Here is a 57,671-nt window from a genome sequence, read left to right on the forward strand (position 1 = left end):
TCGACCGGCTGCAACGCTCATGGGTCACCCGCCACCAGGACGGCACGGCCTCGACGCAGGACTACGTCCGGCTCGCCGCCGAGGTCTCCGGGCGCGACCTGGACGATTTCTTCCAGGCCTGGCTGTACGGCGAGAAGACCCCGCCGATGCCGGGGTACCCGGACTGGAAGCCGTCGGCGTCCGCGACCGCGGCGGCCCGATAACACGGTGACGAGACGTCCCGTGCCGTGCGACTATCGACGGGTCGGCGCGGCACGGAGCGCCGGGAATCTCCCGGAGGGCTCCTGCGTTGTGGACAGTGACGGACGGGCTCCGGCCGGTCCGCGGCAGCACTTTTCGTCGCCGTGAACGGTTTCCCAGCTACGTAAGGATCCAATGACCTCCTCTTCTTCCCCTTCCCAGGACACCAAGCGCTTCGCGCACAGCCACCCCGAGGGTCTTCGAGCCGATGCCCTGATGGAAGAGGACGTCGCCTGGAGCCATGAGATCGACGGAGAGCGGGACGGCGACCAGCTCGACCGCTCCGAGCGCGCGGCCCTGCGCCGTGTGGCGGGCCTCTCCACCGAGCTCGAGGACGTCACCGAGGTCGAGTACCGCCAGCTCCGCCTGGAGCGGGTCGTGCTCGTCGGCGTCTGGACCACGGGAACCGTGCAGGACGCGGACAACTCCCTCGCGGAGCTCGCCGCCCTCGCGGAGACGGCGGGCGCGCTCGTGCTCGACGGTGTGATCCAGCGCCGTGACAAGCCCGACGCGGCGACGTACATCGGCTCCGGCAAGGCCGAGGAGCTGCGGGACATCGTCCTCGAGACGGGCGCGGACACCGTCATCTGCGACGGTGAGCTCAGCCCGGGCCAGCTGATCCACCTCGAGGACGTCGTCAAGGTCAAGGTCATCGACCGTACGGCCCTGATCCTGGACATCTTCGCCCAGCACGCCAAGTCCCGGGAGGGCAAGGCGCAGGTCGCACTCGCGCAGATGCAGTACATGCTGCCGAGGCTCCGAGGCTGGGGTCAGTCGCTGTCCCGGCAGATGGGCGGCGGCAAGGGCGGCGGCCTCGCCACCCGTGGTCCCGGTGAGACCAAGATCGAGACGGACCGGCGGCGGATCCGCGAGAAGATGGCGAAGATGCGCCGGGAGATCGCGGAGATGAAGACCGGCCGCGAGATCAAGCGCCAGGAGCGCAAGCGCCACAAGGTGCCCTCGGTCGCCATCGCGGGCTACACCAATGCCGGCAAGTCCTCGCTGCTCAACCGCCTCACCGGCGCGGGCGTGCTGGTCGAGAACGCCCTGTTCGCGACCCTCGACCCGACCGTGCGCCGGGCCGAGACCCCGAGCGGACGGCTGTACACGCTGGCCGACACCGTCGGCTTCGTCCGCCACCTGCCCCACCACCTGGTCGAGGCGTTCCGCTCCACGATGGAGGAGGTCGGCGAGTCCGACCTGATCCTGCACGTGGTGGACGGATCGCACCCGAACCCGGAGGAGCAGCTGGCCGCCGTGCGCGAGGTCGTCAGGGACGTCGGCGCCACCGACGTACCCGAGATCGTCGTGATCAACAAGGCCGACCTGGCCGACCCGCTGACACTGCAGCGCCTGCTGCGCGTCGAGAAGCGGTCCATCGCCGTCTCGGCCCGCACCGGCCGGAACATCGACCAGCTGCTCGCGCTCATCGACAACGAGCTGCCGCGTCCCTCGGTCGAGGTCGAGGCTCTCGTGCCGTACACGCACGGCAAGCTGGTCGCCCGTGCCCACGACGAGGGCGAGGTGCTCTCCGAGGAGCACACCCCGGAGGGCACCCTGCTCAAGGTGCGGGTGCACGAGGAACTGGCGGCGGAGCTCGCGCCGTACGTTCCGGCACCACTCGCCTGACCTGTTGCAGAAGGCCCGCCCCCGAGCAGCTCGGGGGCGGGCCTTCGTGGTGCGTGCGGCCTACGTGGTGTGCGCGGCCTACGCGCTGTGTGCGGTCAGCGACCGCCGTAGGTCTTGCTCATGTTCTGGTACAGCGCCTCGGCCTCCGGGCCCAGCTGCGGGCCGGCCAGCCAGGTGTTGTCGGCCGGGCCGATCGAGGTGTTGGAGACCAGCACGGACTTGCCGTTGCGCACCCGGAACCAGCCGCCGCCGGACGAACCGCCGGTCATGTCGCAGCCGATGCGGTACATCGTCGGCAGGCTCGGGCTGAGCGAGAAGCGGCCGGGGACGTCGACGCACTTGAACATCTTCAGGCCGTTGTAGGGCGGTGCCGCCGGGTAGCCCCAGGCGCCCATCTTGGCGGCCTCGGCCGCGGACGGCGCGGAGAAGTCCACGTCCAGTGCGGCGCCGACCGTCTCCTCCAGCGACTTGGCGCCCTGCTCGGGCTTCACATGCAGCACCGAGTAGTCGTACGCGGCCCCGTCGCCGCCGGTCTCCGAGCCGCCCTGGATCCACTGGTTGGAGGTCGAGGCCCAGTCCGCCCACCAGTTGCCGTACGGGGCGATCTCCGCCGGGTTCGCGTTCCCGAGCTCCGCCTCGGACTTGCCCAGGTCGTTGTAGGCCGGGGCGAACATGATGTTGCGGTACCAGCCGCCGTTGCCGCCGGCGTGCACGCAGTGGCCCGCCGTCCACACCAGGTTGGACTTGCCCGGGTGGTTGACGTCCTTGATCACCGTGCCGGAACAGACGGCCGGACCGTCGGGGGAGTCGAAGAAGACCTTGCCGACCGGCGCCGCGTTCTCGTGGTACGGCGTCTTCTCGGCCTGGGCCTCGACGGGCGCGGGGTCCGGGTCGGTGACGCCCTGGCCGGCCGACGCGTCCTTCGTCGTCACCGTCTTGTCGGCCTCCTTCGCGGACTTCATCCGCTCCGGCTTCCAGAGGCCCGCGATCACCGGGTTGACGAAGTCCTTGGCGTCACTGAGCCACTTGTCCCGGTCCCAGTCCTTCCAGCCGCCGTCCTTCCACTTGTCGACGTCGATCCCGTGCTCCTTGAGCTTGCCGGCGAGGTCGGCCGGAATCTCGACCTTGCCGCCGCCGTCCGCCGTCTGCGAGGTGGAGGCGTCGGGCTTGTCGCTCGCCGAGTCCGTGGAACCGTCACATGCGGTCGCGGTGAGCGCCAGGGCGGCGACGAGCCCGGTGGCGGCGAGAACGCCGCGCCGCCCGCGCTTTGCCGCGGGCATACGTGTGGAACGCATGGTGCGTTGACCCCCGTTGATACGTACGAGTGTGGTGCCACGTGCGCACGTCACACACAGGCGCCGGGAGGCTCCCGGCGCGACTCCCCACTATGCCCGGGGAGTTGAGGGCGAACCGGGGCGAGGCGGTGAAGGTTTCCGTGAGTCCACGAGTGGTTCCCCGCCCCGCCGCCGGCGGTGCTCAGCCGGTCGTCACCGGCCCGCGAACTTCTTGCTGACCGAGTCGTAGACGCCCTCGGCCACGTCACCCAGGCGCGGTCCGGCCAGCCAGCCCGACGTCACCGGACCGATCGAGGTGTTGGACACCAGTGCCGGCTTGCCGTCCGAGCCGGTCGCGACCCAGCCGCCGCCCGACGCACCGCCGGTCATGGTGCAGCCGATGCGGTACATCGTCGGATCCGACGCGGTCAGCGACAGCCGACCCGGCTGGTCCTGGCACCGGAACAGCTTCTGCCCGTCGTACGGCGGCGCGGCCGGATAGCCGATCGCGGTGAGGCTCTTCGCCTTCGGTACGGCGGGCGCGTCGAAGTCGACCGGCAGCGCCGAACCGACGGTCTCCTCCAGCGACTTGCCGCCGCTGCCCTTCTCCGGCGTCACATGGATGACCGCGAAGTCGTACGACGCGCCGTCCCCGCCCGTCGAGCCACCCTGCTCGATCCACTGGTCCGAGGTCTGCGCCCAGTCGCCCCACCAGACACCGAACGGAGCGACGTCCTCCCGGGTGGCGTTCTCCAACTCGGCGACCGGCTTGCCGTCGTCGTTGTACGACGGCACGAACGCGATGTTGCGGTACCAGCCGCCCTTCTTGCCCGCGTGCACGCAGTGGCCCGCCGTCCACACCAGGTTGGACTTGCCCGGGTGAGCCGGGTCCTTCACCACGGTCGCCGAGCAGACGGCCGAGCCGTCGGGGGAGTCGAAGAAGACCTTCCCGGCCGTGGGGACGTTGGCGTGGTACGACGGCGGCACGGCCTGGGCGTCGACCGGCTCGGGCGTGGGGTCGGTCACGCCCTGGTCACCGGAGAGGTCGCTGTCGTCGACACCCTGGTCGGGCTCCTCGGCGTCCCGCATGCGGTCCGGGTTCCAGAGCCCCTCGATGATGGGGTTGATGTACTCGTTGGCCTCGCGCAGCCAGTCGTCCCGGTCCCAGTTCTTCCAGGCGCCGTTCTTCCACTTGTCGACGTCGATGCCGTGCTCGCGGAGCCGTTCCCTGATGTCGGCCGGGATCTTCAGCTTGCCGTCGTCGGAGGCGCTCGCGGACGCCGAGGCCTCACCGCCCGCCGCGGCGTCGCCCGACTCGCAGGCGGTGGTGGTCAGCGCGAGCACCGAGGCGAGAGCCACGGCGGCCGGCACGGGGGAGATCCTGCGGCGCGTCCTCCCCCCTCGGCCGGCGGTGGACGACGTCCGTATGGATCGCATGATCTGACTCCCCCTGAGGTGGAACGAGTGCGGACGAACGGGCGCCTCGGCCCTGTCTTCCGCTGACTGACGGGACGTTCGGGCCGACCGCGCGGGCGTCCGGGAACGGCACCACACACTATGCGGTGGCTGTGGGGGAGGGCCCACGGATCCGCAACAGTTCCGTCACGGCAAGGATCTTGAAGCAACCCGTAACCCGGTGAGCGGACCGGGGTTGGTAGGGGTGAGGGGCCTGCTGTCCGTGTGCGGTCCCCTGTGCCCGTGCCCAGTGGGAGGTCAGGGAAGTCGTGGCGGAATCGACTCAGGGAGGACAGGGGGGCAAGGCCTCCGAGGAAGCCGCTGTGGGGCTTGTGCCGACGAAATCCCTCCCCGGTGGCGCCTCCGATGCCCTGGCGACCGGCGCGCCCTCCACGCACGAGGGGATTCTGCGCCGCCAGTCCGGACGCGAGTCCGGGGCCCGCACCTACGCCCGCGCCCTGCCGATCGTGCCGGTGCGGGCCCGTGGGCTGACCATCGAGGGCGCCGACGGCCGCCGCTACCTGGACTGCCTCTCGGGCGCCGGCACCCTCGCGCTCGGGCACAACCACCCGGTCGTCCTGGAAGCCATCCGCAGGGTCCTCGACTCCGGCGCGCCCTTGAACGTCCTCGACCTGGCCACCCCCGTCAAAGACGCCTTCGTCACCGAACTGTTCCGCACCCTGCCGCCAGGACTCGCCGACCGCGCCCGCGTGCGGTTCTGCGGACCGGCCGGCAGTGCCGCGGTGGAGAGCGCCTGCGATCTCGTCCGGGCGGCGACCGGGCGGACCGGCCTCATCGCGTTCACCGGGGACGGCCACGGGAGGACCACCGGTCCGCTCGAGGCGTCCGCGGGCGAACGTGACGGACGCGTCGCGCATCCGCCCTCCCCGCAGGACCCCCGCTGCCCGTTCGACGTGGCCGGTGAGGGCGGCGCCGACCTCGCCGTCGGCTGGACCGAGTCCCTCCTCCACGGCCCCAGGCCCGGCGGGCCACTCCCTGCCGGGGTGATCGTCGAGCCCGTCCAGGGCGAGGGCGGGGTGATCCCCGTCTCCGACGCCTGGCTGCGGCGCATGCGGCAGCTCACGGCCGACCGGTCCGTCCCGCTGATCGCCGACGAGATCGAGACGGGCGTCGGCCGGACCGGCGCCTTCTGGGCGGTGGAGCACAGCGGAGTGACCCCCGACGTCATGGTCCTCTCGAAGGCCATCGGAGGCAGCCTGCCGCTGGCCGTCGTGGTCTACCGCGACGACCTCGACGCAGGGACACCGGGCGCCGACGCCGACACCTTCCCCGGCAACCAACTCGCCATGGCCGCCGGAACCGCGACCCTCGCCCACGTCCGCGAGAACCACCTCGCCCAGCGTGCGGCTGATCTCGGGACGCGAATGCTGAGCCGACTTCAGGGGCTGGTGGACGACTACGCGTGCGTGGGCGACGTACAGGGCCGGGGGCTGATGATCGGGGTGCAGTTGGTGGATGACGACCCAGGGCCGTCGGTGACGCCGGACAGCGCGGGACGGCTCCGTCCCGCCGCCCCCGAACTGGCGGCCGCGGTCCAACGGGAGTGCCTTCGACGGGGCCTCATCGTCGGACTCGGCGGCCGCCACGCGAACGTCGTACGGCTGCTGCCACCCCTGACGATCACCGACGAACAGGCAGCCGCCGTGCTGGACCGCCTGGCCGACGCCGTCGGGGCCGTGGCCCGGCACCATGGCGTTCCGGCGGACGCTCCGTTCGCGCCGTGAGCGTGCGTGCCGAGGGAGTCCACGCACGACATGTGCCGCCACCCCACGACCCCTCGCTCTCCTGCGAGCGAGCCGATGAGAACTCCCCTGCTCGCAGGCCGCGCCCCACGACCCGGAACCACCCGACAAGGAACCCGACTTGAACGCCACGCCCGAGCCCGACGACCACGCCACGACTCTTGGACGAGGCCGTACCGACTCCCTGGCCGCGGGGACATCGGCGAACCCGGTGGTTCCTCGGCAGAGGCCCGGGGCGCGGCACACCGAGGTGCGGGGCGGCCGGCCGCGGGTCGGCGGCCCGGCCGCGGACCCCTTGACCCACTCCGACCCACACACGGCCGCCCAGGCAGCAGCCGTGGAGACCCTGCTGCGCTGCTGGGTGCGCGAGACCGGCCACACCGCCCCCTGCGACGGCATCCTCCGCATCCCTCTTCCCGCCACCGGCACGTCACTCCTCGTACCGGTCCACTACTGGTCCCCTACGGGCTGGCACCGCTTCGGCCCCCCACGCCTCGCCGACGCCCCTGATCACGCACCACCGGCGGACGCCGTCACGGTCGCCGCACTGTTCACCCGGGAAGCCTCCGCAGGGGCCTCCGGCAGCAGCGGCGCCTCCGACACCGGCGTGGGGCTGGTCGCGGGTGTGGCCGACTCCCTCCGCCGCGTCACCGACTTCGTCCGCGCCCGCCGGGAACACCCCGTCGACGGCCCCGACCTCTTCCTGGCCGCGGAACAGGCACTCGTCCTCGGACACCCCCTGCACCCGACCCCGAAGAGCCGCGAGGGCCTCTCCGAGTCCGAAGCACCCCTGTACTCGCCCGAGTCGCGCGGGTCCTTCCCCCTGCACTGGATGGCTGTCGCCCCCTCCGTCCTCGCCACCGACTCCGCCTGGACCGAACGCGGCCGCCCCGTCGCCGCGGCCCGGCTCACCGCTCGCCTGGCCGGAACCGGACTTCCCCTGCCGGACGGATACGCCCTCCTGCCCCTGCACCCCTGGCAAGCGCGCGAGATCCGGCACCGGCCGGAGGTCACGGCCCTGCTGGACAGCGGACTGCTCCGCGACCTCGGCACCCACGGCGCCCCCTGGCACCCCACCTCCTCCGTACGAACCGTCTACCGGACCGGCGCCCCCGCGATGCTCAAACTGTCGCTGGCCCTGCGCATCACCAACTCCCGTCGTCAAAACCTCCGTAAGGAACTGCACCGGGGCGTCGAGGTCCACCGCCTGCTCCGCAGCGGGCTCGCGCAGCAGTGGAGGGCCGTGCACCCGGGCTTCGACATCGTCCGCGACCCCGCCTGGCTCGCAGTCGACGCCTCCGACGGCACCCCGTCGGCCGGGTTGGACGTGGTGATCCGCCACAACCCCTTCAGCCCCTCGGACGATGTGTCCTGCCTGGCCGGACTCGTCGCGCTCCGTCCATGCCTCCCGGTCCGGCCCGGAAGCGCTCCCGATCACGACGAGAGCCACGAGACCCGCGACCCGGTCATGCGGTCCCGGCTCGCCGAGGTCGTCGCCCGTCTCGCTCGCCGCACCGGCCGACCCCTCGGAGCCGTCGCCGCCGAGTGGTTCCTGCGCTACCTCGAGCGTGTCGTGCGTCCCGTCCTGTGGCTGGACAGTGAGGCCGGCATCGCCCTGGAGGCGCACCAGCAGAACACCCTGGTCCTGCTGGACGCCGACGGCTGGCCCACGGGCGGGCGCTACCGCGACAACCAGGGCTACTACTTCCGCGAGTCCCGACGCGCGGACCTCGACACGCGCCTGCCCGGCATCGGGAAGCAGAGCGACACCTTCGTCCGCGACGAGGTCACCGACGAGCGGTTCGCCTACTACCTGGCGATCAACAACGTGCTCGGCCTCATCGGCGCGTTCGGCTCCCAGCGACTGGCCGACGAGCGGCTGCTGCTCGCCGCCTTCCGCCGCTTCCTCACGAGCGCCGCCTCCGGCCCGGCCCGGCTGCGCACCCCGCTGCCCACCCTCCTGCTCGACTCACCCGTCCTGCGCTGCAAGGCCAATCTGCTGACCCGCCTGCACGGCCTCGACGAACTCGTCGGCCCGGTCGACACCCAGTCCGTCTACGTCACCATCGCCAACCCCCTGCACTCCTGATCACCCTGTCCGTCCCCGGCCACAACCGACCTCCTTCATCCCTGAGGATCCGCCCTCACCCGCTTTCCCGAGAGGAGCGATAGGTGCCTCCTGCCGACCCGACCACCGGTACCGGTGCCGCTGTCCCCGTCCCTGACGACGTCAGCTCAGATGTCGCTTCCGGTTCCGATGCCGAGTCCGGTCCCCTGGCCGATCCCGGGGCGGACGGGCAGGGCGAGGACACCATGGACCTGCATCTTCCGGACGAGCTCATCGCCCTCATCGGGGAAGAGGAGGCGGGCAGCTACGGAGCGCGCGGGCCTGGTCACGACACGGCTGAGCCTTCCCCCTCCCTCAACACGACCGGTGACAGCTTCGTCCCCTCGGCTCTCCCCTTCCTTCCCACCAAGGACGATCTCCTCGACCGCGTCGCCGGCTGGGGCCCCGTCGACACGTCCGCGGGCGTCTTTCACCTCGTCCCCGTACGGATCGAACGCGACCTTCCGCTCGTCAGCCGCTGGATGAACGACCCCGCCGCCGCGGCGTTCTGGGAGCTGTCCGGACCCCCGAACGTGACCGAGGACCATCTGCGGGCCCAGCTCGGCGGCGACGGACGCAGCATTCCGTGCATCGGCGCGCTCGACGGAACACCGATGAGCTACTGGGAGGTCTACCGGGCGGACCTGGATCCGCTGGCCCGCCACTATCCGGCCCGGCCTCACGACACCGGACTCCACCTCCTCGTCGGCGCGGTCGCCGACCGAGGGCGTGGTCTCGGCGGTCTGCTGCTACGAGCCGTGGCCGATCTCGTTCTCGCCCGCCGCCCCTCCTGCGCACGCGTCATCGCGGAACCCGACATTCGCAACACCCCCTCCATCGCCGCCCTCCTGACCGCCGGCTTCCGGTTCTCCTCCGAGGTCGAGCTGCCCGCCAAGCGCGCCGCCCTCATGGTCCGGGACCGGTCCCTTCGACATGTGATGTAGCCCTGTGTAATTGAGCCATCACTCGTTGAACGCGGGCCGCGCCGCCGGAGTTCCCGCTGTCCCAGCCTCGTCGAGGAGCCGCACATCTTGATCCCGCCCCCCGTCGCCTCCGTGATCACCCGTTTGTCAGTGCTGGGTCGTAGGGTGGTCGCGCTATGACGAAGCCCTCACTCCCCGAACTCCTGCATGCTGCCGTCACTGCCGTCGGCGGTACGGAGCGCCCCGGTCAGGTGACCATGGCCGAAGCCGTCGCGGAGGCGATCGACGACGGCTCTCACCTGCTGGTCCAGGCCGGCACCGGCACCGGCAAGTCGCTGGGCTACCTGGTGCCCGCCCTGGCGCACGGGGAGCGCGTGGTCGTCGCGACCGCCACCCTGGCCCTGCAGCGCCAGCTGGTGGAACGCGACCTGCCGAGAACGGTCGAGTCGCTGCACCCCCTGCTGCGCCGCCGCCCGGAGTTCGCGATGCTCAAGGGCCGGTCGAACTACCTGTGTCTGCACCGCCTGCACGAGGGCGTACCGCAGGACGAGGAAGAGGGCCTCTTCGACCAGTTCGAGGCGGCCGCGCCCACCAGCAAGCTGGGCCAGGACCTGCTGCGGGTGCGCGACTGGGCCGACGAGACCGAGACCGGCGACCGTGACAACCTCACGCCCGGCGTCTCGGACCGGGCCTGGGCGCAGGTGTCGGTGTCGTCGAGGGAGTGCCTGGGCGCCTCGAAGTGCGCGTACGGGGCGGAGTGCTTCGCGGAGATGGCCCGTGAGCGGGCCAAGCTCGCCGACGTCGTCGTCACCAACCACGCGCTGCTCGCGATCGACGCCATCGAGGGTGCCCCGGTCCTCCCGCAGCACGAGGTGCTGATCGTCGACGAGGCACACGAACTGGTCTCGCGGGTCACCGGAGTCGCGACCGGAGAGCTCACTCCCGGCCAGGTCAATCGCGCGGTGCGCCGGGCCGCGAAACTCGTCAACGAAAAGGCCGCTGACCAGCTGCAGACCGCCGCCGAGGGCTTCGAGCGGCTGATGGAGCTGGCGCTGCCGGGGCGCCTGGAGGAGATCCCCGAGGACCTGGGTTACGCGCTCATGGCGCTGCGCGACGCGTGCCGCACCGTCATCTCCGCGATCGGCGCGACCCGCGACAAGTCGGTCCAGGACGAGGACGCCGTCCGCAAGCAGGCCCTGGCCTCCGTGGAGAACGTGCACGACGTGGCGGAGCGGATCACGAACGGCTCCGAGTGGGACGTGGTCTGGTACGAGCGCCATGACCGCTTCGGTGCCTCCCTGCGGGTCGCACCGATGTCCGTCTCGGGGTTGCTGCGGGAGAAGCTCTTCGCGGACCGTTCCGTGGTGTTGACGTCCGCGACGCTGAAGCTGGGCGGCGACTTCAACGGCGTCGGCGCCTCCCTCGGCCTCGCCCCCGAGGGCTCCGAGGGCGACGACCTCCCGCAGTGGAAGGGGATCGACGTCGGTTCGCCGTTCGACTATCGCAAGCAGGGCATCCTCTACGTCGCCAAGCACTTGGCGCGCCCCGCGCGGGACGGTGACCGCGCGGACATGCTCGACGAACTGACGGAGCTGATCCAGGCGGCGGGCGGGCGCACCCTGGGCCTGTTCTCCTCGATGCGGGGCGCCCAGCTGGCCGCCGAGGAGCTGCGGTCCCGGATCCCGGAGTTCCCGATCCTCTTGCAGGGCGAGGAAACGCTCGGCGAGCTCATCAAGAACTTCGCGGCCGACCCCAAGACCTGCCTCTTCGGCACCTTGTCGCTGTGGCAGGGCGTGGACGTCCCCGGACCCAGCTGTCAGCTGGTCGTCATGGACAAGATCCCGTTCCCACGCCCCGACGACCCTCTGATGAGTGCGCGGCAGAAGGCCGTGGAGGAGGCGGGGGGCAACGGATTCATGGCGGTCGCCGCCACTCATGCCGCGCTTCTCATGGCCCAGGGCGCCGGCCGTCTCGTGCGGGCGTCGGGTGACCGCGGTGTCGTCGCCGTTCTGGACCAGCGTCTGGCGACCGCCCGGTACGGCAGCTATCTGCAGGCGTCACTGCCCGACTTCTGGTACACGACGGACCGTAATCAGGTGCGGAAGTCCCTGGCGGCGATCGACGCGGTGGCGAAGCGGGCGGAAGCCGAATGAGCCCTGGGAGGCGGTCTGCCGCGGCTCGACCGCAGGCCGCCTCCCACGTCACAGGCAGCGCCCGTGCGCGTCTCCGATGGAGCTCTTGCACATGTCTGAAGAAGCCCGGGCCGACAACATGCACGTCACCGATGAAGAGCATGTCGGGCCTGGACAGCGCAGGGCCCCGGAACCGGCGCAGGGGTCCCGGGGCCCGGTCAGGGGGCGGGCTGGTGGGCCCACCCGACGCGGTGCGCGGCGTCAGACGCGGCGCAGTACGGCCACCACCTTGCCGAGGATGGTCGCGTCGTCGCCCGGGATCGGCTCGTAGGCCGCGTTGTGCGGCAGGAGCCAGACATGGCCGTCCTCGCGCTTGAAGCGCTTGACGGTGGCTTCGCCGTCGAGCATGGCGGCCACGATGTCGCCGTTCTCGGCGACCGGCTGGCGGCGTACCGTGACCCAGTCACCGTCACAGATCGCGGCCTCGATCATCGAGTCACCGACGACCTTCAGGACGAACAGCTCACCGTCGCCGACGAGCTGGCGGGGGAGAGGGAAGACGTCCTCGACGGACTCCTCGGCCAGGATGGGGCCACCGGCGGCGATACGGCCGACCAGCGGGACGTACGAAGCGGCCGGCTTGCCCGCGGTGTCCGTGGGCTGCACCGAGGCGGCCTGGTCGGAACCGCGCACCTCGTACGCGCGCGGACGGTGCGGGTCGCGGCGCAGGAAGCCCTTGCGCTCCAGCGCCATCAGCTGGTGTGCGACGGAGGAGGTGCTGGAGAGGCCGACGGCCTGGCCGATCTCACGCATCGACGGCGGGTAGCCACGCCGCTGCACGGAGTCCCTGATCACCTCGATCACGCGGCGCTGGCGGTCGGTGAGTCCGGAGCTGTCCGCCCGGATACCGGGAGGTCGGCCCGGCAGGGAGCGCTTTTGCCCCTCCGGGTTCGTGGCTTCGCTCATCGCATGCACCGGCTCCAGTCGGCCCTGGGAGCGGTCCTGGGCAGTGATGGCGGCACTGTCTGCGGTGGTGGTCACGTCGGCCCCTCTCGATGGTCTCCCTGCTGGACAACGGTAGTTGCTTTCGAAAGGTTGCGCCAAACACACGTTCGAGTGAAAAATCGCGATTCGACTGACGCGATCATGTGTCCGGGTGTATGGCTACCGCGCCGCCTGACGGGCAAAAGGGCCCATTGCTGTACTCTTCACCGCCGGGGTGATCGCCTCGTGGACTGTTGTCCCAGTCTGCCATCCGGCATTCCCTTGCCTCGGGAGCAGCCCGCATCTGTGCGGGAGTCCCACGCCCCCTCCTCGCGGCGCCCACGGTATCTCCGCATGTGCCGTAGCGATACAGCTGTGCCCCGAACGGACGCGACGGGCGGGTCGTGGGGGTGCGAACGGCGGTGCGGCCCGGGTCGTCCGAGGTTGGCGCGGTCCGGCCGGTCGCGTGTCACCTGCGCTGACGCGAGCGACGCGCGCGTACAGCGTGGATGTATGAGCCAATCCCCACATCTAGTGGTTGGATTGCAGCAGCAGCCCACAAGTTGTGGTCCCCCGGGTCTCCGCACTCATGGTCATCGCCTATGCTTGGGGCTGCTTCGTGGGGCGCAAGAGGTCTCGCGAGGCTATTGAGTCTGCTGTGAGGAGGGTTGGGAGTTCATGCACTGCCCCTTCTGCAGGCACCCCGACAGCCGTGTCGTCGACAGCCGTACGACCGACGACGGCACGTCGATCCGCAGGCGCCGCCAGTGTCCGGACTGCTCCCGTCGTTTCACGACCGTGGAGACGTGTTCGCTCATGGTGGTCAAGCGGTCCGGAGTCACCGAACCCTTCAGCCGCACCAAGATCATCAACGGTGTGCGCAAGGCGTGCCAGGGGCGGCCCGTCACCGAGGACGCGCTCGCCCAGCTCGGCCAGCGGGTCGAGGAGGCGGTGCGGGCCACCGGAAGCGCCGAGCTGACCACCCACGACGTGGGGCTGGCCATACTCGGCCCGTTGCAGGAGCTCGACCTCGTCGCCTACCTGCGTTTCGCCTCCGTCTACCGGGCGTTCGACTCGCTCGAGGACTTCGAGGCGGCCATCGCGGAACTCAGGGAAGAGACGGGGCGTCCCGAGGTGGACGACGGCGACCGCGCGGACGCGGGGACGGGGAGCCAGGAAGACGACCGCGGGCCCGGAGGGACGGCACCGGTCCCCGAGCCCGCAGGCGCCGCCGACTGACCGGCGGGCCGGACCCGGAAGCCAGCTCCGGGCCCGGCCGGGCGGCGGCGATGTGAAGACCTGTTGCGGGCTGTGTGAGTGGATGCCCGCAACACCAGACAGAACACCGTGCCACGGGAACAACGGGGCACTTCAGGGCGTTTTCGCCCGTACAGGGAGGCGGCATGACAGAGACGGCGAGCGGTCCGGCACGGAGTTCCCGCGCCAAGGGCACCAAGGCGAGCAAGGGCCTGCGTATCGAGCGCATCCACACCACCCCGGGGGTCCACCCCTACGACGAGGTGGCGTGGGAGAGCCGTGACGTCGTCATGACCAACTGGCGCGACGGCTCGGTCAACTTCGAGCAGCGCGGCGTGGAGTTCCCCGACTTCTGGTCGGTGAACGCGGTCAACATCGTCACCAGCAAGTACTTCCGCGGTGCCGTCGGCACACCGCAGCGCGAGACCAGCCTCAAGCAGCTGATCGACCGCATCGTGAAGACGTACCGGAAGGCCGGCGAGGACCACAAGTACTTCGCCTCGCCCGCCGACGCCGAGATCTTCGAGCACGAGCTGGCGTACGCCCTCCTGCACCAGGTCTTCAGCTTCAACAGCCCTGTCTGGTTCAACGTCGGCACGGCCCAGCCCCAGCAGGTCTCCGCCTGCTTCATCCTTTCCGTCGACGACTCCATGGAGTCGATCCTCGACTGGTACAAGGAAGAGGGCATGATCTTCAAGGGCGGCTCCGGTGCCGGCCTGAACCTCTCCCGGATCCGCTCCTCCAAGGAGCTGCTGTCCTCCGGTGGCAACGCCTCCGGCCCGGTCTCCTTCATGCGCGGTGCCGACGCCTCCGCAGGAACGATCAAGTCCGGTGGCGCCACCCGCCGTGCCGCCAAGATGGTCGTCCTCGACGTGGACCACCCGGACATCGAGGACTTCATCGAGACCAAGGTCAAGGAAGAGGAGAAGATCCGCGTCCTGCGCGACGCGGGCTACGACATGGACCTGGGCGGCGACGACATCACGTCCGTCCAGTACCAGAACGCCAACAACTCGGTCCGCGTGAACGACGAGTTCATGAAGGCGGTCGAACAGGGCGGCCAGTTCGGGCTGCGCGGCCGGATGACCGGCGAGGTCATCGAGGAGGTCGACGCCAAGGCGCTCTTCCGCAAGATCGCCGAGGCCGCCTGGGCCTGCGCCGACCCGGGCATCCAGTACGACGACACCATCAACGGCTGGCACACCTGCCCCGAGTCCGGCCGGATCACCGCGTCGAACCCGTGCAGCGAGTACATGCACCTGGACAACACGTCCTGCAACCTCGCCTCGCTCAACCTGATGAAGTTCCTCAAGGACGACGGCAAGGGCAACCAGTCCTTCGAGGCCGAGCGCTTCCAGAAGGTCGTCGAGCTGGTCATCACCGCGATGGACATCTCGATCTGCTTCGCCGACTTCCCGACGCAGAAGATCGGTGAGAACACCCGCGCGTTCCGCCAGCTGGGCATCGGCTACGCCAACCTGGGCGCCCTGCTGATGGCCACCGGCCACGCCTACGACTCCGACGGCGGCCGCGCCCTCGCCGGCGCCATCACCTCCCTGATGACGGGTACGGCCTACCGCCGCTCCTCCGAACTCGCCGCGGTCGTCGGCCCGTACGACGGCTACGCCCGCAACGCCGACGCCCACAAGCGCGTCATGAAGCAGCACTTCGACGCCAACGACAAGGCCGTCCGCATGGACGACCTGGACACCCCGGTCTGGGCCGCCGCCAGCGAGGCCTGGCAGGACGTGGTGCGTCTCGGGGAGAAGAACGGTTTCCGTAACTCCCAGGCTTCCGTGCTCGCGCCGACCGGCACCATCGGCCTCGCGATGTCCTGCGACACCACCGGTGTCGAGCCCGACCTCGCGCTGGTCAAGTTCAAGAAGCTGGTCGGCGGCGGCTCGATGCAGATCGTCAACGGCACCGTCCCGCAGGCCCTGCGCCGCCTCGGCTACCTGGAAGAGCAGATCGAGGCGATCGTCGCCCACATCGCCGAGTACGGCAACGTGATCGACGCCCCGGGTCTCAAGCCCGAGCACTACGAGGTGTTCGACTGCGCCATGGGCGAGCGGGCCATCTCCCCGATGGGCCACGTCCGCATGATGGCCGCGATCCAGCCGTGGATCTCCGGCGCCATCTCCAAGACGGTCAACATGCCGGAGTCGGCGACCGTCGAGGAGGTCGAGGAGATCTACTTCGAGGCCTGGAAGCTGGGCGTCAAGGCGCTCGCGATCTACCGCGACAACTGCAAGGTCGGCCAGCCCCTCTCCGCCAAGAAGAAGGAGCAGGAGAAGGCCGAGGAGCCCGCCGTCGTCGAGACCAAGGTCGAGAAGGTCGTCGAGTACCGCCCGGTCCGCAAGCGCCTCCCGAAGGGACGTCCCGGCATCACCACGTCCTTCACCGTCGGCGGCGCCGAGGGCTACATGACGGCCAACTCCTACCCGGACGACGGTCTCGGTGAGGTCTTCCTGAAGATGTCCAAGCAGGGCTCGACCCTCGCGGGCATGATGGACGCCTTCTCCATCGCGGTCTCCGTCGGCCTCCAGTACGGCGTCCCCCTGGAGACGTACGTCTCGAAGTTCACGAACATGCGCTTCGAGCCGGCCGGCATGACGGACGACCCGGACGTGCGGATGGCGCAGTCGATCGTCGACTACATCTTCCGCCGCCTGGCGCTGGACTTCCTGCCCTTCGAGACCCGCTCGGCACTCGGCATCCACTCCGCCGAGGAGCGCCAGCGCCACCTGGAGACCGGTTCCTACGAGCCGTCCGAGGACGAGGTCGACGTCGAGGGCCTGGCCCAGTCGGCGCCCCGGGCGCAGGAGCTGAAGGCCCTCACCAGGCCTCAGGACGACGAGGCTGCCAAGCCCGCCCCGCAGCAGGCCCACACCAGTGCCGAACTGGTCGAGATGCAGCTGGGCATCCAGGCCGACGCCCCGCTCTGCTTCTCCTGCGGTACGAAGATGCAGCGCGCCGGTTCCTGCTACATCTGCGAGGGCTGCGGATCGACGAGCGGCTGCAGCTGACGCCGGTCACCTGAGCCGATGACAGAGGGGCACCGCCTTCGGGCGGTGCCCCTCTCGTCGTTCAGGCTCAGGGCTCAGGGACGGCGTGCCGCGCCCATCGTCCGCGCGAAGTCCACCGGGTCGCCCTCGAAGCCACGGAGGCCGGGGCGGAACTCCCACGGGCCCGAGCCGTCCCGGACGAACTCCGCCACCGTCGCGGCGGTGGCCCCGAGGACACCGCCGAAGTCGTCCTCCGCCAGGACCGTGTACCCCTCGCGGATACGCAGGCCGGGGTTGGCCACGCTGACGAACGTGCGTTCCGCCGGGCGCTGCTGGATGACGACACCGACCACCACGCGCGCGTACCGGCTGTCGAGCCGGTCGAGTTCCAGCGTCATGACCTCGTCGTAGCCGAAGCCCTGGCCGTCCTTGCTGTCCCGGTTGAGATAGATGGTGCCGTCGGGGGAGCGGCTGTCGAAGTGCACCACATAGGTGGGATCGCCGTACGGGTCGTCCGCCTGATAGGTCGCCGCCACGAGGTCCAGATCGGTGGACGGCTGCCCCGCCGGACTGGGATCCCACCGCATCGCGATCTCGACCTTGCGAAGCCCCTTGTTGAGCCCGTCCACTGCAGTCCCCTTCCCCGTACCGACCGTCCGTTCGCCCCAACTGCCCGGCGCTCCCGACTCTTTGTCCATCCTGCCACGCGTGCGCGTGCGCATGCCGAAGAGTGGTCCAGCCGAGAGTGACCGACGCCACGCTCCCTGGCCTTACCATGGCGCGGTGCTGGTCAAGTGGATTCGCTGCACCGTGGTGGACCGCCGCGGGTTCGAGCGGGGGCAGCGGAAGTGGGCGGGGCTTCTGGGGGAGCCGGGGTTTCGGGGACAGGGGGGCGGCTGGAGCCGGGGGCGGCAGGACGTGGCGCACATCTTCGCGTTCTGGGAGAGCCGCGCCTTCTACGACTCCTTCATGGCGCGGTCCCACGACCGGCTCGCGTCGGCGCAGTCGGGCACGTTCAAGGACGCGCAGGTCAGGCTCTTCGACTACCGCTTCGACGTGAAGACCGGCTTCGAACCGCGCTTCACGGACGCCGACCTGCTGCGAGTGGCGCTCTGCCGTGTCCACGAGGAGCGGGCCGAGCACTTCGTGCTGATGCAGGAGAAGGTGTGGAACCCGGCGATGGCCGGCTCGCCCGGCATGGTGCGCGGGCTCTTCGGCGAGGCGCCCGGGTGTGAGTACCTGGTGCTGTCGATGTGGCGGTCGGCCGCCGAGCACGGCAAGTACCGCACCGAACGCGTGGAGCGGCTTGCCCTGAGAGCCCAGACGGAGGCGGACGTGGCGGCGCTCACCGGGGACGTCGTGGACATGGAACCGAGCTGGACGGTGTGACGCCGAGGGGCTTGGAAGAGCGGATTCCGGTGGGTGAGCGTGCGACCGGTGTGATCTGTGGTGCGGAATCTGTGTGACCTACGCTGTATAGGTGCGGTACGAGTCCTCGACGGGCCCTCACCCGATCTAGGGTTTCGGCATGGCACGACCACGGCGCATCGTCCTTGTCCGGCACGGCGAGTCAACGGGCAATGTTGATGACTCCGTGTACGAGCGTGAACCCGACCACGCCCTCGGGTTGACCGAGCGCGGCCGACGGCAGGCGGAGGCGACGGGCGAGCGGTTGCGCGCGCTGTTCGGCGGTGAACGCGTCAGCGTGTACGTCTCCCCGTACCGCCGCACGCACGAGACGCTGCGGGCCTTCCACCTCGACACGGGCCTCATACGCGTGCGCGAGGAGCCCCGGCTGCGCGAGCAGGACTGGGGCAACTGGCAGGACCGCGACGACGTCCGCCTCCAGAAGTCCTACCGTGACGCGTACGGTCACTTCTTCTACCGTTTCGCCCAGGGGGAGTCCGGCGCCGACGTCTACGACCGGGTCGGCGGTTTCCTGGAGAGCCTGTTCCGCAGTTTCGAGGACCCCGACCACCCGCCGAACGTCCTCATCGTGACGCACGGACTGGCCATGCGGCTGTTCTGCATGCGGTGGTTCCACTGGACGGTCGCGGAGTTCGAGTCGCTGTCCAACCCCGGGAACGGCGAGGTGCGGATGCTCGTTCTGGGAGACGACGGCAAGTACACCCTCGACCGGCCGTTCGACCGCTGGCGAGATCCCGAACCGTACGGGATCTCCGGATAGAGTGGCAGGGCGATGACCGCTGACTCCTCCTCCGCGGGGCGCCTGGACCGCGCCCTGGCCTGCCTGCGCGGACTGTCCGTCGGGGACGCCTTGGGCTCCCAGTACTTCGTGCCGGTGAACTACCCGCTGCTGAAGCGCCGCGAGGTGCCGTCCGGGCCCTGGCAGTGGACCGACGACACCGAGATGGCGGGGTCCGTCGTCGCCGTCCTGGCGACTCACCACCGCATCGACCAGGACGCCCTGGCCCACTCCTTCGCGGAACACCACGACTTCGACCGGGGCTACGGTCCCGCGGTCAACCGTCTGCTGCGCCTCGTCCGGGAGGGCGGCGACTGGCGCGAACTCGCCGCCGCGCTGTTCAACGGACAGGGGTCCTGGGGAAACGGCGCGGCGATGCGGATCGCCCCGCTGGGTGCCTGGTACGCGGACGACCCGGAGCAGGCGACCCACCAGGCGGAGATCTCCGCCTACACCACCCACCAGCACCGCGAGGCCGTGGTCGGTGCCATGGCCGTAGCGGCGGCTGCCGCGTTCGCCGCCGCGCCCGGCGGGCCGCCCGGCGCCGAGGCACTCCTCGACGGGGTCATCGATCTGGTGCCGAAGAGCGCGGTCGGTGCGGGGCTGCGACGGGCCAGGGACATGCTCGACTACGGTGACGCGGCCACCGTCGCTGCGGTGCTGGGGTGCGGGCGGCGGACGACCGCCCACGACACCGTGCCCTTCGCCCTCTGGTCGGCCGCGAGGAACCTCGGTGACTACGAGCGGGGGTTCTGGACGACCGCCCAGGTGGGCGGGGACGTCGACACCACCTGCGCCATTGTGGGCGGCGTGATCGCCTCGGGGAAGGCGGGGGCGCCCCCTGCCGAGTGGGTGCGGCGGACGGAGCCGCTGCCGGACTGGGTGCCTGTGTCGATCTAGCGGTCGGGACTCGCCGTGTGGTGGGAGTTCTCGCATGCGGCGGAGGTCCTCGTGGGCTGCGATAGCTTTCCAGCGCCGGCGGACACTCCCCGGCGCCGGCGATCCTTCCTGTACCCCGGAAACTCTCCGTGTGCCTCAGGAACTCTCCGTGACCGGCCGTTCGTTGTCATGACATCCGCCGTGCGCGCCGTGAGGCCGCACACGCTGGACTACCTGCTGGTGAGCGCGCGAGAAGGGGGTGGTCATGGAGGTCCTGCTCACTGTACTGATCCGCTGGTGGGGCGCGTTCGTGCGTCACGCGGGACGCAGGAGGGTGGCCGGACCGCTGTCCTCGCCGTCCGTCCCCCAGGTCCGGTCCGGCCACCCGCTGCCCGTCGAGGACCGGCCTGTCAGCCGTCGGCAGGCCTGCGTGGCGCTCGCCGACGAGCCGCCGGGGCCGGCTCGCGATGTCCGTTCGTCAACCGAGACCCGGCCCGGCCGAGCCGGCGAGCGCCTCCAGGTCGCTCTTGCGGACCCGGATCACCAGCCAGGCGGTGACCAGGGCGAGGGCGGCAATCGCCGCGGCCGGGACGAACGCCGCCGAGATGCCCTGGGCCAGCACCTCGTGTCCCCATGGCGCCGGCAACTGGTGCGTCGCGGTGAACTCCGCCTTCTGCTCGGCGGAGCCCTCGGCCATGAACTGCGGAAGCTGCTTCTCCGCCTCGTCCTTGGTCGCCGTACCGAAGACCGTCGTCAGGATGGACAGGCCCAGGGATCCGCCCACCTGCTGGGTCGTGTTGAGCAGCCCGGAGGCGGCGCCCGCCTCGTGCTGCGCGACACCGGAGACGGCGGTGAGGGTCAACGTCACGAAGTTCAGTCCCATACCGAAGCCGAACACCAGCATCGGACCGAGGACCCCTCCGACGTACGAGCTGTCGGAGCTGATGAGCGCCTGCCAGGCCAGTCCGATCGTCGCGAGTGCCGAGCCCGCGAGCATGAACGGCTTGGGCCCCAGTACCGGCAGGAACCGCTGCGACAGACCCGCGCCGAGCGCGATCACGACCGTCACGGGCAGGAAGGCGAGGCCCGCCTGAATCGGGCTGTACCCGAGCACGTTCTGCACGAACAGCACGATGTAGAAGAACATGCCGAACATCGCCGCTGCCAGACTCAGCATGATCACGTACGTGCCCGAGCGGTTCCGGTCGGCGAACATTCGCAGCGGGGTGATCGGCTCCTTGGCCCGGGACTCGATGATCCCGAAGGCCAGCAGCAGGACCACCGCGGCAATGAAGGAACCGATGGTGAGGTCGTCCCGCCAGCCCTCGTCCGCGGCCCGGATGAAGCCGTACACGAGAGACGCCATGCCCGCGGTCGAGGTGACCGCGCCCGCTATGTCGAAGCGGCCGGTGTGCCGTTCGGACTCGCCGATGTAGAGCGGCGTGAGCACGGTGATCAGCAGGCCGATCGGCACGTTGACGAAGAGCACCCAGCGCCAGTCGAGCCATTCGGTGAGCATGCCGCCCGCGAGCAGACCGATGGCGCCACCACCCGCGGAGACCGCGGCGAAGACGCCGAAGGCCCGGTTGCGTTCCGGGCCCTCGGGGAACGTGGTGGTGATGAGTGCCAGCGCGGTGGGCGACGCGATCGCGCCACCGACGCCCTGCAGGACCCGTGCGGCCAGCAACTGCCAGGGTTCCTGGGCGAGCCCGCCGAGCAGCGAGGCAAAGGTGAAGAGCAGGATGCCGGTCATGAAGACACGGCGACGGCCGAGGATGTCACCGGCGCGGCCGCCGAGGAGCAGCAGGCCGCCGAAGGTGAGTGTGTAGGAGCTGACGACCCAGGTGAGGTCGGTGGTGCTGAACTCGAGTGCGTCTTGAATGTGCGGGAGCGCGATGTTCACAATCGTCGCGTCGAGTACCACCATGAGTTGGCAGGCCGCGATGACGGCGAGTGCGATGCCGGGATGCCCGTCTCGGCGTGCCGCGCCCGGCTTCTTGTCCTGGAGCAATGGAGAGGTTGTCACTATGGGTCCCCCACAAAAGCGTTAGTGAACGCTGGCGTTCACTGTCGCGTCAACGGTACTGAGTCCCCGACAGTGAACGCAAGCGTTCACTCGCGGCGTCGTCGTGCGGCACGTCCCCCTTTGCTGCCGCCCGAGGCGTCCGCCATCCCCTAAATGTCCGCTTCAGCCGCTCGTTGGAGAGAGTCAGATGGTTACCCCGAGCTGGGCGGATGCCCCCGCTCAGACAGCGGCCCGCCGCCGCGGCGCCGTGCTCGAACGCGCAATCCTCGAGGCCGCGTTGGACCAACTCAGCACCGTCGGCTGGAACGGTCTGACGATGGAAGGTGTCGCCGCGGGCGCGCAGACCGGAAAGGCCGCGGTGTATCGGCGATGGCCCTCCAAGGAGGACCTCGTCGCCGACGCCCTGCGGGCCGGACTGCCGCACTTCGACTCGGCGCCGGACGAGGGTGGGGTCCGTGCGGATCTTGTGGCGCTGTGTCGGCGAGCCCGCGACGCGATGTTCTCCCGCCCGGGTTTCGCGCTTCGCTCGGTGATTCACGAGTGCGACACGACGCAAGCGGAACGCTTCCATGCCGTGATCTTCGACGGGGTCGTGGAGCCCACCATCAAGATGCTGCGAGAGGTCATCGAGCGTGGGATCGCGCGAGGCGAGGTCCGTTCGGATGCGGCGAACGGATATGTCTTCGACGCCATCCCGGCGATGATGATGTACCGCAACAAGATGTGCGGCTGCGAATGGCAAGACCATGAAATCGACGAGATGATCGACGAGTTGATGGTTCCGCTGCTGCGGCCGAGCGGCGCCTGACCGGGGTCGGCGAGGGCTCTGGCGCCGTTCGGGCGGGCCAGGGTGTCGCGGGCGGTTCCGGGCGGCGTAACCTAGGGGCGCCATGCCGTACGAACCGCCTACTCACACCGTCGAGCGCTCCCTTCGAGCCACGACCGGAGCGAAGATCGTTGCAGGTGTCGACGAGGTGGGGCGAGGTGCGTGGGCGGGGCCCGTCACCGTCTGCGCGGCGATCACCGGACTGCGTCGGCCGCCCGAGGGCCTCACGGATTCGAAGCTGCTCACCATCAAGCGGCGTACCGAACTCGCCGAGGTGCTGCGGACGTGGGTGACGTCGTTCGCTCTGGGGCACGCTTCCCCCGAGGAGATAGACGAGCTGGGCATGACGGCCGCGTTGCGACTGGCGGCGTGCCGTGCTCTGGAGGCACTGCCGGTCCGCCCGGACGCGGTCATCCTCGACGGCAAGCACGACTATCTCGGTGCGCCCTGGCGGGTCCGTACAGTGATCAAGGGCGACCAGTCGTGCGTGGCTGTCGCGGCGGCTTCGGTGATCGCCAAGGTCCAGCGCGACAAAATGATGGCCGAACTGGGTATCGACCATGCAGACTTCGGTTTTGCGGACAACGCCGGGTATCCCTCACCCGTGCACAAGGCCGCACTGGCGGAGCGGGGCCCCACCCCCTACCACCGGTTGTCGTGGGCGTATCTTGATGCGCTGCCCCAGTGGCGGCATCTCAAGAAGGTCCGCAACTGGACGGACGGAAGCGTTCCGGAAATCGAGGGTCAGCTCGGCTTCGATTTCTGACGGTTTTGTTCGCACGCATGCGCCACCCGCCGACGCGGGCCGTACCAACGTTTGATAAATATCAACTCATGCCTCTCATTCCCGAGGAGCCTCAGATTCACGAGAGTGCCCAGGGTCCCCGCGCCACTCCGGCCAGTGGCCGCACCGCGCCGACCCCTCGTCCCGTACCCGGCCCCCGTCCCGCGGCTCCGTCGCGTCCCGGTCGTCCCGGCCCTCTGCGGCCCGCGCCGCCGGTGCAGCGCACGGCGCGGGACGCGGCCGCCAAGCCCGGTCCGTCGGGCCCCGCTGCTCCGGCCACCCCGCAGATCCAGCTGATCCCTGCTTCCGCCGAAGGCGCGCTCGACGCCGCCGAGGAAGCAGTGGACCTGCTCCTGGACTCCGGTCGTGCCCCCAGCGACGTCCTGGTGATCACGACCGGCGAACAGCACCCGTGGGCCACCCACGAGCTGTCCTTCGGTGAGACCTCGTACTGGGCCCAGCACGACGCCCGGGACGACGTCTTCTACACGGACGCCACCGTCGCGGCCCGCGCCGCGTCGCGCCCGGTGGTCGTGGTCGCCGTCAACGGCGAATCCGAGGCCGCAGCCGCGAGCGCCCTGTCCCTGGCCCATGCCCGGGCCACCGCCCTGCTGATCGTCTGTGGCGATCCGCAGCGGATCAACTCGGTGCTGGGCGCCGGCGTCTGAGCCGGTTCGGCAGCGTCCGGTCGGGCGCTGGTGGCCGACTTCAGGCGCCGCTCCGGCGGCGCCGCACGGTGGGCGGTTCGGCGTGCCCCGAAAAGTGGACACCGTGGCTGCGCGACCCCGCACCGTCGGGGGAGCGCGCTCCGCGGCTGTACGCGGTCGGCTCCCGTCCGGGCTCAGCCCGGTGCGGGACCTGCGGTCCTACGCAGTGACTGCCGGTCACACGGATCGTGGTGTGCCGCCGTGCGGCGGGGCCTGGCCCCCGATCCGTGCGGACAGGCCTGGCCGGGACCTCAGCGCGCCGCCGCTGCGCGGCGCAGTATCTCGGAGGCCGCGCCGCCGGTGCGTGGCAGTGGTGGCGGCGCCTCGGACATGCCGAACGGCTCCGGCTCCGAGGCCGAGTGGGGGCGGCGTCCGCCGCGGCCCTCGCCCAGGACCTGCCAGCCGTCCCGAGTCAGCGTGATGTAGGCCCCGCAGCGCAGCCCGTGCAGGGTGCATGCATCGCGCAGCCCCCACATCCACGCGCCGTCCTCCTCCGTCCAACGCGCGTCGCCCTCACGGCAGTAGAGCAGCACCGCGGTGCGCACCGGTGTGCGCCGCCGCAGATCGTGCGGGATGACCCGGCGCAGCTGCGCCAGCAGCACGTTGCGGAACATCCAGCCGTCGGCCGGGGCCGGACGCCGGACGAACGAGGCGCTCGCCCGCAGCCGCTCGTCAGGGTCGAGCACGGCGACGACAGCGGTCGCCGGCTTCGGGTGGTGCCGGGCGTGCAGTCCGCTGACGACATCGCGAGGGTTGCGCAGCAGCGGGATCCCCGCGGCGGCCCATTCCGCGGGTTCGAGCAAGCGGTTGGCGGACACGGCGGATGTCGACGCCGCTGCCGAGGCCGGAGCGAATCCGAAGGTCACGGTCCTCCCTTCGGCTACGCGCCCACACTGCGGGCGGGGTCGGATTCCTGGGAGCGCACACCACGGCGAAGCCCTGCCGGAGCGGCGGACATGCCTGCGGGGAGCGGACCTCAATTCTTCCTGTCGAACGTGGATGCGGCAACGAGCAATTGGAGCAGCCGACCGTTATCAGATGATGCGCCGTTAATATCCCTACCCCGTGTGCCGACAGGCCACCCTCGGGGCGCTCGAGCCAGACACGTTCGTACGTCAAGCAGGTGCGCGGCGTCCAGAGGCGTGCGCAAGTGGTGAGGTGGCCGGAGCACGGGGCGGCCGGAGCACGGTCGCGTGGCGGTGCCCCGTCGCGTGGCCGGCGCCGAGCCGGCCACGCGACGGGGTGGTCGAGGCTCTCGACGCGCCGTCAGCCCTGCACGGCCAGCACCAGCGGCAACACCCCCTGCGCACCGGAGCGTCGAAGCATGCGGGCCGCGACCGCGAGGGTCCAGCCGGTCTCCGTGTAGTCGTCCACGAGAAGGACCGGGCCCTGGGCCTCGGCGAGGGCGGACGCGAGGGCGGGCGGCACGGTCAGCGCCCCGTCGAGCGCCTTCAGTCGCTGTGCGCTGTTGCTCCGCGGGCCCGGATGCGCGTCGCCCGAGTACTCGACGGCGCCCAGCAGCGGCAGCCGGCCGATCTCCGCGATGCGCGCTCCCAGGGAGTGGATCAACCGGGGACGTGTGCGCGAGGCGACGGTGACGACCCCGGCCGGGCGCGGCTGGGCGTCCGGAGCGCCCGGGGCCCAGCCGCCGGGTCCCTTGGCCCAGTCGGCCAGCACGCCCACGACCGCCTTCGCCACATCGTCCGGAACGGCTCCGTCGGCCGCGTGCGGTGCGAGCATCGGACGCAGCCGGTTGCCCCAGCCGATGTCCGACAGACGCCCCAACGCGCGTCCCACCGAGGCCTGTTCACCCGCCGGGATCCGTCCCTTCAGATCCACTCCGATCGCCGGCAGTCCCGTCGGCCACATCCGGCGGGGCTCCACCTCGACACCCGCCCGCCCCAGGTCCACGCGCGCCGCGTCGAGTGCCTCGTCGGAGGTGTCCACGGCGAAGCGCGGGCCGGCGCAGTTGTCGCAGCGACCGCACGGCTTCGCGGCCTCGTCGTCCAGCTGGCGCTGCAGGAACTCCATACGGCAGTCCGTCGTCGCCGCGTACTCGCGCATCGCCTGCTGCTCGGCCTTGCGTTGACGCGCCACCCACGCGTACCGGTCCGCGTCGTAGGCCCACGGCTGCCCGGTCGCGATCCAGCCCCCCTTGACCCGCTTGACCGCCCCGTCGACGTCGAGGACCTTGAGCATGGTCTCCAGGCGGGAGCGGCGCAGCTCCACCAGGGGCTCCAGCGCGGGGAGAGACAGGGGCTTCTCCGCGTGCGCGAGGACGTCGAGCGTGCGGCGCACCAAATCTTCCGAGGGGAAGGCGAGCGACGCGAAGTACTCCCAGATCGCCTCGTCCTCCTTCCCGGGGAGCAAGAGCACTTCGGCGTGTTCCACGCCGCGTCCCGCGCGACCCACCTGCTGGTAGTAGGCGATGGGGGAGGAGGGCGAGCCGAGGTGCACCACGAAGCCCAGATCGGGCTTGTCGAAGCCCATCCCGAGCGCCGACGTGGCGACCAGCGCCTTCACCTTGTTGCCGAGCAGGTCCTCCTCCGCCTGCTGGCGATCGGCGTTCTCCGTCTTGCCCGTGTACGAGGCGACAGAGTGCCCGCGCTGCCGCAGGAAGGCGGTGACCTCCTCGGCGGTGGCCACGGTGAGCGTGTAGATGATCCCCGAACCCGGCAGTTCGTCGAGGTGCTGGGCGAGCCAGGCCATCCGGTGCGCGGCGTCCGGTAGCCGCAGCACGCTCAGGCTCAGACTGTCCCGGTCCAGCGGGCCACGCAGCACGAGGGCGTCCGAGCCGCCCCCGGTGCCGAGCTGCTCCGCGACGTCGGCCGTCACCCGCGCGTTGGCGGTGGCGGTGGTGGCGAGCACCGGCACGCCGGCGGGAAGGTCGGCGAGCATGGTGCGCAGCCGTCGGTAGTCCGGCCGGAAGTCGTGGCCCCAGTCGGAGATGCAGTGGGCCTCGTCCACCACCAGCAGCCCGGTGGCGGCGGCGAGCCGGGGCAGTACCTGGTCCCGGAAGTCCGGGTTGTTGAGCCGCTCGGGGCTCACGAGCAGGACGTCGACCTCACCCGCAGCGATCTCGTCCTGGACGGCGTCCCACTCCTCGGTGTTCGAGGAGTTGATGGTCCGGGCGTGGATGCCGGCCCGGGCCGCTGCCTCGACCTGGTTCCGCATGAGCGCGAGCAGAGGGGAGACGATCACGGTCGGACCGCTGCCCCGCGCCCGCAGCAGCGAGGTCGCCACGAAGTAGACCGCGGACTTGCCCCAGCCCGTGCGCTGGACGACCAGGGCGCGACGTCTGTCGGCCACCAGGGCCTCGATCGCCCGCCACTGGTCCTCGCGCAGCCGGGCCGTGCCCGAGACGTCCCCGACGAGACGGGCGAGGACCGCGTCGGCCGATGCCCGGAGATCCGCGTTGCTCGTGTGCTCCATGCGGTCCATACAACAGGACGGCACTGACAGCGCGAGCGGAGCACCGCTCACTACTCCACCATGACGTGTCCCTGATCGGACTTATCCACAGGGTCAAGCGGAGCTTTGCATTCCGCGAGATCGTCTTCGCATGACGAACCACAGCGAAACGACTGGATCCTCTGAAAACGGCGACATCCCCGAGCCCGAGGCGCTCGGCGAGCGCGAGGGCGGTGCGCGGAAGATGCGGCAGCACGAAGCCGGTGACCCGGCCGGGCTGCATGTCCCCGGCCCCGCCTACGACGGCCACGGCGGCGACCACCAGGTCACGTTGCGCACCCCGGCCGAACTGGCCGACGCCCTGCCCTATCTGCTCGGGTACCGGCCCGAGGACAGCATCGTCCTGGTCGCGCTGCACGACAAGGACGGACGCGGGCGGTTCGGCGGCCGGGCCCGGCTCGGCATCCCCGCGAACGCGGACGACTGGCCGTCCGCCGCCCGGCAACTGGCCAACGGACTGGTGAAGGGCAGCGAGCGCCGAGGGGCCCGGCCGGAGTCGATGGTCGCCTTCGTGTGCCAGGAACCGGAGAAGGGCCAGACAGGACAGCAGGTCATGGAGCGGCTGAAACCGCTGGCCCACAAGCTGCGCGTGGAGTGCGGTTCCCTGGACGTGACGGTGGTCGAGGCACTGTGCATCTCCGACGGCCGCTACTGGTCCTACTGCTGTGACAACGCCGCGTGCTGCCCGTCCGAGGGAGCCCCCATGGGACTGCCGGGCACATCCGTGCTGGCAGCCGCGGCCACCTACGCGGGGATCCAGGTGCGCGGCAGCCTGAGGGAGCTCCGGGCCCGGCTGCTCCCCTGGGAGAGCGCCGCCGCCCTCGCGCAGGAGGCCGCCCTCGACACCGCCAGCATGGCGCTGGTCCCGAGGATCCTGGACGACGAGGGCCGCGCCGGAGTGGCCGACGAGACGCTGGAGTTGGCGGAGCGCGTCCTGGACCGTTTCGCCGAGGCACATCCGGTCTCCGGCATGCTCCTGGCGGATCTCCGTGACGACGAGCTTCTCGGGCATTCCGAGGCCGCCCGGTTGATCCTCGGCCTCCAGGACCGTGGGACCCGTGACCGTGCGGCCGAGTGGATGGAGGGGGATGAAGCCGGACGCGCCCTGCGCCTCTGGCGATCGCTGGCCCGCCGCTGCGTCGGACCCTACGCCGAGCATGCCGCCGCGCCCCTCACGCTCGCCGGCTGGGTCGCATGGTCCACGGGTGACGAACTGGAGGCCAGGGAAGCGTTCGCCATGGCCCTGGGTGCGGACCCCGACTACCTCTTCGCCCGTCTCCTGCACCAGGCGTGCAACGAAGGTCTCGACCCGGAGTCGATCCGCAGCTGCCTGCGGGCGGAGCGCAAAGACAGGGGGCGCGCCGAGACCGACAGCTCAGAAGCTCGGGCCGACCGCTCGGAGTCCCGGTCCGACCGCTCGGAGTCCCGGCCCGATGGCTCGGAGATTCAGGCCGATGGCTGGGTGACTCAGGCCGACGGGTTGGAAGCTCGGGCGGACGAAGCGGCCGTGAAGGCCGGTGGCTCCGCCGGGCCGGCGGACGGCTCCCAGGCGGCCGCACCCACGTCCACAGCGGTGCCCTCACGTCGTCGACGCCGTCCCCGTTCCATCGGGGCCGTCGGGGCGACCGGCGCGGCCGCTGGCCGCACGCGCGCGGGAGACCGCGCCCCGGGCGTGCGAGCTCCCCGGCGGCGTACACAGCCGGGGACTGCGCGACCCGCGGACACCGCACGACCTGCCGGTGCCTCGGAAGCCGGTCCCCGTGCGCGTACGGGACGGAAGGCGGCGATGCCGTACGTCGACGCAGGCCAGGAGGTCGCGCAGCCCGGCCACAGCCCGGAGGGGGAGGAGTGAGTGCCGCCCCGGTGGCTTCGACGTGCGAGGGGCGGCCGGGCCACGGGCGTGACCCGGAGGAGGTTGACGCCGTTCACCTGAGTGGCGGAACGGCTGAACGGGCCGCGGCGCCGCACCGCCCCTGCTCCGTCGCAGCCCTCCGGCACCGGCGCCGAACCCGATCGAGGCGCACAGAGCCCAGAGGAGGCCTCCTCATGCACCAGCCGACTCCGCCCTGCGTCGCCGCTGCCGACGACCGGCGCGTTTCGGGCGGGCCCTTGCCGTCCCAGGGGCCGGGCTCCGAACTGCCCGAGGCAGGCACAGCCGAGTCAAGCGATCAGAACGTCGTTCCACGGCCGACGGGGCGTGTCGACGGTTTTGGGCCCAGGTTCCCCTTGGGGGCCCCGCGCCCCGTGTCACCTTCCGGCGGGGAATCGTGCCCGCCGTCGCCGCTGGGCTCGGGCCGTTCGTCTACCGGCCAGGAAGGCCAGTCCGGCAGCCCCGGTCCCACGCCGAAGTACGGCTCGCCCGCGCAGCCCGCACCGACTTCTACCCAGGGCCGGCCGGCTGATCAACGCCGGACTCCGTCCTGTACCGGACGAACACCTGCCTCCCCCGCCCCTCCCAGGGGTGGTGCCACGGTCCCCGGACTGCGCTGGTCCGCCGACCTGCCGCCCGCTCACTCAGTGATGATCTGCGTCGCCCTGCCCGGACTGGCCATCTCGACCGAGGCCGGACAGATGACCGGCCGCGGACTGGAGGGGTTCTACCGCGCCGGACGACGCGTGCTCTCCCGGTGCGAGATCCGCGTGGCCGGACGGGAACCCCTCGCGGTTCAGGCCCGGATGGCCGAGGCCGACCGCGCCAGGTTCGTGGGCACGCTGCGCACGTCCCCGCAGGCAGGACCGGACCCGGATGTGGTCGTGGAACGCAACCGGTACGCGGACGGCACGGAGCGGATCACCCTGCACAGCGCGGCGCCCCGCCCGCTGCGCCTGCCGGTCGAAGTGTCCCTGGGCACGGACCTGGCCGACCTCGGATCGATCGCCTCGGGCAGCACGGGGCCCGAACTGCCCGCCAGCGTCCACGCCTCCGGCTTGCGCTGGTCCTGTGCCACCGGCACCGCGTCCGTGACGGCGGAACCCCCGCCCTCGGACGCCGTGGCCTCGGCCGGTCTGCTGCGATGGGAGCTCGACCTGCCGCCCGGCGGCAGCAGAAGCATCGAGCTGCGGGTGCGCCCGGACGGCGCCGGTCCCCTCCGGGCCGCCGGCCGTGCGGCCACCAGCCCCCTCGCCGCCGCGCGTGCGGAAGGCGACGACCTCAGAGTCTCCGCACTCCTGCGGACGAGCATCGAGGACCTCCAGGCACTCCTGCTGCGGGACTCCGCGAACCCCACCGACACCCACCTCGCGGCGGGCGCGCCCTGGCGCTGCGGTCTGGCACCCGCCGACGCTCTCGTGGCCGCCCGGATGGCCCTGCCGCTCGGTACCGGCCTGGCGGCGGGGACGCTGCGGACCCTCGCCCGAACACAACTCACCGGCCCGGGACCGCAGTGCGGGATGATTCCCGGCCCGAGACGGGACGCCGGGCCGCACCTTCCGCCGCAGTGCACCGGCACGGAGGCCACGCTGCTCTTCCCGGCACTGCTCGCCGAGGCCCGCCGCTGGGGCCTGAGCGAGCAGGAGACGGAGGAACTGCTGCCTGCCGCCGAGCGCTGCCTGACCTGGCTGCGCACCACCGTGGGTGAGCACACCTACCTGCGTGACCCGCATCCCGGCGGCCCCGCCCGGTGCGAGATACAGGCGCATGCCCACCGAGCGGCACTGCTCGGCGCAGACCTGCTCGACGCATGCGGCCGCGCGGGAGCGACGGCACTCCGGCAGTGGGCACAGACCTTACGGACCGCGTTCCGGACGGACTTCTGGATCGACGACCGAGGGGGTGGCCGGCCCGCCGCGGCCCGGGCCCTGGACGGCAGGCCCGCGCCTCACCTGGGCGTGGCCGCCGTCCACCTCCTCGACACCGGCCTGCTGGGCGGGGGAGCGCTGGCACCCGGGCTGCTCGACGAGGTGCAGACCCAGAAACTCGCCCGGCTGCTCGGCAGCCCCCTCATGGACTCGGGCTGGGGCCTGCGCGGGCTGGGCGCGAAGGAAGCGGGATACAACCCGTTCGGCCACCGAGCCGGGGCCGTACGGGTCCAGGAGACGGCCCTGGCCGTCGCGGGTCTGGCCGCCGTCGGCTACGAGAAGGAAGCGAGTTCGCTCCTGCGCGGCGTACTGGGGGCGGCCGAGACCTTCGCCTACCGGTTGCCGGAGATGTACGCCGGTGAACAGCGCACGGAGGGGAGCGCTCCCCTCCCGCACCCGGCCGCCTGCCGCCCGGCGGCGACATCGGCGGCTGCCGGCGTCCTGCTGCTGACCACACTCGCGGGCATTCGCCCCGACGCTCCGGCAGGGACGGTCACCCTCTGTCCCGTGCGCAGCGCGCCCCTGGGCGAGATCGGTCTGACAGGGCTGCGGGTGGCGGGAGCCCCGTTCTCCGTGCGGGTCAGCCGGCTCGGCCTCGCCATGGTCGAGGAGGCGGCCGACGGCTTGCAACTGGGGGTGTGAACTGGAAGGACGCGCGGCTGCCGGCCATCGGGAACAGTCGGGGGAGCCCATGCCGGACCGAAGTGGACCAGTGGCTGATGCGCGGGGCGAAGAGAGTGTTTATCGTCAGGCAGACGACTATGATCGCGGCATGCCCTACGACCCGTCAGCCTTTCCGCCCTTTGCCGTCACCGTGGACCTGGTCGTGCTGACCGTGCGCCGCCATGCCCTGTGTGCGCTGGCGGTGCGCAGGGGTGAACCGCCCTTCCAGGGGCGTTGGGCGCTCCCCGGCGGCTTCGTACGGGCCGACGAGGACCTGGCGCAGGCCGCGGCGCGCGAGCTGGCCGAGGAGACCGGACTGCGTGTCCATGACCCGTCCGTGCCCGCCCAGGACAACGGCGCGCACCTGGAGCAGCTCGCCACCTACGGCGACCCCAAGCGCGACCCCAGGATGCGAGTCGTCAGTGTCGCCCACCTCGCCCTCGCCCCCGACCTGCCCGCGCCCAGAGCGGGCGGCGACGCCAGCAACGCGCGCTGGGCTCCGGTCGAGGAACTGCTGAGGCAGGGCGGCTACGGACGGGACGCCGAGCCGGTCGCACCGCTCGCCTTCGACCACGCGCAGATCTTGTCGGACGGTGTGGAGCGCGCTCGGTCCAAGATCGAGTACTCGTCCCTGGCCACGGCCTTCTGCCCACCCGAGTTCACCGTCGGAGAACTGCGCCGTGTCTACGAGGCGGTGTGGGGCGTCGCGCTCGACCCCCGCAACTTCCACCGCAAGGTCACGGGCACACCGGGCTTCCTCGTGCCCACCGGGGGGACGACCACCCGCCAGGGCGGCCGCCCCGCCCAGCTCTTCCGGGCCGGCGGCGCGACTCTGCTCAACCCGCCGATGCTGCGCCCCGAGGTGTGACGCCAGGCCCGGACGCGACCCTCTGTGGCCGGACCCGGACCGTCGCCCTGGTCGCGGCAAGCCTTGCGCTGACCGAAAAAACGGACATAGCACGCTATCTTGCTGCAAGTGATCCAGGCGTTCGGATTGACCAGCAACCCCCGCAAGGAGCTGCCGCCCGCAGCTGACGACGTCTCCTTCGAGGCGCGGGCGGGCCGCGTCACCGCGCTGCTCGGAGCACCGGGCGCCGGTAAGACGACGGTTCTCAGGCTCATGCTCGAACTGCAACAGGGCCGTGGCGTCACCTACTTCCGGGGCCGCCCCCTGCACCGCATGGCCCATCCCTCGCGCGAGGTCGGTGTGCTGCTGGGCGAGGTGCCGGGGCACCCCGCCCGCACGGTCCGAGGTCACCTGCGCATGCTGTGTGCCGCCGCGGGAGTCTCGGTCCGGCGTGCCGACGAAGCCCTTGAGGCGGTCGGGCTCGGGAGTCTGCGCGACGAACGCCTCGGCACCTTGTCGCGCGGCATGGACCGCCGCCTCGGACTGGCCTGCGCGCTCCTGGCCGACCCGCACACCCTCGTCCTCGACGACCCCGCCGACCGGCTCTCCAGCCGTGAGAGCAACTGGCTGCACGGCATGCTGCGCGCACACGCCGCCGAGGGCGGCACGGTCCTCTTCACCACGTCCGACCCCAAGGAGGCCGCACGTGCGGCCGACCGCGTCGTCACCCTGGAGCAGGGCAAGCTCGTGGCCGACCAGGAGGCCGCGGAGTTCTCGCGGACCCGCTTGCGTCCCCGGGTCGCCGTCCGCAGCCCGCACGCGGCCCGCCTGGGGGCACTCCTGGCCAAGCAGGCCCGCACCGCGCAACGCTCCGTGGAGGTCGTACACGAGGACGGCAACCGCCTCTCCGTGTACGGCAGCAGTTGTGCGGACATCGGTGAGACCGCGTTCCGCCACGGCATTGTCGTCCACCAACTCGCCGACGAGATCGGCGACATGGGGCCCGGCGCGGGCGCCGCTCCGGAGGTCGGGCCGCACGGCGGTCGTGACCGGGGCCGTGTCGGTGCGGGCCGGGGCGTGGACAAGCGGCACCGGACCACGGCCGTGCGGACGTCCGCCGACAGTGAGCCCCGTGCCGACGCCGAGCCGACGCCACTCACCGACGCACATCGGACAACCCCCACGCGCCCTGACTCCCACGACGTGCCGGTCTCACCCCGCGACGCGACGGGCGAGGCGGCCGTGGCCGCCGCGGCAACCACGGTCGAGCCGTGGCCGACCCTCACACTGCGGCGCAAGGCTGTAGCGCCTGATCCGACCGATGACGAGCTACGGCCCCTCGCCGGCCCGTCTGAGCCGGCTGTGGTCGAGCTGCGAGCGGCTGCTGACGCTTCTGGACCGCCCGCCCGTGAGGCGCGGCCTCCTGTCGAGGCGCCTGATTCGGCCGTGGGCGAGTGGCTCGGCGAGTGGTCAGCGGTTGCTGACACACCCGAACCGACCGCCTGTGAGCTGCGGCTCCCCGACGACGAGCCCGGGCAGGCCGCGGTGGGGCCGCGTACCACCACTGTCGCGCGTGAGCCGGCCGGCGGTGAGCTGCGGCCAGATGCTGACGTACTTGAGCGGGCCCCTGTCGAGGAGCGCCCCACCTCCGACACCTCTGAGCCGGCCGATGACGGGCCGAGCCCCGCCGCTGTCGCACCCGAGCCCCCCGCCGAGGAGCAGTGCCCCGCTGCTGACACGTCCGAGGCGTTCGTCGACGACCAGCACCCTGCCCCTGCCGAGCGCCCTGCCCCTGAGCAGCACCCGGTCGCGGAGCAGCACCCCTCCGCTGACTCGCCCGAGCCCCCCAACGACGAGCCGCTGCCCTCCGCCGGTCACGCGCAGCCCGCCGCGGTGTCGCACGGGCGTCCGGATGCCTCCGCAGACGGCCCAGCGGGCAATGCCGCCATGACTGCTCAGACGACTTCGGCCGCACCTCCGCACCTGGCCGACGGCCACGCGGTGAACCCGGCCTGCCGGCTCGACGCGCTGCCCCCTCTGCCGCCCCCCATCTCCGTCCGCCCCGCCCCCAGCCCCCTCCGCCCCCTCCGCTACGAGATCCGACGTGCTGCCGGAATCGGCACCAGTTTCCTCACCGGGGCCGTCGTCCTGATCGTGTCCGCCGTGACGGCCGTCGTGTTGGCGCGCATCGGGCACACCCCGCAACCGCGCCTGCTCGCCGCGTGGCCCCGGGAGCTGCCCCTGCCGCCCGCGGCGCTCGGCGCCGGGCTGCTCGGCGCGCTGGCCTTCGGCGACGAGTTCCGCCACCCCGCTCTGGCGGCGGATCGCGGCACCGTGCCCCGCCGACTGGGCCTGCTGGCCGCCAAACTGCTGGTCGCCTCGGTCACCGCGCTGGCGCTTGCCGTCCTGGCCGTCGGCTGTGACGCCGAAGTGCTCTATCTCGTCTACGGACGGGAGCTCGTCCAGGTTCCCGCAGACTGGCTGCCGCTCAGTACGAGTTGGGTCGGCCTCGTGGTCGGCTGCGCCTGGGCGGGCGTCCTGGCCGCGGGCGTCTTCCGCTCCACCACCGCGGGACTCGCGGCGGTGGCCGCCGTTCCGCTCCTCGTCGTACCCGTGGTGCACAAGATTCTGGCGGGGCCGTCCGTGCGGACCGCGGCGGGACTTCCCCTGCGTCTGCGGGAAGTCCTGCTGCCGCGGTGGCCCTTCGGGGGAGAGCGCTACCTGGAGGCCGCTCTCGGAGCGATCTCCCAACCTGTCGGTGGCGCACTGACGTTGTCGCTGACCGCTCTGCTCTGCGCCTATCTGCTCACCACCCTGCGCAGCAGGTGTCGCTGACAACTGTCCGTAACGCTTCGTCCGGCCATGCCCACAACTCCCCGCAGAACGCCCATTTCTTTCCGATAAGGCGTCAATTGCGACGCGGTGAGCGATCACCCTTTCGTGTGCTTTTCACCAAAGACCTCAAGGGAGTTGAAGACGGCGCCGACAAAGGATGCGTGAGTACCCTTGCGCACACCATGATGACCGCCGCCCGCTCCGCTGACTCCGGCCTCGCGAGCCCGGGCGAACTCGACCGCTACCCCTACGCCGAGGCGCCCGCCGTCGACCGCGTCGGGGCCCCTGCCTGGGACGGCGCGGACCCCGAGCTGGGCCGTGTGGGCCGGCGCGCCGCGGGCAGCCGCGGACGCGGGCTGCACGGCCAACTCGTACAGCAGCTGGGTCAGATGATCGTCTCCGGCGACCTGGGCGCGGACCGTCCTCTGGTGCCCGAGGAGATCGGCCAGCGCTTCGAGGTCTCGCGCACCGTCGTCCGCGAGTCGCTCCGCGTCCTGGAGGCCAAGGGCCTGGTGAGCGCCCGCCCGAACGTCGGCACACGCGTGCGCCCCGTCAGTGACTGGAACCTCCTCGACCCGGACATCATCGAGTGGCGCGCTTTCGGGCCACAGCGTGACGATCAGCGCCGCGAGCTGAGCGAGCTGCGGTGGACGATCGAGCCGCTCGCCGCCCGTCTCGCCGCCGGGCACGGGCGCGAGGACCTTCAGCAGCGCCTGACGGACATGGTCGAGATCATGGGGCACGCGATGGCCCAGGGTGATGCGCTCACCTTCGCCCGTGCCGACTCCGAGTTCCACTCGCTGCTCATCCAGGTCGCGAGCAACCGCATGCTGGAGCACCTGTCCGGGATCGTGTCGGCGGCCCTCCAGGTCTCGGGTGGTCCCGTCACGGGCTGTGAGCGGCCGAACGAGACAGCGCTGGCGCACCACGGCCGCATCTGCGAGGCTCTGGCCACTGGTGACGGCGCTGCCGCCGAGGCGGCGATGCGGCAACTCCTCACACTCCACCCCGAGGTGGAGCGCGTAGTGCCCGCCCCGCGCGAGCACTGACCGCGCTCCACGGGCGGCGCGGCCGGGTGTGCCACCCCCCTCCTGTGGCATTGCCCGATCGGTGAACCGCCTCCCGTCGGACCCCGTGGGATCCTCGCGATCCCACGGGGTCCGACGGCGCGATGGGCCCCGGTTCCGCTGGAGCGATCAGGTCACAACACAGTGTGACCGCCTATGCCCACATCTGACCGTCTTTATCCGCTTACGGGGTGTGACTCGGGCCACGCGAAATGGGCGTAACGCTCGTGGTGAGAAAGCGATGACCTAAGAGGTGACAGCCGCGGAGGGAATACGGACGCCGTTCACGGCGCTGTGCATCTTCCCCGGCCCCCGCCCGCGCCGTCGGCCCATCCCCAAGCCGGCGGTCGGCTCCTGTCCACTGTGGACGGGGCCGGAAGCCGTTTTCCAACGTTCCGAGAGGTTGTTCGTGTCGGCCAGCACATCCCGTACGCTCCCGCCGGAGATCGCCGAGTCCGTCTCTGTCATGGCGCTCATTGAGCGGGGAAAGGCTGAGGGGCAGATCGCCGGCGATGACGTGCGTCGGGCCTTCGAAGCTGACCAGATTCCGGCCACTCAGTGGAAGAACGTACTGCGCAGCCTCAACCAGATCCTCGAGGAAGAGGGTGTGACGCTGATGGTCAGTGCCGCAGAGCCCAAGCGCACCCGAAAGAGCGTCGCAGCGAAGAGTCCCGCCAAGCGCACCGCCACGAAGTCGGTCGCAGCCAAGGCGGTGACCACCAGGAAGCCCACCGCAACGGCCACGCCGGCGGCGCCCGCCGCCGAGCCCGCGGCCGAAGAGGAGTCGCCGGCCAAGAAGGCAGCCGCCAAGAAGACGACCGCCAAGAAGGCGGCCGCGAAGAAGGCGCCTGCCAAGAAGGTCGCGGCCAAGAAGACCAGCGCCAAGAAGGACGACGTCGAGCTTCTCGAAGAGGAGGTGCTCGAGGAGGCCGCTCCCGGCAAGGCCGGTGAGGAGCCCGAGGGCACCGCCGAGAACGCGGGCTTCGTGCTCTCCGACGAGGACGAGGACGACGCGCCCGCCCAGCAGGTCGCCGCCGCCGGTGCCACCGCCGACCCGGTCAAGGACTACCTCAAGCAGATCGGCAAGGTCCCCCTGCTCAACGCCGAGCAGGAGGTCGAGCTCGCCAAGCGCATCGAGGCGGGTCTGTTCGCCGAGGACAAGCTGGCCAACGCCGACAAGCTGGCGCCGAAGCTCAAGCGTGAGCTGGAGATCATCGCCGAGGACGGCCGCCGCGCCAAGAACCACCTCCTGGAGGCCAACCTCCGTCTGGTGGTCTCCCTGGCCAAGCGCTACACCGGCCGCGGCATGCTCTTCCTGGACCTCATCCAGGAGGGCAACCTCGGTCTGATCCGCGCGGTCGAGAAGTTCGACTACACCAAGGGCTACAAGTTCTCCACGTACGCCACCTGGTGGATCCGTCAGGCCATCACCCGCGCCATGGCCGACCAGGCCCGCACCATCCGTATCCCGGTGCACATGGTCGAGGTCATCAACAAGCTCGCGCGCGTGCAGCGCCAGATGCTCCAGGACCTGGGCCGCGAGCCCACCCCGGAGGAGCTGGCCAAGGAGCTCGACATGACCCCGGAGAAGGTCATCGAGGTTCAGAAGTACGGCCGTGAGCCCATCTCGCTGCACACCCCGCTGGGCGAGGACGGCGACAGCGAGTTCGGTGACCTCATCGAGGACTCCGAGGCGGTCGTCCCGGCCGACGCGGTCAGCTTCACGCTCCTCCAGGAGCAGCTGCACTCCGTCCTGGACACCCTGTCCGAGCGTGAGGCGGGCGTCGTCTCGATGCGCTTCGGTCTCACCGACGGTCAGCCGAAGACCCTCGACGAGATCGGCAAGGTCTACGGCGTCACGCGTGAGCGGATCCGCCAGATCGAGTCCAAGACCATGTCGAAGCTGCGCCACCCGTCCCGTTCGCAGGTGCTGCGCGACTACCTCGACTAGTCGAGCCGTACGGCGCGGAAGGCCCGGTCCCTCGGGGGGCCGGGCCTTCGTCGTGCCCGCCTCGCCGCGGGTGCGAGGTGTCGCGGGGTGAATCACTCTGGGTGTCTCACCGACACCACGGAGTGAGGAGTGAGTATGTGTCGTCGCCTTGTCCGGATCCTGGCCCGGCCACTGGTCCTGGCAGCCGCGGTATCCGCCCTGTCAGCGGGCTCCACCGCCTCTGTGGCCGCCGACAGCGTGGTCATAGGTGGCTTTCCCGTGGAGGCGTCGGACAGCCCGTGGACGGTGGCCCTGTCCAGTCGTGACCGGTTCGGGGGTACGCGCGCGGGGCAGTTCTGCGGGGGTGTGGCGGTCGGTCACAGCACTGTGCTCACCGCGGCCCACTGCCTGGGCGAGGAGGTCCTGGGCGGGCCGCCGCAGCGCGTACGCGACCTCAGGGTCATAGCCGGACGCACCAACCTGCTCTCCGGCAGGGACGGCCTGGAGGTCGCCGTGCGGGAGGCCTGGGTGAACCCGGCCTACGACGGTGTCAGCAATGCCGGCGACTTCGCCGTCATCACCCTGGCCCAACCGCTCCCCGTGGGGTCGGTCATCGCCATGGCGGCCGACGGTGACCCCGCGTACGCGGTGGGCGGGGGCGCGACGGTGTACGGATGGGGTGACACCTCAGGCGCCGGCGAGTACTCGAACAGTCTGCGTGCGGCACGCGTGCGCGTGCTGCCCGATGCTCTCTGCGAGGACGCGTATCCGGGAGGTGCCGACGGCACCTACGACGCCAGGAGCATGCTGTGCGCCGGGGAGGTGGCGGGAGGCAGGGACGCCTGCCAGGGCGACAGCGGAGGGCCGCTGGTAGCCCAGGGGCGCTTGATCGGGCTCGTGTCCTGGGGCACCGGCTGCGGGCGAGCCGGCAATCCGGGTGTCTATGTGAGGGTGTCCGACATCATCCGCACGCTCGGCTGGCCACGGGGGTGAGGACGGAGGCGTCCGGGAGAGCCTGAGCGGGCTTCTGATGACGAGGACGGGCGGCTGCCTCTCGGAGGAGAGGCAGCCGCCCGTTCACCGGCCTGTGCCGGGCTGGCTCGTCGTCGGACGCGAGTGTCAGCGCTCTTCTTCGGAGGCAGTCGCGGGAGCGGACGTCAGCCGCTCCGTCTCGTCCTGTATCTCAGCGGCGATCTTCTTGAGTTCCGGCTCGAACTTGCGGCCGTGGTGGGCGCAGAAGAGCAGTTCTCCGCCGCTGAGCAGGACGACGCGCAGGTATGCCTGGGCGCCGCAGCGGTCGCAGCGATCGGCGGCCGTCAACGGGCTCGCGGGGGTCAGAACAGTAGTCACGTCGCCTCTTCTCTAGCTCGACGAGCTGTCGTACCAGGGTCAACATCCAACCAGCCCCAAAACGTTCCCGCTCGTGGCTTTTCCTCGAAAAATCTTTCCGAGGTGGCTGTCTGCTGCCGGTTGGCGGCGAATGTGCCGTATTGCGTGTCTATGTGTCTTACGGGGCTTCGCGGTGTTTCGGTGGTCGGTCCTCCCGGCTGGGTTGCCGGTTGTTCATGAGGACGTGCCCGGAGCCTAAATGGTTCATGCCTGGAAGGGAACGTGATGTGTACTTCACTCCATCGAGGGATCGAACAAGTATGCGAGCGTGGACTAGTCTGAGTTCTCGACGAGGGTGGCGTTACAACGGCTCTACCAGGCCTCGGTACCCTCTCACCGGTGACTGATGCCGCGCCCTTACCCGTGAGGGCCCCATTCGAAATTCAGCGAGGAGCGAACCGCGTGACCGCCGAGACGTCCGTGCCATCCACAGCTCTGCTGGCAGGAGCAGACCGGGACGGTTCCAACTACACCGCGCGGCACCTGCTCGTCCTCGAGGGGCTCGAAGCCGTGCGCAAGCGTCCGGGCATGTACATCGGCTCGACCGACAGTCGTGGCCTGATGCACTGCCTCTGGGAGATCATCGACAACTCCGTCGACGAGGCGCTCGGGGGCTACTGCGATCACATCGAGGTCATCCTCCAGGACGACGGGTCCGTCGAGGTCCGGGACAACGGCCGCGGCATCCCGGTCGACGTCGAGCCCAAGACCGGCCTCTCCGGTGTCGAGGTCGTCATGACCAAGCTGCACGCCGGCGGCAAGTTCGGCGGCGGCTCCTACGCCGCCTCCGGCGGTCTGCACGGTGTCGGCGCCTCCGTGGTGAACGCCCTGTCCGCCCGCCTGGACGTCGAGGTGGACCGCGGTGGCCACACGCACGCGATCAGCTTCCGGCGCGGTGTCCCCGGAGCCTTCTCCGCGAGCGGCCCGGACGCCAAGTTCGAGGCCGGTGGCCTGCGCAAGGTCAATAAGATCCCCAAGTCCCGCACGGGCACCCGTGTGCGGTACTGGGCCGATCGCCAGATCTTCCTCAAGGACGCCAAGCTCTCCCTCGACACGCTGCACCAGCGAGCCCGCCAGACCGCGTTCCTGGTGCCCGGCCTGACCATCGTCGTCCGTGACGAGTTGGGGCTCGGCGAGGGCGGCAGCAAGGGTGAGGAGTCCTTCCGCTTCGACGGCGGAATCAGCGAGTTCTGCGAGTACCTGGCGAGCGACAAGCCGGTGTGCGACGTCCTCCGGTTCTCCGGTCAGGGCACCTTCAGGGAGACCGTCCCGGTCCTCGACGAGCACGGTCAGATGACCCCCACCCAGGTCACGCGTGAGCTCGACGTCGACGTCGCCATGCGCTGGGGCACGGGGTACGACACGACGCTGAGGTCGTTCGTGAACATCATCGCCACCCCCAAGGGCGGCACCCACGTCGCAGGGTTCGAGCAGGCCGTCGCCACCACGATGAACGAGGTGCTGCGCGCCAAGAAGCTCCTGCGCGTCGCCGAGGACGACATCGTCAAGGACGACGCCCTGGAGGGCCTGACCGCGGTCGTCACCGTGCGTCTCGCCGAGCCCCAGTTCGAGGGCCAGACCAAGGAGGTCCTCGGGACCTCCGCGGCCCGCCGCATCGTGAACAACGTGATCAGCAAGGAACTCAAGGCGTTCCTGACGTCCACGAAGCGGGACGCCGCCCAGCAGGCCCGTGTCGTGCTGGAGAAGGCGGTCGCCGCGGCCCGTACGCGCATCGCCGCCCGGCAGCACAAGGACGCGCAGCGCCGCAAGACGGCCCTGGAGTCCTCCTCGCTGCCGGCCAAGCTCGCCGACTGCCGCAGCGACGACGTCGATCGCAGCGAGCTGTTCATCGTCGAGGGTGACTCCGCGCTCGGTACGGCGAAGCTCGCCCGGAACTCCGAGTTCCAGGCGCTCCTGCCGATCCGGGGAAAGATCCTCAACGTCCAGAAGTCGTCCGTGACGGACATGCTCAAGAACGCCGAGTGCGGCGCGATCATCCAGGTCATAGGAGCCGGATCGGGCCGGACGTTCGACATCGACACGGCCCGCTACGGCAAGATCATCATGATGACCGACGCCGACGTCGACGGCTCGCACATCCGTACGCTGCTCCTGACCCTGTTCCACCGCTACATGCGGCCCATGGTCGAGGCCGGCCGGGTCTTCGCGGCGGTGCCGCCGCTGCACCGCATCGAGATCGTCCAGCCCAAGAAGGGCCAGGACAAGTACGTCTACACGTACTCGGACCGCGAACTGCGCGACAAGCTGATGGAGTTCCAGAGCAAGGGCATCCGCTACAAGGACTCGATCCAGCGGTACAAGGGCCTCGGCGAGATGGACGCCGACCAGCTGGCCGAGACGACCATGGACCCGCGCCACCGCACGCTGCGCCGGATCAACCTCTCCGACCTGGAAGCCGCCGAGCAGGTCTTCGACCTGCTGATGGGCAATGACGTGGCGCCGCGCAAGGAGTTCATCTCCAACTCGGCGGCCACGCTGGACCGGTCGCGGATCGATGCCTAGCTGATCCTCCTGGCTTCGGCCGACGGATCAGGGCCGCAGGAGCCTTACCGCCCGGCCGTGACCCGACCCGGCTCTCCACCCCTGGGTGGAGAGCCGCCCGACGGCGATCCACCCATGATCCACCCGGGCTCCGATCCCGTGACCTGGAGATTTCCGTAGCGTCGAAGACGTCGGCGGCACCCGCGGCCGACGTCTCCCTTCCCGCTCACGGAGGCTGTGATGTCCGGGCTCGTCGACGCGTTGGTGATCGTGGTCGTTGCGGTCGTGGTGATCACCCAGCAGTTCCGGGCGAGCCGGATCGACGGCGAGCGCCGCTGGTGGCTCCTGCCCGTGATCCTGGCCGTCGTCGCGCTGCGCGAGCCGGAGATACTCGATCCCCGTCACCACACGGCCGCGGTGCTGCTGCTCGCCGCCGAACTGCTCGTCGGTCTGGCCACCGGGGCCGGCTGGGCCTGGACCACCCGGATATGGGCGGAGCCCGACGGCACCGTGTGGAGCAAGAGCACCAGGGCGAGCCTCCTCGTCTGGATCGCCGGTATCGGTCTGCGCGCCGGCCTCTTCGCACTCGGTGCCGCGACGGGAGTCCGTCCAGACAGCTCCGCCCTGCTCCTGTCACTCGCCGGCACCCTGCTCGTCCGGGCAGGAATCCTGGCCTGGCGAGGTCAGCTGCTGCGCCCGGCCGGGAACGCGAACACGGCATACGGCGCGATCACCATGCGGCCTGCGGGGAGGGAGCGCGTGTGAAGGAGAACGCGTGGACCCGCTGGCCCTCCCGGGAGGCCCTCAGCCGCGAGGGACTCTCCCGCTCCCGGCGTCTGCTGGCCTGGACGGTGAGAGCCCTGGTCCTGAGCCTGCTGCTGTGGGGTGCTGTCACCGACAGCCAGGACGACGGCTGGAAGGCGGCTGCCGCAGCCGGGGGAGTGCTGGTCGCCGCGCTGCTCAGCCGGCTGTTCTTCCGCACGACGCTCCGACACCGGCTGTGGCCGTCGCTGGCGTCCCTCGCGCTGCTGCAAGGTGTCGCCGTCATGGCCCAGTTGTCAGGATTCAAGGTGGCGGCCCTGGTCATGTGGTGCGGCTGCGCCGTCTCGGCGCTGGAGCGGCTGCCGCCGGCCGTGGCTCTCGCCGCCGCGGGCGTGGCACTCGGTTCGTTCGGGGCGGTCAGCAACGACGACGTGCTGACGTCCTTGGCCACCTGCCTCGGCCTGGCCCTGGCCGGTTACACGCTGCGCCTCGACGCGGAGGCCCGTGGCAGCGCCCAGCGACTGCTCGCACAGGAGCGGGCGGCGCGCGCGGCGGAGGCGGAGACGGCGGCGCTCGCGGAGCGGGCCCGCATAGCACGGGAGATTCATGACGTGCTGGCGCACAGCCTCTCGGCTCAGCTGGTGCACCTGGAGGCGGCCCGGCTGCTGATCGAGCGTGGAGGGGAGCCGGAGCAGGTGCTGGAACGAGTGGTCGCGGCACGGGAGATGGCGCGTGACGGCCTTGCCGAGACCCGGCAGGCACTCTCCGCGCTGCGCGGCGAGCTGACCCCGCTGGAGGACTTCCTGAGCCACCTGGTGAGTACGGCCGACGGTGCCGAGATCACCATCACGGGTGAACGCAGGGCCTTGCCGGCCGAGGCTTCGCAGACCGTGCGCAGAGCCGCCCAGGAGGCGCTGACCAACGCCCGCAAGCACGCCCCGGGCGCCACAGTGCGCCTGTGTCTCGACTACCGCCCGCATGAAGTGACCCTGGACGTGCGCGACTCGGGGGGCTCGCCGGGCGAACTGACGGGTGCGGGATCCGGGTACGGTCTGCTGGGCATGCGGGAGCGGGCCGAGTTGCTGGGCGGTTCCCTCGAGGCAGGGCCGGGCGTGGAGGGGTTCGTGGTGACGTTGAAGGTGCCGGTATGACGGAGGAGGCCGAGCGGAAGCCCGCTCGGGTGGTGGTCGCGGACGATCAGACCGTGGTGCGGGAGGGCATCGTGATGCTGCTCGGCCTGCTGCCCGGGATCGAGGTCGTCGGTGCCGCGGGGGACGGGGAGGAGGCGGTGCGCGTGGTCGCCGAAGTCGCCCCGGACGTGGTGCTGATGGACCTGCGCATGCCTCGCTGCGACGGAGTGGAGGCGACCCGGAGGATCCGTGCGGAGTACCCCGGGACGCAGGTCGTGGTGCTCACGACGTATGCCGACGACGAGTCGCTGTTCCCGGCGCTCGCGGCCGGAGCGCGCGGTTACCTCACGAAGGACGCGGGCGGGGACGAGATCGTGCGGGCCGTGCACAGCGTGCTGTCGGGGGAAGCGGGACTCTCGCCGAGCGTCCAGAGGCGGCTGCTCGAGCGCCTGGTGGAGAGCGGGACGAGACCGCCGGCGCCCCCGGAGGTGCCGGACGGGCTCACCGTGCGGGAGACGGAGGTGCTGGTGCTCATCGCCGACGGGCTCAGCAACCAGGAGATCGCCCGCAGACTGCATGTCTCCACCGCGACCGTGAAGACCCACATCAACAACCTCTTCACCAAGACGGGGCTCAAGGACCGTGCGCAGGCGGTGCGTTACGCATATGGGAAGGGGCTGGTGCGGCCACCAGCGGGGTGAGTCACCTGATGGGGTGAAGAGCGAGGGGAAGAAGAGTCAGGGAACTTCCCGTTCTGTCCATCCTTGGGCATGCAGCGAAGCAAGGGCCGTCCCCGCACAGCCAGGGCCGGTCAGGAGAGTTCGGCCGAGCGACTCGACGGTCATACCCAGGAGCCGACCGAGGACGCCGGGCACGTGAGGTACGCCGATCCCTGGTACGACGCACTCGCCTCCGGCTGGGGTGAGCCGGCCGAGGCAGGGGAGCCCGTTCCGGCGGTGGTCCCGTCGGCGCGCAGGGAGGGCGAGAGCCGTGGCGCGGCGGCCGATGCGTATCTGGAGGTGCAGCGCAGCGCTGCCTTCCAGGAGGTGCGGCGGCGGTACCGCAGGTTCGTGGTGCCGGCCTTCGTGGCCTTCTTCGCCTGGTACGTGGCCTACGTGGTGGCCGCCACGACCGCGCCGGAGCTGATGGCGCGTCCCGTGGCGGGAGCGGTGAACGTGGCGATGGCGGCGGGGCTCGGGCAGTTCGCGACCACGTTCCTGCTCACCTGGGCGTACGCGCGGCACGCGCGGTTGCGCAGGGACCGGGCGGCGCTCGAACTGCGCTGGGACACCCAGGAGCTGACGCGCGCCGTGGAAGGCGGTGCCTCGTGACGGGTGAACACCAGACACTGGCGCTGTCGCTGTTCTGCGCGTTCGTCGCGGTCACGCTGGGGATCACGGCCTGGGTGAGCCGCAACCGGCGCGGTTCGGCGGAGGAGTTCTACGCGGGCGGACGGCTCTTCTCGCCCATGCAAAATGGTTTTGCCATCGCGGGCGACTACATGTCGGCGGCGTCCTTCCTCGGGGTCACCGGGCTCATGGCGCTGTTCGGTTACGACGGGCTGCTGTATGTCGTCGGGTTTCTCGTGGCCTGGCTGGTGGTGTTGTTCCTGGTGGCCGAACTCGTCCGCAACTGCGGCAGATTCACGATGGCGGACGTCGTGGCGGCGCGGATGCGGGAGCGGCCGGTACGGATCGCGGCGGGTACTTCCTCGGTCACCGTGTCCGTGCTGTATCTGGTCGCGCAGATGGTCGGCGCGGGCAGCCTGGTGGCCCTGCTGCTCGGAGGCACGAGCGAGGCCGCGCGAGACTGGACCGTGATCGGTGTCGGCGCGCTCATGGTGATCTACGTGTCGCTGGGCGGGATGCGGGCGACGACGTGGATCCAGATCGTCAAGGCGGTCCTGCTGCTGGGCGGCACCGTCGTGCTGACGGCGCTCGTGCTGGTGCGCTTCCACGGCGATCTGGACCGGCTGTTGCTCACGGCGGCCGAGCGCAGTGGTCACGGGGAGGCTTTTCTGGCGCCCGGGCTGAAGTACGGCGGGGACTGGACGGCCCGCTTCGACTTCATCAGTCTGGGCCTGGCCCTGGTGCTGGGTACGGCGGGGCTGCCGCACATCCTGTCCCGCTTCTACACCGTGCCCACCGCTCGCGCCGCACGTCGCTCGGTCGTCTGGGCCGTCGGGCTGATCGGCGGTTTCTACCTGATGACGATCGTGCTCGGCTTCGGCGCCGCCGCCATCCTGGGCCCGGACGCGGTACGCGGGTCGAACGCGGCCGGCAACACGGCGGTTCCGCTGCTGGCGCTCGACCTGGGCGGCGGTGCCGGTTCCACAGGAGGCACGGTTCTCTTCGCGATCGTCGCCGCGGTCGCCTTCGCCACGATCCTCGCCGTGGTCGCCGGGATCACGCTGGCCTCCTCGGCGTCCGTGGCCCACGACCTCCACGTGTCCCTGCGGCGCCCGGGCGGAAAGCCGCGCAGCGAGGTGGCCGTGGCCCGGGTCGCGGCCGTCGGGGTGGGTGTGGTGGCGATCGCCCTCGGCCTGCTGGCGCGGGATCTCAACGTGGCGTTCCTGGTGGGCCTCGCCTTCGCCGTCGCCGCGTCGGCGAATCTGCCGGTACTGCTGTACTCCCTGTTCTGGCGGGGCTTCACCACACGTGGCGCGGTGTGGGCCGTCTACGGCGGTCTGGTGCCGGCCGTGGTGCTCGTGGTGCTCTCCCCGGTGGTCTCGGGAAGCCCGGACTCGCTGTTCCCGGCCGTGGACCTCCAGTACTTCCCGCTGCAGAACCCGGGCATCGTCTCGATCCCGCTGGGCTTCCTCGCGGGCTGGCTGGGCACGGTCACCTCGGCGGAGGTCCCGGACGAGGCCAGGCACGCGGAGACCGAGGTGCGGTCGCTCACCGGCGCGGGGGCGGCGTAGGGCTCCCGGGACCTCAAGAGCGGGTCGCCCACACGTAGCGGTGTTCCGGGCGGCCCGCGTCGCCGTACTTGAGGGTCAGCCTGGCCCGTCCCGTGCGCTCCAGCAGCTTCAGGTACCGCTGGGCGGTCTGGCGGCTCACCCCGGTCCGCTCGGCGATCTCCTGGGCGGACAGAGGCCCGTCGGCCTGCATCAGGGCCTGGCGGACCAGCTCCGCCGTGGTGGGGGAGTGGCCCTTGGGCAGGTCGGGTTCCGACGGCGTCGACAGCGCCCCGAAGATGCGGTCCACCTCCGCCTGCTCCGCCTCCCCGCCGCCGTCGAGGGTGCGGCGCAGCTCCGCGTACGCCTCCAGCTTGGCGCGCAGACCGGCGAAGGCGAACGGCTTGACCAGGTACTGCAGCGCGCCGTGCCGCATCGCCGCCTGCACGGTCGACACGTCCCGGGCCGCCGTCACCATGATCACGTCGGCCTGGTGGCCGCGCCGCCGCATCTCCTGGACGACCGCGAGCCCCGTCTCGTCGGGGAGGTAGTGGTCCATGAGCACCAGGTCCAGCCGGGGCAGCGCCTCCAGCCGGAGCAGTGCCTCCGCGGCGCTGTGGGCCTCGCCGGCGACATGGAAGCCCGGCACCTTCTCGACGTAGGCGGCGTTGACCCGCGCGACCCTGGTGTCGTCGTCCACGACCAGGACCTCGATCATCACGACTCCTTCTTGGCGGTCTGCGGAGCTGACGGCGCGGCCAGGGCCGGTTCCGGGCCATCGCCGGCCAGCGCCTCGGGCAGGACGACAGTGAACTCCGCGCCGCCGCCGTGCGCCTCGCCGACGGTCGCGCTGCCACCCTGCCGCTCGGCGAACCTGCGCACCAGGGAGAGCCCGATGCCCCGCTCGCGGTGCGCCGGCGGCTTCTTCGTGGACCACCCCTCGGTGAAGATCAGCTCCCGGTGTTCCGGCGGGATGCCCGGCCCTGTGTCGCGCACCCGGAGGATCGCCGTACGCCCCTCGGCGCGCAGTTCGACCTCCACGCGCGCGTGCGGCTTGCCGGCGACCGCGTCGAGGGCATTGTCCACCAGGTTGCCGACGACGGTGACGAGCCCCCTGGAGTCGATCAGCCGGTCGGGCAGCCGGGTCCGGTCCGACACCCACAGGGCGACGCCGCGCTCGGCCGCGACGGTCGCCTTGCCGACCAGCAGGGCGGCCAGCAGCGGGTCCTCGATGCGTTCGGTGACCTGTTCGGCGGTGGCCCGGTGGTCACCGACGACCTCGCCGACGAACTCGACGGCGTCGTCGTACATCTCCAGCTCGAGCAGCCCCAGCAGCGTGTGCATACGGTTGGCGTGTTCGTGGTCCTGGGCGCGGAGCGCGTCGATCAGGCCGCGGGTGGAGTCGAGCTCGCGGCCCAGCTGCTCCAGCTCGGTACGGTCGCGCAGGGTGGCCACGGCGCCGCCGTCATCGGTGGGCATGCGGTTGGCGACCAGCACCCGCTGGCCCCGGACGGTGAGCAGGTCCGTACCGGTCACCCGCCCGGCCAGCACATCGGCCGTACGGCCCGTGCCGAGCGCCTCGTCGGGGGAACGGCCCACCGCCGTGTCCCCGATGCTCAGCAGGCGCTGCGCCTCGTCGTTGAGCAGGCGGATGCGGCCGGCGCGGTCCAGGGCGACGACGCCCTCGCGGATGCCGTGCAGCATCGCCTCGCGTTCCGACAGCAGCGCCGCGATGTCGGAGAAGGCCAGGTCCCTGGTCTGCCGGTGGACCCGCCGGGAGATGAGCCACGCGGCCAGCGCGCCGACGGCCAGCGCGCCTCCGGCGTACGCGAACAGTCCCGGGATCGCGTGGATCAGCCGGGCCCGGACGTTGTCGTAGGCGATACCCACCGAGACGGCGCCGACGACTGTGCCGTCGCCGTCACGCAGCGGCACCTTGCCGCGGGCGGAGCGGCCCAGCGTGCCGCTGTCGATCTCCATGACCTCCTTGCCGGCCAGGGCCTGGCCGGGATCGGTGGAGACGATGCCGCCGATCTGCTTCCGGTCGGGGTGCGACCAGCGCACGCCCCGCCAGTCCATCACCACGATGTACTCGGCCTTGGTGGCCTTCCGGATCCGCTCCGCCTCCCGCTGCACCGGACCGTTCGGCGACGGCGGGGTGTCCCTCACCTCCCGCACGAGTTCGGGCTGCTGCGCGGTCGTCTGCGCGATCGCGAGCGCCCGGCGCATCGCCTGGTCGTCCAGCTGATCACCGAGAGGTGCGAGGAACAGCCCGGTCGCGAGGACCGCGACCCCCGCGGCGATGGCCACCTGCATCAGCAGCACCTGCGAGAACACCCGCCGGGGCAGGCCGAGGCGCAGGCGGCGTGCGGGGGGAGTGGGGCTCATACCCAAGAAGGTACGTGGGCCCGTCTACCTGCCGTAACGGGTGTGGCACGGATCTCTTGACCGATGCTTGGGCGGACGTCCCGGAGCCCTGGTCAGCTCGCGAGGGCCGTGGCCACCCTGACCTCGTGGACCGCCACCACGTCCATGCGCGCGGGCGACCCGAGGACCGAGGCCCCGCAGCTCTCCGGACGGGGCGGCAGGCCCGCTCCCTGGGCCACGTCGACCTGCCAGCGGCGCCCGTCGGTGTGGGCGACGGTCACCTCCCAGTGCGGTGCCGCGCCGGCCGTCCGTACGACGCTCAGTGCCTCCGCGGCGTCTTCGCCGGTCCTGGCGCGTACGGCGAGCTCGGCCGCCTGACCGGGCCGTTCCCAGGCCGAGCCGCCCCGGCACCCCTCCAGAACGATCCGGCCCTCCCGAGCGCCGTGCAGGACTTCCTTGAGGGTGTGGGCCTCGGCCCGGCCGTAGGCGTATCCGTACGGCAGTACCAGCACCGTCGGGGAGAAGCGGTGGCCGCCCAGATGGGTGACCTCCCAGACGCCGCCGACCCCGGACGTGGCGAGTTCCGCCGCGAGGGGCCGTCCGAGGAGGGCGCAGCAGCGGTCGCGTTTGCCGTTGGTGCAGACGAGGGCGAGCGGATCACCGTCATGGGGCCGCCCGCCGAGCACCGTGTCGAAGGTGCGGTGGTCGCCACGGCCGAGTGCGGCGAAGTCGAGATCGAGCAGCCGCCCGGGGTCCGTGGTCGTGGCGGCGCGCAGCCACACGTTGCCCGGGACGGTGTGGGCGACGTACACCCTGCGGGTCGCGGGCATTCGGCGGTCCGCGTGGCGCCCGGGACGGCGGATGAGCACGATCCGGACACCCGTGTCCTTCGCGGCGGCCTCCAGGGCACGCCCCAGGGCGGGGTCCAGGTGGCTCGAAGTGAGCGCCTTGGCACCCCAGGGGCCGGGCTGTTCCAGCAACAGCCAGGTCCTCGCGATGGCCGCGGTTCCCGAAACGGGCTCGTCGAGGTCCCGGGAGACGCTTGAGCACGTACTCACAGAGGTGAGCCTAACCTGAGTTGCCTCGCGGTGGCCTCCGGGCCCGGCTCGTATCCTGGGGCGGCATTCCGTTTTCCTGCGTGTGCCGGGGCCGCGAGCCGGTGCACGCTCCGGCATGAGAGAGGTCGCACGGTGAGTCAGCCGAGCCCTGAACCGCAGCAGATCCCGGTCGTCGTCCTGGCCGGATTCCTCGGCTCGGGAAAGACCACCCTGCTCAATCACCTGCTCCACCACAGCGGCGGCAGCCGTGTCGGCGCCATCGTCAACGACTTCGGGGCCATCGAGATCGACGCGATGGCCGTGGCCGGAGCACTCGGCGACTCGACGGTCTCGCTCGGCAACGGATGCCTGTGCTGTGCCGTGGACGCGAGTGAGCTGGACGAGTACCTGGAGCGGCTCGCCGAGCCCTCCCTCGGCATCGACGTCATCGTCATCGAGGCGAGCGGGCTGGCCGAGCCGCAGGAGCTGGTGCGGATGGTGCTCGCCAGCGGGCACGCGGGGATCGTCTACGGCGGGCTCGTCGAGGTCGTGGACGCCGCCGAGTTCGACGACACCCGGTCCCGGCACCCCGAGATCGACAGGCATCTCGCGCTGGCCGACCTCGTCGTGGTCAACAAGACCGACCGGGCGGCCGACGCCGACCGCGTACTCGGGCTGGTCCGGTCCCTCGTCGATCGCGCCGCCGTCGTCCCGGCCACCTACGGCCGGATCGACCCCGAGTTCCTCTTCGACTGCCGGCCGAGCGAGGAACGCATCGGACAGCTGTCCTTCGACGACCTGCACGAACAAGACGCCCACGAGCACGATGGCGACGAGCCCGGCGGGCACGACCACACCGGGCACCTGCACACCGCCTACGACAGCCTGTCGTTCGTCTCGCGGGAGCCCCTCGACCCGCGCCGGCTGATGGAGTTCCTCGACAGCCGGCCCGAGGGGCTGTACCGGATCAAGGGCTATGTGGACTTCGGGCCGTACGACGTCCGGAACCGTTACGCCGTCCATGCCGTCGGGCGGTTCCTGCGCTTCTACCCGGAGCCCTGGCCGGCCGGCGCGGAACGCCTGACCCAGGTGGTCCTCATCGGCTCCGGGATCGACGCGCCCGCACTCGACAAGGAACTCGACGCGTGCCGCAGCGACGCCCCGCACGCCGACGAGCACGGCATGTGGGGCGTCCTGCGGTACGTACGCGATCCCGAGGAGGACCGCGCGGAGCCGGCCTAGACCGGCCCCGCCACCACCGCCACCGTCTTCGCCAGGGACACACCCGATCCGTCGCGGCGCGGGTCCATCTCCGGGAGTTCGGCCGGGGTGCCGTTCTTCTGCGCGGCGAGGGCCGGGGCAGGGCCGGCCCAGGCCAGGGACAGGCAGTCCTCGCCCTTCAGGAACCGCTGGCAGCGGACGCCGCCGGTGGCGCGGCCCTTGCGCGGGTACTGGTCGAACGGGGTCAGCTTGGCCGTCGTCTGGACGGAGTCGTCCAGGGTGCCGCGCGAACCCGCCACGGTGAAGACGACGGCGTCCGCGGCCGGGTCCACCGCCGTGAAGGAGATGACCTTGACGCCCTCGGCGAGCTTGATGCCCGCCACGCCGCCCGCCGGGCGGCCCTGGGGACGCACCACCGAGGCCTGGTAACGCAGCAACTGGGCGTCGTCGGTGATGAAGACCAGATCCTCGTCTCCCGTACGGAGCTCGACCGCGCCGACGATCCGGTCGCCCTCCTTGAGGGTGATCACCTCCAGCTCCTCCTTGTTGGACGGGTAGTCCGGCACCACGCGCTTGACCACGCCCTGTTCCGTGCCGATCGCCAGGCCAGGCGACGACTCGTCGAGGGTGGTCAGGCAGATCACGGTCTCGTCGTCCTCCAGGGAGAGGAACTCCGCCAGCGGGGCGCCCCCCGCGAGGTTCGGCGTCGGCATCGACTCCGGGAGCTGCGGCAGGTCGATCACGTTCAGCCGCAGCAGCCGGCCCGCCGAGGTGACCGCGCCGATCTCGCCGCGGGCGGTGGCGGGCACCGCCGAGACGATCACGTCGTGCTTGACGCGCTTGGCGCCGGCGTCCTCCGGGAACGGTTCGCCGTTGGCCGTGCGGGCCAGCAGCCCGGTCGAGGAGAGCAGCACCCGGCACGGGTCGTCGGCGACCTGGAGCGGCACGGTGGCCACAGGGGCACCGCCCGACTCCAGCAGGTCCGTGCGCCGGTCGGTGCCGAACTTCTTGGCGACGGCGGCCAGTTCCGAGGAGACCAGCTTGCGCAGCTCCGCGTCCGACTCGAGGATCCGGGTCAGTTCCTCGATCTCCGCGTTGAGCCGGTCCTTCTCGGTCTCCAGCTCGATGCGGTCGTACTTGGTGAGGCGGCGCAGCGGCGTGTCGAGGATGTACTGCGTCTGGACGTCGCTCAGCGAGAACTGCTCCATCAGGCGCTGCTTCGCCTGTGCGGAGTTCTCACTGGAGCGGATGAGACGAATGACCTCGTCGATGTCCAGCAGGGCCGTCAGCAGACCCTCGACCAGGTGCAGCCGGTCGCGCTTCTTGCCGCGGCGGAACTCCGAACGCCGTCGCACGACGGTGAACCGGTGGTCGAGATAGACCTCCAGCAGTTCCTTCAGGCCCAGCGTGAGCGGCTGGCCGTCGACCAGCGCCACGTTGTTGATGCCGAAGGACTCCTCCATCGCCGTCAGCTTGTAGAGCTGCTCCAGGACCGCCTCCGGCACGAAGCCGTTCTTGATCTCGATGACCAGGCGCAGGCCGTGCGCGCGGTCGGTGAGGTCCTTGACGTCGGCGATGCCCTGGATCTTCTTCGAACCGACCAGGTCCTTGATCTTGGCGATCACCTTCTCCGGGCCGACCGCGAAGGGCAGCTCGGTGACCACCAGGCCCTTGCGGCGGGCGGTCACCTGCTCCACGGACACGGTGGCGCGCATCTTGAACGTGCCGCGGCCCGTCTCGTACGCGTCCCGGATGCCGGACAGGCCGACGATGCGGCCGCCGGTGGGCAGGTCGGGGCCCGGGACGTGCTTCATCAGGGCGTCGAGGTCCGCGTTCGGGTGCCTGATCAGGTGGCGGGCGGCGGCGATGACCTCGCGCAGGTTGTGCGGCGGCATGTTCGTGGCCATACCGACCGCGATGCCCGAGGCGCCGTTGACCAGGAGGTTCGGGAAGGCGGCGGGCAGCGCCACCGGTTCCTGCTCCTGGCCGTCGTAGTTCGGGTTGAAGTCGACGGTGTCCTCGTCGATGGAGTCCGTCATCAGGCTCGTGGCCTCGGCCATCCGGCACTCGGTGTACCGCATGGCGGCGGGCGGGTCGTCGTTGCCCAGGGAGCCGAAGTTGCCGTGCCCGTCGACCAGGGGGACGCGCATCGAGAAGGGCTGGGCCATGCGCACCAGGGCGTCGTAGATCGACGCGTCGCCGTGCGGGTGCAGCTTGCCCATGACCTCGCCGACGACGCGGGCGCACTTGACGTACCCGCGCTCGGGGCGCAGGCCCATCTCGCTCATCTGGTAGACGATGCGGCGGTGCACGGGCTTGAGACCGTCGCGGGCGTCCGGCAGGGCGCGGGAGTAGATGACCGAGTACGCGTACTCGAGGAAGGAGCCCTGCATCTCGTCGACGACGTCGATGTCGAGGATCCTCTCCTCGTACGAGTCGTCGGGCGGCGGGGTCTTCGTGCTGCGGCGGGCCATCGCTGCCGGCTCCTTGCCTCTGCGATCCGGATCTGACGCCGACCATTGTGGACCGCCGCACTGACAACCGGGACCAGGACCCGTCCTCTGACGCCTGCCGCGCCGTCCCGGCCCCGGCACGACGGGTCACGCCGTCTCGCTCTGCGCGTACGCCCCCCGGGAACTTCACCGGCGCCTCACGCGCTTGCATACAGTGGCAGGACCGGCAGAAATCCGCGGTTGTGAAGACCGCGCCGCGATCGAAGGGACGTACATGCCCATGGGTCACACGGCCACAGCCCAGGCAGGCACCGGGGGCCTGACAGCGACCGAGCACCGCCTGGCCAACGGCCTGCGCGTGGTGCTCTCCGAGGACCACCTGACCCCGGTCGCGGCGGTGTGCCTCTGGTACGACGTCGGCTCGCGCCACGAAGTCAAGGGGCGTACCGGCCTGGCTCACCTTTTCGAGCACTTGATGTTCCAGGGTTCCGCGCAGGTGAAGGGCAACGGCCATTTCGAGCTCGTCCAGGGCGCGGGCGGTTCGCTGAACGGCACCACCAGCTTCGAGCGGACCAACTACTTCGAGACCATGCCCGCCCACCAGCTGGAGCTCGCCCTCTGGCTGGAGGCCGACCGCATGGGCTCCCTGCTGACCGCCCTGGACGAAGAGTCGATGGAGAACCAGCGCGACGTCGTCAAGAACGAGCGCCGGCAGCGCTACGACAACGTTCCGTACGGCACCGCCTTCGAGAAGCTGACCGCCCTCGCCTACCCGGAGGGCCACCCGTACCACCACACCCCGATCGGTTCGATGGCCGACCTGGACGCGGCGACCCTGGAGGACGCGCGCGCGTTCTTCCGCACCTACTACGCGCCGAACAACGCCGTGCTCTCCGTGGTCGGCGACATCGACCCGGAGCAGACCCTGGCCTGGATCGAGAAGTACTTCGGCTCCATCCCGGGCCACGACGGCAAGCACCCGCCGCGGGACGGCTCGCTGCCGGAGACCATCGGCGAGCAGCTGCGCGAGGTCGTCGAGGAGGAGGTCCCGGCGCGCGCCCTGATGGCCGCCTACCGGCTGCCGCACGACGGCACGCGAGAGTGCGACGCGGCCGACCTGGCCCTCACGGTCCTCGGCGGCGGGGAGTCCTCCCGCCTGTACAACCGTCTCGTGCGGCGGGACCGTACGGCGGTCGCGGCCGGCTTCGGCCTGCTGCGGCTCGCCGGGGCGCCCTCCCTGGGGTGGCTGGACGTGAAGACGTCCGGTGACGTCGAGGTGCCGGTGATCGAGACCGCCATCGACGAGGAGCTCGCCCGGTTCGCCGAGGAGGGTCCCACGGCCGAGGAGATGGAGCGGGCCCAGGCCCAGTTGGAGCGCGAGTGGCTGGACCGGCTCGGCACCGTCGCGGGCCGTGCCGACGAACTGTGCCGGTACGCCGTGCTGTTCGGCGACCCGCAGCTCGCCCTGACCGCCGTGCAGCGGGTGCTGGAGGTGACGGCGGAGGAGGTCCAGGAGGTGGCCAAGGCCCGCCTGCGGCCCGACAACCGCGCGGTGCTCGTCTACGAGCCCGTCGCCGACGCCGACACCACCGAGGACGCCGACACCACCGAGGACACCGCAGCCGCGGTCACGAACGAGAACGAGGAGGCGGCCAAGTGACCGAGCTCGCCACGATGGACTTCCACCCCCAGCCGCGGGAGGGCGAGGCCCGGCCGTGGGCCTTCCCCGCCCCCGAGCGCGGCACGCTCGACAACGGCCTGACAGTGCTGCGCTGCCACCGCCCCGGCCAGCAGGTCGTCGCCGTGGAGGTGCTGCTGGACGCGCCCCTGGACGCGGAGCCGGCCGGCCTCGACGGCGTGGCCACGATCATGGCGCGGGCCTTCTCCGAGGGCACCGACAAGCACTCCGCCGAGGAGTTCGCCGCCGAGCTGGAGCGCGCCGGCGCCACCCTCGACGCGCACGCCGACCACCCCGGTGTCCGGCTCAGCCTGGAGGTGCCGGCGTCGCGGCTCGCCAAGGGACTCGCCCTCGTCGCCGACGCCCTCAGGGCGCCCGCGTTCGCGGACAGCGAGGTCGAGCGGCTGGTCCGCAACCGCCTCGACGAGATCCCGCACGAGCTGGCCAACCCCTCCCGCCGCGCCGCCAAGGAACTCTCCAAGGAGCTGTTCCCGGCCGGCTCGCGGATGTCACGGCCCCGGCAGGGCACCGAGGAGACGGTCGCCGCGATCGACTCCGCGGCGGTCCGCGGCTTCTACGAGAAGCACGTCCGCCCCGCCACGGCCACCGCCGTGGTCGTCGGCGACCTCACCGGCATCGACCTCGACGCCCTGCTGGGCGACACGCTGGGCGCCTGGACCGGCTCCTCGGCCGAGCCGCGGCCGGTGCCGCCGGTGACCGCCGACGACACGGGCCGGGTCGTCATCGTGGACCGCCCGGGCGCCGTCCAGACGCAGCTGCTGATCGGCCGGATCGGCGCGGACCGGCACGACCGCGTGTGGCCCGCCCAGGTGCTCGGCACGTACTGCCTCGGCGGCACCCTCACCTCCCGCCTGGACCGCGTCCTGCGCGAGGAGAAGGGCTACACCTACGGCGTGCGGGCGTTCGCCCAGGTCCTCCGGTCCACCCCGGACGGCACGGGTGCCGCGATGCTCGCCATCAGCGGCTCCGTGGACACGCCCAACACCGGGCCCGCCCTGGAGGACCTCTGGACGGTGCTGCGCACGCTGGCCGCCGAGGGGCTGACCGACGCCGAGCGGGACGTCGCCGTGCAGAACCTGGTCGGCGTGGCGCCGCTGAAGTACGAGACGGCGGCGGCCGTCGCGAGCACGCTGGCGGACCAGGTCGAGCAGCACCTGCCCGACGACTACCAGGCCGCGCTGTACCGGCAGCTCGCCGCGACCGGCACCGTGGAGGCCACCGCGGCGGCCGTCAGCGCCTTCCCGGTGGACCGTCTGGTGACCGTCCTCGTCGGTGACGCGGCGCAGATCAAGGGCCCTGTGGAGGCCCTCGGCATCGGCGAAGTCTCCGTCGTAACCGCCGAGTAGCGGCACGCGCGAAGGGGCCCTGGTTGTCTTCAAAGGCACCAGGGCCCCCTTATGCCCGAAT

At 71.0% G+C, this 57,671-nt stretch carries 42 protein-coding genes (1 of these 42 running past the window's edge); 30 read left to right on the plus strand and 12 right to left on the minus strand.

Annotated elements, in window-relative coordinates; genetic code table 11:
* Positions 1-203: the 3' portion of a M1 family metallopeptidase gene (locus ABEA82_RS23115; RefSeq protein WP_345663528.1), read on the plus strand. 1,288 nt of this gene lie to the left of the window's left edge; the window shows 203 of its 1,491 coding nt (coding positions 1,289-1,491); the start codon falls outside the window, past its left edge; it ends in the stop codon at positions 201-203.
* A 172-nt stretch (positions 204-375) separates the two neighbouring features.
* A complete protein-coding gene (gene hflX, locus ABEA82_RS23120) occupies positions 376-1,869 on the plus strand; it encodes a GTPase HflX (RefSeq protein ID WP_345663529.1) in 1,494 nt (497 codons plus the stop codon).
* A 95-nt stretch (positions 1,870-1,964) separates the two neighbouring features.
* Here hflX and ABEA82_RS23125 read toward each other — a convergent pair whose 3' ends face one another.
* Both ABEA82_RS23125 and ABEA82_RS23130 read right to left on the minus strand, forming a co-directional pair.
* A complete protein-coding gene (locus tag ABEA82_RS23125; RefSeq protein ID WP_486389421.1) occupies positions 1,965-3,164 on the minus strand; it encodes a trypsin-like serine peptidase in 1,200 nt (399 codons plus the stop codon).
* Between the two features lie 192 nt (positions 3,165-3,356).
* Complete coding sequence (locus tag ABEA82_RS23130; protein ID WP_345663531.1) at positions 3,357-4,580, minus strand: trypsin-like serine peptidase; 1,224 nt, start codon at positions 4,578-4,580, stop codon at positions 3,357-3,359.
* Positions 4,581-4,930: 350 nt separating this feature from the next.
* Between ABEA82_RS23130 and ABEA82_RS23135 the strand changes: the two genes are divergently transcribed.
* From ABEA82_RS23135 to ABEA82_RS23150, 4 genes are all read left to right on the plus strand, one after another.
* Positions 4,931-6,343, plus strand: a complete 1,413-nt coding sequence (locus ABEA82_RS23135) for an aminotransferase class III-fold pyridoxal phosphate-dependent enzyme (RefSeq protein ID WP_425588547.1) — start codon at positions 4,931-4,933, stop codon at positions 6,341-6,343.
* Positions 6,344-6,482: 139 nt separating this feature from the next.
* Complete coding sequence (locus tag ABEA82_RS23140) at positions 6,483-8,450, plus strand: IucA/IucC family protein (RefSeq protein WP_425588548.1); 1,968 nt, start codon at positions 6,483-6,485, stop codon at positions 8,448-8,450.
* An 83-nt stretch (positions 8,451-8,533) separates the two neighbouring features.
* Positions 8,534-9,412 (plus strand): GNAT family N-acetyltransferase, encoded by an 879-nt coding sequence (locus ABEA82_RS23145; RefSeq protein ID WP_345663532.1) that lies wholly within the window; start codon positions 8,534-8,536, stop codon positions 9,410-9,412.
* Positions 9,413-9,567: 155 nt separating this feature from the next.
* Positions 9,568-11,544, plus strand: a complete 1,977-nt coding sequence (locus ABEA82_RS23150) for an ATP-dependent DNA helicase (protein ID WP_345663533.1) — start codon at positions 9,568-9,570, stop codon at positions 11,542-11,544.
* Between the two features lie 240 nt (positions 11,545-11,784).
* Here ABEA82_RS23150 and lexA read toward each other — a convergent pair whose 3' ends face one another.
* Positions 11,785-12,564, minus strand: coding sequence for a transcriptional repressor LexA (gene lexA, locus ABEA82_RS23155; RefSeq protein WP_003993442.1), 780 nt, complete (start codon positions 12,562-12,564; stop codon positions 11,785-11,787).
* Positions 12,565-13,185: 621 nt separating this feature from the next.
* Here lexA and nrdR point away from each other — a divergent pair.
* Positions 13,186-13,746 carry a transcriptional regulator NrdR gene (gene nrdR, locus ABEA82_RS23160; protein ID WP_345663534.1) on the plus strand — a complete coding sequence of 187 codons (561 nt, stop codon included), beginning with the start codon at positions 13,186-13,188 and terminating at the stop codon, positions 13,744-13,746.
* A 164-nt stretch (positions 13,747-13,910) separates the two neighbouring features.
* Positions 13,911-16,790, plus strand: coding sequence for a vitamin B12-dependent ribonucleotide reductase (locus ABEA82_RS23165; protein ID WP_345663535.1), 2,880 nt, complete (start codon positions 13,911-13,913; stop codon positions 16,788-16,790).
* Between the two features lie 74 nt (positions 16,791-16,864).
* Here the strand turns inward: ABEA82_RS23165 and ABEA82_RS23170 are convergent, their stop codons facing one another.
* Positions 16,865-17,398, minus strand: coding sequence for a TerD family protein (locus ABEA82_RS23170; protein WP_345663536.1), 534 nt, complete (start codon positions 17,396-17,398; stop codon positions 16,865-16,867).
* A 154-nt stretch (positions 17,399-17,552) separates the two neighbouring features.
* Here ABEA82_RS23170 and ABEA82_RS23175 point away from each other — a divergent pair, with 154 nt between their 5' ends.
* The 3 genes from ABEA82_RS23175 (at position 17,553) to ABEA82_RS23185 (ending at position 19,875) form a co-directional block, all read left to right on the plus strand.
* Positions 17,553-18,158 (plus strand): YdbC family protein, encoded by a 606-nt coding sequence (locus ABEA82_RS23175; RefSeq protein ID WP_003993447.1) that lies wholly within the window; start codon positions 17,553-17,555, stop codon positions 18,156-18,158.
* Positions 18,159-18,297: 139 nt separating this feature from the next.
* On the plus strand, positions 18,298-18,957 hold the full coding sequence (locus ABEA82_RS23180; protein WP_345663537.1) for a histidine phosphatase family protein: 660 nt from the start codon (positions 18,298-18,300) through the stop codon (positions 18,955-18,957).
* A gap of 12 nt (positions 18,958-18,969) precedes the next feature.
* Positions 18,970-19,875, plus strand: coding sequence for an ADP-ribosylglycohydrolase family protein (locus ABEA82_RS23185; RefSeq protein ID WP_345663538.1), 906 nt, complete (start codon positions 18,970-18,972; stop codon positions 19,873-19,875).
* A gap of 457 nt (positions 19,876-20,332) precedes the next feature.
* Here ABEA82_RS23185 and ABEA82_RS23190 read toward each other — a convergent pair whose 3' ends face one another.
* On the minus strand, positions 20,333-21,880 hold the full coding sequence (locus ABEA82_RS23190; protein WP_345663539.1) for an MFS transporter: 1,548 nt from the start codon (positions 21,878-21,880) through the stop codon (positions 20,333-20,335).
* Between the two features lie 187 nt (positions 21,881-22,067).
* On the opposite strand from ABEA82_RS23190, the gene ABEA82_RS23195 reads away from it, so the two are divergent.
* The 3 genes from ABEA82_RS23195 to ABEA82_RS23205 all read left to right on the plus strand — a co-directional run bounded on the left by ABEA82_RS23195 (position 22,068) and on the right by ABEA82_RS23205 (position 24,158).
* Positions 22,068-22,688: a TetR/AcrR family transcriptional regulator gene (locus ABEA82_RS23195; protein WP_345663540.1), complete on the plus strand. Its 621-nt coding sequence runs from the start codon at positions 22,068-22,070 to the stop codon at positions 22,686-22,688.
* An 82-nt stretch (positions 22,689-22,770) separates the two neighbouring features.
* Positions 22,771-23,472, plus strand: coding sequence for a ribonuclease HII (locus ABEA82_RS23200; RefSeq protein WP_345663541.1), 702 nt, complete (start codon positions 22,771-22,773; stop codon positions 23,470-23,472).
* A gap of 68 nt (positions 23,473-23,540) precedes the next feature.
* Positions 23,541-24,158 (plus strand): hypothetical protein, encoded by a 618-nt coding sequence (locus ABEA82_RS23205; protein WP_345663542.1) that lies wholly within the window; start codon positions 23,541-23,543, stop codon positions 24,156-24,158.
* A gap of 290 nt (positions 24,159-24,448) precedes the next feature.
* On the opposite strand, the gene ABEA82_RS23210 is transcribed toward ABEA82_RS23205, so the two are convergent.
* The gene (locus ABEA82_RS23210) at positions 24,449-25,063 is read right to left on the minus strand and encodes a hypothetical protein (RefSeq protein WP_345663543.1); all 615 of its coding nucleotides are present in this window, start codon (positions 25,061-25,063) and stop codon (positions 24,449-24,451) included.
* Positions 25,064-25,463: 400 nt separating this feature from the next.
* Positions 25,464-27,629, minus strand: a complete 2,166-nt coding sequence (locus ABEA82_RS23215; protein ID WP_345663544.1) for a RecQ family ATP-dependent DNA helicase — start codon at positions 27,627-27,629, stop codon at positions 25,464-25,466.
* A gap of 130 nt (positions 27,630-27,759) precedes the next feature.
* Here ABEA82_RS23215 and ABEA82_RS23220 point away from each other — a divergent pair, with 130 nt between their 5' ends.
* From ABEA82_RS23220 to ABEA82_RS23250, 7 genes are all read left to right on the plus strand, one after another.
* Positions 27,760-29,520, plus strand: coding sequence for a DUF4192 domain-containing protein (locus ABEA82_RS23220; RefSeq protein WP_345663545.1), 1,761 nt, complete (start codon positions 27,760-27,762; stop codon positions 29,518-29,520).
* A gap of 668 nt (positions 29,521-30,188) precedes the next feature.
* Positions 30,189-32,108: a glycogen debranching N-terminal domain-containing protein gene (locus ABEA82_RS23225; RefSeq protein ID WP_345663898.1), complete on the plus strand. Its 1,920-nt coding sequence runs from the start codon at positions 30,189-30,191 to the stop codon at positions 32,106-32,108.
* A gap of 130 nt (positions 32,109-32,238) precedes the next feature.
* Complete coding sequence (locus ABEA82_RS23230; RefSeq protein WP_010034909.1) at positions 32,239-32,997, plus strand: NUDIX hydrolase; 759 nt, start codon at positions 32,239-32,241, stop codon at positions 32,995-32,997.
* A gap of 108 nt (positions 32,998-33,105) precedes the next feature.
* Positions 33,106-35,811 carry an ATP-binding cassette domain-containing protein gene (locus ABEA82_RS23235; RefSeq protein WP_345663899.1) on the plus strand — a complete coding sequence of 902 codons (2,706 nt, stop codon included), beginning with the start codon at positions 33,106-33,108 and terminating at the stop codon, positions 35,809-35,811.
* 161 nt (positions 35,812-35,972) lie between these two features.
* Positions 35,973-36,860 (plus strand): FadR/GntR family transcriptional regulator, encoded by an 888-nt coding sequence (locus ABEA82_RS23240; RefSeq protein ID WP_345663546.1) that lies wholly within the window; start codon positions 35,973-35,975, stop codon positions 36,858-36,860.
* Positions 36,861-37,287: 427 nt separating this feature from the next.
* Positions 37,288-38,829 (plus strand): RNA polymerase sigma factor, encoded by a 1,542-nt coding sequence (locus ABEA82_RS23245; protein WP_345663547.1) that lies wholly within the window; start codon positions 37,288-37,290, stop codon positions 38,827-38,829.
* Positions 38,830-38,964: 135 nt separating this feature from the next.
* Positions 38,965-39,801: a S1 family serine peptidase gene (locus ABEA82_RS23250; protein ID WP_345663548.1), complete on the plus strand. Its 837-nt coding sequence runs from the start codon at positions 38,965-38,967 to the stop codon at positions 39,799-39,801.
* Positions 39,802-39,927: 126 nt separating this feature from the next.
* On the opposite strand, the gene ABEA82_RS23255 is transcribed toward ABEA82_RS23250, so the two are convergent.
* Complete coding sequence (locus ABEA82_RS23255; RefSeq protein WP_003993464.1) at positions 39,928-40,158, minus strand: DUF7455 domain-containing protein; 231 nt, start codon at positions 40,156-40,158, stop codon at positions 39,928-39,930.
* A gap of 441 nt (positions 40,159-40,599) precedes the next feature.
* On the opposite strand from ABEA82_RS23255, the gene ABEA82_RS23260 reads away from it, so the two are divergent.
* From ABEA82_RS23260 to ABEA82_RS23285, 6 genes are all read left to right on the plus strand, one after another.
* The gene (locus tag ABEA82_RS23260) at positions 40,600-42,720 is read left to right on the plus strand and encodes a DNA gyrase/topoisomerase IV subunit B (protein WP_345663549.1); all 2,121 of its coding nucleotides are present in this window, start codon (positions 40,600-40,602) and stop codon (positions 42,718-42,720) included.
* A 219-nt stretch (positions 42,721-42,939) separates the two neighbouring features.
* The gene (locus tag ABEA82_RS23265; protein WP_345663550.1) at positions 42,940-43,464 is read left to right on the plus strand and encodes a DUF1453 domain-containing protein; all 525 of its coding nucleotides are present in this window, start codon (positions 42,940-42,942) and stop codon (positions 43,462-43,464) included.
* Positions 43,461-44,612, plus strand: coding sequence for a sensor histidine kinase (locus tag ABEA82_RS23270; RefSeq protein WP_345663551.1), 1,152 nt, complete (start codon positions 43,461-43,463; stop codon positions 44,610-44,612). Before ABEA82_RS23265 ends, ABEA82_RS23270 begins: the two co-directional genes overlap by 4 nt.
* Positions 44,609-45,292 carry a response regulator transcription factor gene (locus ABEA82_RS23275; RefSeq protein WP_345663552.1) on the plus strand — a complete coding sequence of 228 codons (684 nt, stop codon included), beginning with the start codon at positions 44,609-44,611 and terminating at the stop codon, positions 45,290-45,292. The genes ABEA82_RS23270 and ABEA82_RS23275 overlap by 4 nt, the downstream gene beginning before the upstream one ends.
* Before the next feature lie 69 nt (positions 45,293-45,361).
* Positions 45,362-45,922 (plus strand): DUF485 domain-containing protein, encoded by a 561-nt coding sequence (locus tag ABEA82_RS23280; RefSeq protein WP_345663553.1) that lies wholly within the window; start codon positions 45,362-45,364, stop codon positions 45,920-45,922.
* Positions 45,919-47,511: a solute symporter family protein gene (locus ABEA82_RS23285; protein ID WP_345663554.1), complete on the plus strand. Its 1,593-nt coding sequence runs from the start codon at positions 45,919-45,921 to the stop codon at positions 47,509-47,511. The genes ABEA82_RS23280 and ABEA82_RS23285 overlap by 4 nt, the downstream gene beginning before the upstream one ends.
* A gap of 13 nt (positions 47,512-47,524) precedes the next feature.
* Here the strand turns inward: ABEA82_RS23285 and ABEA82_RS23290 are convergent, their stop codons facing one another.
* The 3 genes from ABEA82_RS23290 to ABEA82_RS23300 form a co-directional block, all read right to left on the minus strand.
* Positions 47,525-48,205: a response regulator gene (locus ABEA82_RS23290; protein WP_345663555.1), complete on the minus strand. Its 681-nt coding sequence runs from the start codon at positions 48,203-48,205 to the stop codon at positions 47,525-47,527.
* On the minus strand, positions 48,205-49,875 hold the full coding sequence (locus ABEA82_RS23295) for a sensor histidine kinase (protein WP_345663556.1): 1,671 nt from the start codon (positions 49,873-49,875) through the stop codon (positions 48,205-48,207). The genes ABEA82_RS23290 and ABEA82_RS23295 overlap by 1 nt, the downstream gene beginning before the upstream one ends.
* A gap of 92 nt (positions 49,876-49,967) precedes the next feature.
* Positions 49,968-50,912, minus strand: a complete 945-nt coding sequence (locus tag ABEA82_RS23300) for a ferredoxin family protein (protein ID WP_345663557.1) — start codon at positions 50,910-50,912, stop codon at positions 49,968-49,970.
* 132 nt (positions 50,913-51,044) lie between these two features.
* Here ABEA82_RS23300 and ABEA82_RS23305 point away from each other — a divergent pair, with 132 nt between their 5' ends.
* Entirely contained in the window at positions 51,045-52,133 is a 1,089-nt protein-coding gene (locus tag ABEA82_RS23305) for a CobW family GTP-binding protein (RefSeq protein ID WP_345663558.1), read from the plus strand.
* On the opposite strand, the gene ABEA82_RS23310 is transcribed toward ABEA82_RS23305, so the two are convergent.
* Complete coding sequence (locus ABEA82_RS23310; protein ID WP_345663559.1) at positions 52,130-54,586, minus strand: DNA gyrase/topoisomerase IV subunit A; 2,457 nt, start codon at positions 54,584-54,586, stop codon at positions 52,130-52,132. The genes ABEA82_RS23305 and ABEA82_RS23310 overlap by 4 nt on opposite strands.
* Before the next feature lie 259 nt (positions 54,587-54,845).
* Here ABEA82_RS23310 and ABEA82_RS23315 point away from each other — a divergent pair, with 259 nt between their 5' ends.
* Positions 54,846-56,225 (plus strand): M16 family metallopeptidase, encoded by a 1,380-nt coding sequence (locus tag ABEA82_RS23315; RefSeq protein WP_345663900.1) that lies wholly within the window; start codon positions 54,846-54,848, stop codon positions 56,223-56,225.
* Positions 56,222-57,610 (plus strand): M16 family metallopeptidase, encoded by a 1,389-nt coding sequence (locus ABEA82_RS23320; RefSeq protein WP_345663560.1) that lies wholly within the window; start codon positions 56,222-56,224, stop codon positions 57,608-57,610. The genes ABEA82_RS23315 and ABEA82_RS23320 overlap by 4 nt, the downstream gene beginning before the upstream one ends.
* The last annotated feature ends 61 nt before the right edge of the window (positions 57,611-57,671 follow it).

Origin of the sequence: Streptomyces venetus (assembly GCF_039540295.1) — a bacterium.
In the GTDB taxonomy this organism is placed as follows: domain Bacteria; phylum Actinomycetota; class Actinomycetes; order Streptomycetales; family Streptomycetaceae; genus Streptomyces; species Streptomyces venetus.

What these genes read in the sequence shown, in the direction of transcription:
- hflX (WP_345663529.1), top strand. Translation starts at nt 376, where the DNA reads ATGACCTCCTCTTCTTCCCCTTCCCAGGACACCAAGCGCTTCGCGCAC.
- ABEA82_RS23125 (WP_486389421.1), bottom strand. Translation starts at nt 3,164, where the DNA reads ATGCGTTCCACACGTATGCCCGCGGCAAAGCGCGGGCGGCGCGGCGTT.
- ABEA82_RS23130 (WP_345663531.1), bottom strand. Translation starts at nt 4,580, where the DNA reads ATGCGATCCATACGGACGTCGTCCACCGCCGGCCGAGGGGGGAGGACG.
- ABEA82_RS23150 (WP_345663533.1), top strand. Translation starts at nt 9,568, where the DNA reads ATGACGAAGCCCTCACTCCCCGAACTCCTGCATGCTGCCGTCACTGCC.
- nrdR (WP_345663534.1), top strand. Translation starts at nt 13,186, where the DNA reads ATGCACTGCCCCTTCTGCAGGCACCCCGACAGCCGTGTCGTCGACAGC.
- ABEA82_RS23165 (WP_345663535.1), top strand. Translation starts at nt 13,911, where the DNA reads ATGACAGAGACGGCGAGCGGTCCGGCACGGAGTTCCCGCGCCAAGGGC.
- ABEA82_RS23180 (WP_345663537.1), top strand. Translation starts at nt 18,298, where the DNA reads ATGGCACGACCACGGCGCATCGTCCTTGTCCGGCACGGCGAGTCAACG.
- ABEA82_RS23185 (WP_345663538.1), top strand. Translation starts at nt 18,970, where the DNA reads ATGACCGCTGACTCCTCCTCCGCGGGGCGCCTGGACCGCGCCCTGGCC.
- ABEA82_RS23195 (WP_345663540.1), top strand. Translation starts at nt 22,068, where the DNA reads ATGGTTACCCCGAGCTGGGCGGATGCCCCCGCTCAGACAGCGGCCCGC.
- ABEA82_RS23200 (WP_345663541.1), top strand. Translation starts at nt 22,771, where the DNA reads ATGCCGTACGAACCGCCTACTCACACCGTCGAGCGCTCCCTTCGAGCC.
- ABEA82_RS23205 (WP_345663542.1), top strand. Translation starts at nt 23,541, where the DNA reads ATGCCTCTCATTCCCGAGGAGCCTCAGATTCACGAGAGTGCCCAGGGT.
- ABEA82_RS23215 (WP_345663544.1), bottom strand. Translation starts at nt 27,629, where the DNA reads ATGGAGCACACGAGCAACGCGGATCTCCGGGCATCGGCCGACGCGGTC.
- ABEA82_RS23220 (WP_345663545.1), top strand. Translation starts at nt 27,760, where the DNA reads ATGACGAACCACAGCGAAACGACTGGATCCTCTGAAAACGGCGACATC.
- ABEA82_RS23225 (WP_345663898.1), top strand. Translation starts at nt 30,189, where the DNA reads ATGATCTGCGTCGCCCTGCCCGGACTGGCCATCTCGACCGAGGCCGGA.
- ABEA82_RS23230 (WP_010034909.1), top strand. Translation starts at nt 32,239, where the DNA reads ATGCCCTACGACCCGTCAGCCTTTCCGCCCTTTGCCGTCACCGTGGAC.
- ABEA82_RS23250 (WP_345663548.1), top strand. Translation starts at nt 38,965, where the DNA reads ATGTGTCGTCGCCTTGTCCGGATCCTGGCCCGGCCACTGGTCCTGGCA.
- ABEA82_RS23265 (WP_345663550.1), top strand. Translation starts at nt 42,940, where the DNA reads ATGTCCGGGCTCGTCGACGCGTTGGTGATCGTGGTCGTTGCGGTCGTG.
- ABEA82_RS23275 (WP_345663552.1), top strand. Translation starts at nt 44,609, where the DNA reads ATGACGGAGGAGGCCGAGCGGAAGCCCGCTCGGGTGGTGGTCGCGGAC.
- ABEA82_RS23280 (WP_345663553.1), top strand. Translation starts at nt 45,362, where the DNA reads ATGCAGCGAAGCAAGGGCCGTCCCCGCACAGCCAGGGCCGGTCAGGAG.
- ABEA82_RS23290 (WP_345663555.1), bottom strand. Translation starts at nt 48,205, where the DNA reads ATGATCGAGGTCCTGGTCGTGGACGACGACACCAGGGTCGCGCGGGTC.
- ABEA82_RS23295 (WP_345663556.1), bottom strand. Translation starts at nt 49,875, where the DNA reads ATGAGCCCCACTCCCCCCGCACGCCGCCTGCGCCTCGGCCTGCCCCGG.
- ABEA82_RS23310 (WP_345663559.1), bottom strand. Translation starts at nt 54,586, where the DNA reads ATGGCCCGCCGCAGCACGAAGACCCCGCCGCCCGACGACTCGTACGAG.
- ABEA82_RS23315 (WP_345663900.1), top strand. Translation starts at nt 54,846, where the DNA reads ATGGGTCACACGGCCACAGCCCAGGCAGGCACCGGGGGCCTGACAGCG.